This window comes from Campylobacter sp. US25a (genome assembly GCF_004379075.1).
GTDB lineage: Bacteria > Campylobacterota > Campylobacteria > Campylobacterales > Campylobacteraceae > Campylobacter_D > Campylobacter_D jejuni.
The window spans coordinates 1-57,671 of record NZ_RYYM01000002.1 but is presented as its reverse complement, the minus strand read 5'-3'; the positions used below and the strand labels follow the sequence as shown (position 1 = coordinate 57,671).

The window sequence follows — 57,671 nt, the reverse complement described above, 5'->3', positions numbered from 1 at the left end:
AGTCTTTTACCCTACCGCCACGCACTAAAACAATGCTGTGTTCTTGCAAGTTATGACCTTCACCGCCGATATAGCTGATCACTTCAAAGCCACTAGTAAGTCTTACTTTGGCAACTTTTCTTAACGCTGAGTTTGGTTTTTTAGGTGTTGTAGTATAAACCCTAGTGCAAACTCCCCTTCTTTGTGGACAATTTTTAAGCGCTGGAGATTTAGATTTTTCTAAAACTTTTTTGCGCTCTTTTCTAACCAATTGATTTATGGTAGGCACAATAATTCCTTTCTTTAAAAATGTAATAAACTTTGGATGATATCTAAAATTTACTTACAAAAATATAAACTAGAAATAATTTAAATGCTTTTAAAAATTTTTATAAAATAAACCTACATAATTTACATTAATATTTATAAAACATAAACTAATTTTTAATTATTGTTTTACTTATAAAAATAATCTTACTCATTTTAGACAAAATGAAAAATTCCAAAATTGATTTCAAGAAATTACTAAAAGAGTGTTTAATCCATAGTTATCAAGTATTATACTTGATTCCAAGATTATAATAACTCCTATCTAAAAATTTAGATAGGATAAAAATCATTGTTTATCAGTATTATACTGCAAATACACCACATGGGTGGCTAAATATTCTTCAAGGCCATGTTTTCCATCAGCTCCGCCTATGCCACTTTTTCTAAAGCCTGCATGAAAACCTTGCATAGCCTCAAAATTTTCACGATTAATATAAGTTTCACCAAATTTGATTTCTCTGCTAGCTCTCATTGCTATATCTAAATTTTGTGTATAAATAGAACTTGTAAGACCATATTCACAATCATTTGCCATATCAATAGCTTCATCAAGTGTATCAAATTTAGCAATAGGCAAAATGGGAGCAAAAATTTCTTTTTGCATAATTTCATCCTCATGCTTAACATTAGTAAGAACACTTGCAGGAAAATAATACCCACTTGTATCAGTGATTTTTCCACCGCATTCCACAACTGCTCCTTTAGCACTAGCTCTTTGAAGCATTGCTAAAGCATTATCAACCCCTGCTTGATTGACCAATGGTCCCATATCAAAATCACCTTTTAAGGTATTTCCAACACTTACCTTACTCATGGCTTTTACAAATTTATCTACAAATTCATCATAAATGCTTGTATGCACATAAGCTCTTTCGGCACAATTACAAACCTGTCCATTATTGCAAATTCGACTTGCCTTAATCGCTTCTACTGCCAAGTCAATATCCGCATCTTTACACACTATAGCAGGAGCTTTTCCGCCAAGTTCTAAAGAAACCTTTATGATATTTTTAGCTGCAGCTTCCATTACTCTAGCCCCTGCTTCAACACTTCCTGTAAGACTTACCATGCCTATATTTTCATTGCTTGATAATTCATGTCCTACTACACTACCTTTACCTGCAACCAAATTAAACACACCTTTTGGCAAAGAACTTTGCGAAACAAGTTTTGCAAATTCAAAAGCATTGTTTGGAGTTTCACTACTTGGCTTTATCACTATAGTATTTCCTGTTAGCAAAGCAGGCGCCATCTTTCTTGCGATTAAGAAAAATGGAAAATTCCAAGGTAAAATTCCACCAATTACCCCAATAGCACTTTTATATAAATATATATGTTCATTAGCTCTATCGCTTTGTATGATTTCACCCTCATATCTTCTAGCCCATTCGGCCGTATAATCCATATAATCTGCTGTAAAATTAACCTCCACACTAGCTAAAACTCTAGTTTTTCCTTGCTCTTGCATTAAAATTTCTGTTAAGAAATTAGCATTTTTGCGTATTAAACTAGCTATTTCTCTTAAATGATTTGCCCTCTCAATTGCTGGCTTAGCCTCCCAAGATTTTTGTGCTTTTTTGGCTGCTTCAATCGCTCTTTTAGCATCTTCTAAAGAAGCACTTGCTACTTTTGAAATGACTTCTTTAGTAGCTGGATTTAAAACTTCGATAAAATCCCCATTATGTGGGATAAATTCCCCATCAATATAATTTAAATAAATTGTCATTTTTTCTCCTTTTTTAGTCTAAGTGAAACACTTCTTCCATATTTAGCCACTTTTGTCCTGCATAACCTAAAGATATTTGACAAGGATCTGTTACTTTCCACCATTTTTGCGTGTTTTCATCTCTTATCATCTTAGCCATATCTGCTTCAAAATCAGCACCTACATATTCAAAATATGCAAATAAATATTCTCCAAACAAATAAATGGAATAATTTTGTATATTACATTCTTTAATCATCTCACAGACCCCTTCATAAGGCTTTGCATGAAGATTTTTATATTCTTCTATTTTTTCCTTTTTTATCTTTATGATTTGACCATATCTTTGCACCTGTCCTCCTTATAAATTAATAAAGCATTTTTATAAAATATTTTATCTAGATCATCAAAAATTTTACTTTCTATAATAAGCTTAGCCCACTTAGCTGGAGCTATTTTTGCCACAGGATAATTACTACCAAATATGAATTTATCTTCACTAAAATTTTCTTTTAAAAAAGTGAAAAGATCATAAATAAATTCTTTTGGGGTTTGTTCCGAAAAATCATCTGCAACCGAAAGCTTAATATATAAATTTGGAAATTTTTTCAAAAGAATTAAATCTTTTTTATACTCATTTAAACGATCCATTTTTGGACTTCCTAGATGATTTAAAACCACTTTTAAATTTGGATTTTTATTTAAAAATTTTTCTAAAAAACTGAGTTCTTCATTTTTCATACAAGCTTCAAAAGATATATTAAAAGTTTTTAAAATTTCTATTTTTTCTTCAAAATCTACTTCGAATAACCTTTTAGCTCCTTTTTTACTTACATGCATTACCTCTCTAAAAGAATTAAGTTCTTCTTTATGTTTTAAATCCGCTAGACAAAGCAAAAGATTATGAAGCTTTTTTTGCTCTAAAGCAAATAAAGCTTCTTTTTCTAAATCATCGCTATTAGTTTCAACATACATAGCACCTATAAATTCAAATTCTTTATATTCTTGTTTCATCCTAAAAAAATCATAATTTTGCTCTAACTTTTCATCGTCTTTTATCCATGAAATAGGTATTTTTTCCAAATCCCAAAGGTGCAGATGAGCATCAAAAATCTTTTGCATTTTTTCTCACTTTTGAGCCTATAAAGCCATACCAAGACACATATAAAAACAAAGGTGCCATTGCTAAATACCCAGTGCCTGTACCATAATGATCATTAATAAAGCCTATAATTATAGGCATAATTGCTCCACCTACTATACTCATCACAAGCAAAGATCCGCCTAGTTTTACTTGATTTAAAGGTAAATTTTTTGTTGCTACCGCAAAAATAGTAGGAAAAGAAATAGACATAAAGAAAAATAAAGCTATTAAAAGTACTATGCTAAAAAACCCGCTAGCAAAATACAAACTAAAACATATAAGCACATTGATTAGAGAATAAAATCCTAAAATTTTTTCACCTTTGATTATCTTCATCAAAGGAGTAGAAACAATGCGTCCCAGCATAAATGCAACCAAAGCTATAGAAAAATAATAAGCACCTTGCGCATCTTTTAAACCTTCATTATGTTCCACAACATAATTGATAAAAAATGCTCCTGCTACAACTTGATTGGCTATATACAAAAACTGCGCTAAAAGCCCTAAGTTAAAATGTCTGTGTTTAAAAACATATATAGGCTTAGAATCATCTTTTTGCTTATAATCATCACTTACCGCACTTCCTTCTGGAAGCTTATTTGCAACAAAAGCAATTAAAATCAAAATAACAATGACAGCAATTCCTATATAAACAAGCTGGACATTTCCCATATTAGCTACTAGTGCAGCTTCAATTTGCTCCGCACTTGCACCTTCTTCTTGTTTTGTAATAGATAAAAATAAAGCTCCACCTATAATAGGTCCTACAAATTGCCCCAAACCATTAAAACTTTGCGCAGCATTGATTCTAAAGCTCGCATTTTTTTCATCACCAAGCTTTGTCATGTAAGGATTTGCGCTAGTTTCTAAAGAACCAATACCACAAGCTAAAATAAAAAACGCAAACAAAAACAAATGAAAAGAAGCCAAATTTGTAGCGGGTATAATAAGCAAAGCTCCTATGGCATAAAGAGCTAAGCCAAAAATGATTCCCATTTTATAAGAAAATCTATTGGCTATATAACCTGCGGGTAAGGCTATGATAAAATAAGCACCAAAATAAGCAAACTGTAAAAAGCCACTTTCATGCTGGCTAATATGAAGATGATTTTGAAAATTTTTATTCATCACATCAATAAGTCCATAGCTTACTCCCCATAAAAAGAAAAGAGAAGTTACCAAAACAATGGCTACTTTTATATTTTTAGAATCAGTCATTTTTACTCCTTAATTTTCATCCCAATTTAATGCTCTATCTAAATGTACATAACCTCCATCTGGCATTAAAATTTGCCCTGTAGTATGTGAAGCAAGAGGGCTAAGTGTAAAAACCGCTGTATTTGCAATTTCCTCTATGGTAGTAAAACGATGACCTAAAGGTATAGCTTTTGCGATTTTTTCATATTGTTCTTTAGGATTAGGAAAATTTTGCAGCCATTTTTCATAAAGAGGAGTCATAACTTCAGCAGGAGCTATGGCATTTACTCTAACGCTATCTTTAGCAAAAGCACAAGCCCATTCCCTAGTAAAACCCATTTGAGCCGCTTTGGCCGAAGCATAAGCTGAAGTTCTTCCTTGTCCTGTGATGCCTGTTTTACTCACTATATTTAAAATGCTGCCTTGCTCTTTTTTAATATAAGGCAAACACTCTTTTGCCATAGCATAATAATGAAAAAGATTGTTTTCGTAAGATTTAATCAAATCTTTAGTACTTGTGTTTTCAATATGCAAATTATCATTTGCACCTGCATTATTTACAAGTGCATAAATTCCACCATGTTTTGTAGCGACCTTTTTTACAAGCTCTTCAATTTGCTCATAATTTTTTAGATCGATCTCGTAAAATTCATAGCTTTTACATAAATTTTTTAATTCCTCATCGTGCTCTTTAGGCATAGATCTTGAAAAAACTACAGGAATTCCACCCTCCATAGCCCATAATTTAGCAATGCCGTAACCAATACCCTTAGCGCCACCTGTAATAATACAAATCTTATTTTTAATTTTCAAATCCATTTATTCTCCTTTATCTAAATTTAAAGTCATTTTTAAATGCACTAATACCAATACGCCTAAAATTGCTATTAATGCTAGTACTATAAGTCCAAACTCGACCCCAAAATGATTTTCTATATATGTTTTTAAAGTCGGTGCGACAAAACCACCTAAATTTCCTAAAGACCCTATAAGTGCAATAGCAGCTGCACCACCTTTTCCCTTTAAAACTTGAGTTGGCAAATTCCAAAATATAGGCTGAATTACGATAAAACCTATAGCAGCTAAGCTAATAAAAAATAAAAATGGTGCTAAATTTGCAACAAAAGTCGAAGCTATCATGCTTAAACTTGCTAATAATAAAAATAAAATCGCATATAAATTCCAAGAGCGTTTTTTATCAGCTAATGAGGTAAATATTGGCAAAGCAATAAAAACAAAAATCCAAGGAATTGCATTTAAAAGTCCGACTTCAAAACCCACATTTATTTGCAATATTTGAGCTATTTTACTTGGTAAATAAAAAAGCACTCCATAAACACTTAATTGTATGCAAAAATAAATAAATACAAATTTCCATACTAAAATACTTTTAAAAATATCCTTAATAGAATAATCTTTTGCCTTTGAATTACAAATTTCTATATTTTTTAACAAAACAGCTTTTTCTTTTACATCCAACCATTTAGCATATTTTGGGTGAGAGTCAAGATAAAACAAACAAAAAACACCCACCAAAACAGTAATTCCGCCCTCGATTAAAAACATCCACTGCCAATTTTTAAAATACATATTTGGTGCATAATCAAGTATAAAACCGCTAATTAAAGAACCAAAAACAAAAGCAATTGGAACTCCCATTTGATAAATTCCATAAGCTTTTGATCGATATATAGCTGGGAAAAAATAACTAAGGTATAAAATAATGCCTGGACTAAAACCTGCTTCAGTTAAACCCAATAAAAATCTTAATACATAAAAACTTGTTTCTCCTTGTATAAAAATCATAGCCATAGTTACAAGACCCCAAGTGATCATTATACGACTTAACCAAATCTTAGCTCCTAATTTATGCAAAAGTAAATTTGAAGGCACTTCAAAAATGGCATAACCTATAAAAAATATTCCAGCACCCAAAGCATAAGCAGCCTCGCCGATGCCTGCATCAATTTCTATATGAGATTTAACAAAACTAATATTTGTTCTATCAAGCATGGAAAGACAAAACATTAAAACAATCAAAGGCAAAATACGCCAAGATATTTTTTTACATATTAACTTTAACTCTATTGAATTTATATGCTCCATCCTTTACTCCTTAACAAGTTGTAGCAAGTCTCCAAACTGAAAAATCATTTTGTTCGTTTATCTCTGCTTTTACTAATTCTCCATTTGAAATTCGCACGATTAATTCTACAAGCTCATCACGCACTTCTTCTTTTGTTTTTACCCCATCTATAATGCTTCCTGCGTTAATATCAATAGCATCATTCATATTTTCATAGCAAAAAGTATTAGAACTCATCTTTATAGTAGGCACGATAGCAGAACCCGTTGGAGTACCACGACCTGTAGTAAAAACACAAATATTTGCCCCGCCTGCAACCATGGCACTAAGTTGTTCTATATCATTGCCTGGTGTATTCATAAAAGTAAGTCCTTTAGAAACTACCGGTTTAGCATAATCAATTACATCCATTAAAGTTCTAGTTCCTGCTTTATAAACACAACCTAAAGATTTTTCTTCTATAGTACTAAGTCCGCCTACAATATTTCCTGGACTAGGATTTGCCCCTCGAATATCAGCATGAAAAGATTTAACCAAATTCTCATAACCCAAAATCTTATCATATACCTTTTTAGCTATTTCATCATTTTTTGCTCTCTTAGCTAGTATAGCTTCACAACCTATAAGCTCTGTAGTTTCTGCTAAAATTACCGCACCACCCTCATCGATTACAAAATCACTCAAACTTCCTAACGCAGGATTAGCACTAAGTCCGCTATAGCTATCACTTCCACCGCATTCTGTGCCTAAAATCAAATCACTGAAATCTCCTTCACTTTTTTGTAATTTTGCAGCACTTTCAAGCATTTCATTGACTATTTTGATACCATTTTCAATGGTATTTTTACTACCACCACATTCTTGTATCACTAAATATTCAACCTTTTTATAAGGCGTTGCTTCTTTGATTTTTTCTGCTACCACTTTGGCTTGTATCACCTCACAACCAAGCCCTACAATTAAAACACCAAAAACATTAGCATTAGTTCCATGGCCTATCAAAACATCTCTGGTTTGCAAAGCGTCAAATTCAAGCTGAGAACAACCATGCTGATGGTTGATATAAACCGCTCCATTGCATTTTCTAGCTATATTTTCACACACTTTATTAGCACAATGCACACTTGGTATAATAATGACTTTATTTCTTAAGCCAAATTTACCATCTTCTCTTCTATAACCCATTATCTTTTTCATATTTATTCCTTATCCCCACGACCTCTAATACCTGCAGTGTTGTGGATATGTACCCATTCCCCTGCACTAATATCACAACTTGCACTAGCTATAGCTTCTGCGTATTTGATGATAATTTCATCTTTTTTTATATCTTTTAGTGCAAATTTATGTCCGCTTGCAATATCATTTAAAAGCTCTATATTTGCCACATTTTCACCTTTTTTAAAGTCGCGCAAAGCTGTGGCAACATTGTCTTTTTCATTGACTATAATATATCCTTTCATAGTTTTATACCTGTTTCTTTTTCTATAGTTTTAATAAGTTCCTTAGCTTCATCAAAACGGGTAGATAATTCTTCTTTTGCAGCAGGTGATAAAGGATGAATACTAGCATTTGTAAATTTAAATCCTCTAGCCTTTAAAAGCAAAGCAAAACCCATAGGAAAAGCCATACTCATACCAAATCTTATAGCCTTTAGTAAACTTTTTTGTATTAGTAAAGCTCTGTCTATGTTTTTTTCATTGATTGATTTGTAAATTTCACTCATAAGTTCTGGAAAAACTCCACCTATGCTAGTCATAGAACCTTTTGCACCCGCTAATAATGCACCTGCATAAAATTCTTCTCTTCCTACAAAAACATCAAAATCACTAGGTACTACATCTAAAATATGATTTAAAAGCAAAGCATCCCCACTACTATCTTTTATACCCACAACATTATCAAGCTTTGAAACCTTTTCTATAAATTTCAAACTAAGTGCTGGTGCAAAAAGAGGTATATTATAAACATACAAAGGAAGCTTTACTTTAGAAGATAGATCTTTTACATACTCAAAAAGTGCATCTTCGCTTAATTTATAATAATAAGGCATAGCAAGCAACAAAGCATCAAGATCTAATTCATGAGCTTTTTGCGCCAAAATAAAAGTGTTTTCATAAATTGTCGAGGTAATACCCGTGATAATAGGTATATTATTTTTTGCAGCCTTTTTGGTAAGTTTCATTAATTTAACTTGCTCTTCCACACTTAAAGCTTGAGAATCTCCTGCACTTCCGTTACAAAATAATCCGTTCAAGCCTTTAGAAATACCAAATTCACAATAATGAATAAATTCTTTTTCATTGATACTTCCATCATCTTTATATGGAGTAAGTAAAGCCGGTAAAGTTCCTTTTAAAATTCCCATTTTTATTTTCCTTTCGTATATACAAAAATATATTTATATACAAAAAATATAACAAAATATTTGTAAAAAAATCAAGCTGTTAGCTTGGTAAAAATTCGTATTTTATTCTTATTAACTGCCAATTTTTACAAAAAAATATTAAAATTAATAAATAATAAAAATTATGATTTTATGTTACTAAAAGTAAAAAATATGCTAAAATTTATAAAAATAAAACAAGGATAAAGACAATATGCATCAGCCCACTCTTAGAGTGTTAAATATTCTAGAATTACTTGCAAAAGAAAAGCTTACCTTAAGTGCTATAGCTAAAAAACTAAACATTCCTGCTGGAACTCTTTGGCCTATTTTACAAACTCTTCAAGAAAAAAAATATATCAAATGTGATTTAAAAAATAAAAGTTATTATTTGGATTTTAAGATTATAGAATTAGGATGTAATATAAAAAACGAAAATAATATTTTTGAAATAATCAAAAAGCATATGAAAAATATAAGAAATTTAACCAATCAAACTTGTCAAATGGGAATTTTAAAAGATGGAAATGTGCTTTATTTAGAAAAAATTGATGCCAATAATACAGTGCAATTAAAATCTTTTATAGGCACTTCGTATCCTGCTTATGCAACATCTTTAGGCAAAGCCTTACTATCAAATAAAAATAAAAAGGAATTAGAAAAACTTTATCCTAAAAATTTTGATAAAATTACAAAAAACACCTTAAATAATATAAATGAACTCTATCAACAAATCAAACAAATTAAAAAAGAAAAAATTGCCATAGAAATTGGAGAAATGAATCCTCAAATTGAATGTATGGCTATAGGCATAGAACATAAAAATAAAATAATTGCTGCCATTAGTATATCTTATCTAATTTATTGCTCTAATAAAGCTTTTAGAGAAAAAAATAAAAAAATACTTCTAGAAGAAAAAAATAAAATAGAAAAAGTTTTAAAAATTTATTTTAATGATTTAGATACACTGTATTAATATAGCCCCGAAGGGCTATAAAATAGAGTTTTATTCTTGTTCTTTAAGTTTTAAATTTTCTTCACCATAAAGCCCTGTTCCAACAGGTATCATTCTACCTAGAATAACATTTTCTTTTAAATCTTCTAAGTAGTCAAATTTACTCGCTATACTTGCTTCGGTTAGAACTTTAGTAGTTTCTTGGAATGAAGCTGCAGAAATCACACTATCACTTCCAATCGCTGCTCTTGTTACACCTAAAAGCACAGGCTCAGCAATAGCAGGTTCTCCACCCATTCTAATGATTCTTTCGTTTTCTTCACGGAATTTACGTCTTGAAACCAAATCACCCTCGATAAATTTCGTATGTCCACTATCTACAACTTTTACTTGTCTTAGCATTTGAGAAACGATAACTTCTATATGTTTATCAGAAATCACAACACCTTGTCCGCGATAAACTTGTTGAATTTCAGAAATCAAATAATAATGCAAGGCTTTTTCACCTAAAATTTTAAGCACATCATGACTTGAAACAACTCCATCTGTAAGTTTTTCACCTGCATGGATAAACTCGCCATCTCTTACTTGAATGTGTTTTGATTTATCTATTAAATACTCAGCACTTGTACCATCTTCTGCTTGGATAATAATTCTTTCTTTAGAACGCAAAGGTTTATCAAAACGAACAACACCATCAATTTCTGCAATCACAGCCGCATTTTTTGGTTTTCTTGCTTCAAAAAGTTCAGAAACTCTTGGAAGACCTCCTGTAATATCTTTTGATTTAGCTGCAGCTTTTGGAGTTTTTGCTAAAATATCTGCTTGAGCGATTTTATCACCATCATGAACAAAAATAACGGTTTTTGGTTCAAGCTGATAACGCACAGCCTTATCACCTTTTCCTGCAATTACCAAAGTTGGTCTAACTCCGCTTGGCAAATACTCATTAATCACTAAAGAACGCTTACCTGTAGCTTCATCAATTTGCTCATCAGCACTATAACCTGCTTCAATATCCTCAAAGCTTATAACACCATCAATTTCTGCAATGATAGTATTATTATAAGCATCCCATTCTGCAATCACTTTTCTTTCTTTTTTAGGAGCACTTGCAATGATAGTATTTGCATCATCGATTTTTTCACTATCATTAAATTCTATCTTAGATTCTCTTGGGATATAGTGTCTTTTTGCTTCTCTATCATTTTCATCAGCAATCACCACAAAGAATCCTTTTTCTTTAACAATATCGCCTTTTTTAACATTTTTTACTCTATCTAAACCATCGCCTTTAAGGATATAAAATTTAAGCGTTCCCTTTTCTCCTGCTTTGATATTTTGTACCACGGGCTCGCCATCTTCTACTAAAATTTCACTCGCAAAAGGAATACGATTAGGAACGTTCCAACCCTCTTTAATCACTTCCACGATACTTTCATTTTCTTCTACTTGCATACCACTTTGATATGGCAAATAAAGTTTTCCATCTATACTACCACTTACGCCTGCTAATTCATTTGGTTTAGCAAGATCGTATTTTCTTAGTATGTATTTTACTTCTTGTTTTTTATCTTTAATAGAAACAATCACATCTTCATGAATATTTTCTATATTAATCACACCTTTAAATGGAGTTTTGATTTTTGGCTCCACAAGTAAAATCGCCGCATTTCTACGATTTGCTACGATATTTTTACCTTCTTTATTTTTATAAGTTTTAAGATTATAAAATCTTATAAAACCTTCTTTTTGTGCGCTTACTTGTCTATCTTGTAAATCCGTACTTGCAGTCCCCCCGCTGTGGAAAGTTCTTAGAGTTAGCTGCGTCCCTGGCTCGCCGATAGATTGAGCGGAAATAATTCCTACTGCTTCGCCTGGTTTTACTAATTTACCTTCGCCAAGATTGATACCATAACATTTTGCACAAATTCCTTTTTTAGCTTTGCAAGTAATAGGAGTGCGGATATTGACACTTTTTATACCGCTTTCTCCAAGAATTTTTGCTTTTTCCTCATCCATTAAAGTACCTTCTGCAAAAAGCACAGAATTTGTAATAGGATCGATCACATCTTCAGCTAAAACCCTGCCTAAAATTCTTTCTTCTAAAGTTTCTATAATAGAACTATCTGCGGTAATTTCATTGATTTCAACACCTTCATGCGTTCCACAATCTTCAATAGTAATTTTTACATTTTGTGCAACATCGATAAGTTTTCTTGTCAAATAACCCGCATTTGCTGTTTTAAGAGCGGTATCTGCAAGACCTTTTCTAGCACCGTGAGTTGAAATAAAGTATTCAAGAACATTTAGCCCTTCACGGAAATTCGAAATAATAGGAGTTTCGATAATAGAACCATCAGGTTTAGTCATAAGTCCTCTCATCGCAGCAAGCTGAGAAATTTGAGCCGCACTACCCCTAGCACCAGAATCTGCCATCATATAAATAGAGTTAAAACCTTCTTTATCTTTTTCTACAAGCTTCATCATCTCTTTTGAAAGGACATTATTTGTACTTTTCCAAATATCAATGATTTTATTGTATCTTTCCCCTGAAGTAATCAAACCAAGATTATAAGAATTTTGAATTTCTCTTACTTGTTTTTTTGCTTCATCGATAGCTTTTTGCTTGTCATTAGGAACAATAATATCTGCAATCGAAATTGAAATACCTGCTTTAGTTGCATACTCAAAACCTAAATTTTTAAGTCTATCCAAGAAACTTGCTGTAATCTCTAAACCGCCTTGTTTATAAACATAATCCACAAGCGCGGCAATGTCTTTTTTCTTTAAGACTTTATTCCAACTATTTTCAGGCACAAAATCAGGTAAAATAGATTTAATAATCAATCTTCCTGCTGTAGTAGTAATCTTTCTACCATCTACCATAGTTTGTATACTCGCATGAATATCCAAACACTTGCTTTCAAGTGCCATCATCACTTCATCAATGCCTGTACAAATTTTATGCGAACCTTTAGCACCAGCTTTTTCTAGTGAAAGATAATAAATTCCTAAAACCATATCTTGCGATGGAACGGTTACAGACTTACCGCTTGCTGGCAAAAGAATATTCATTGATGAAAGCATAAGCACTTTACATTCTGCAATAGCCTCTTGAGAAAGCGGTACATGCACTGCCATTTGATCCCCATCAAAGTCCGCGTTAAATGCTGCACAAACCAAAGGATGAAGTTGTATAGCCTTACCTTCCACTAAAACAGGATGAAAAGCTTGGATAGAAAGTTTATGCAAAGTAGGCGCACGGTTTAACATAACAGGATGTCCTTTTACTACCTCTTCTAAACATTCCCAAACTTCATTGGTTTTGTTTTCTATCATTTTTTTAGCTTGTTTTACTGTAGTTGCATAACCTTTTTCTTCAAGCTTAGCTAAAAGATGTGGTTTAAAAAGCTCTAAAGCCATTTTTTTAGGTAAACCACATTGATCCATTCTAAGTTTTGGACCCACAACAATAACGCTACGACCTGAAAAATCAACCCTCTTACCTAGTAGGTTTTGTCTAAAACGTCCTTGTTTGCCTTTAATAATTTCACTTAAAGATTTTAATGGGCGTTTATTTGCTCCTTTTACAGCATTAGCACGACGACCGTTGTCAAAAAGTGCATCAACAGCCTCTTGGAGCATTCTTTTTTCATTTCTTATAATGATTTCAGGTGCATCAAGTTCCATAAGTTTTTTAAGACGTGTATTTCTATTAATAACACGACGATATAAGTCATTCACATCAGAAACTGCAAATTTCCCACCATCTAAAGCCACTAAAGGACGCAAATCTGGCGGTAAAACTGGAAGATTTGTAATCATCATCCATTCAGGACGATTTGGTACGGCTTCATCGCTATCGGTATTGGCGTTTAAATTTGAATTTAAGAAATTTTCTACAACTTTTAAGCGTTTAATGATGGTTTTTTTCTTAGCCTCTGAATTTGTAGCCGCCATTTCTTCTTTAAGCTGATTTAAAAGCGCTACAAGATCTAAATTTGCAAGTAAATCACGAACAATTTCTCCACCCATTCTTGCTTTAAAGCCACTATTTTCATAGCGTTGCATTAAATTTTGATATTGCTCCTCGTTTAAAACATCGCAATATTCCACTTTTTTAGTACTTTCATTATCATAGAAAGCATCTCCTGGGTTTTCAACGATATAAGCTTCATAATAAAGCACGCGCTCAAGATCTTTCATCTTAACACCCAAAAGCGTTCCTATACGGCTTGGAAGAGAATTAACATACCAAATATGAGCCACAGGAGTTACAAGCTCGATATGCCCCATTCTAGAACGACGCACTTTTGAATTTGCTACTTCAACACCACATTTTTCGCACTTAACACCTTTAAAACGCATTTTTTTATACTTACCACAAAGACATTCATAATCTCTTATAGGTCCAAAAATCTTTGCACAAAAAAGCCCATCTCTTTCAGGCTTTAAGGTTCTATAATTGATAGTTTCTGGTTTTTTTACTTCTCCATAAGACCATGATTTGATTTTTTCAGGACTTGCAAGTCTTAGTTGAAACGCTTCAAAATCCCTAGGTCTTGCATCTTCTTTGATTTCTATTACTTTAAATTTACTCATTATCTTCATCCTTATCAAAAATCTCAACATCTAAAGCAAGAGATTTAAGCTCATTGGTTAATACAAAAAATGTTTCAGGAATTCCTGTTGCTGGAACATTTTCACCTTTTGTCAATGCTTTATAAGCACTAAATCTACCTTCTACATCATCTGATTTTATGGTTAACATTTCTCTTAAAGTATGAGCCGCTCCATAAGCTTCAAGTGCCCAAACTTCCATTTCTCCAAATCTTTGTCCCCCAAAGAGTGCTTTACCACCCACAGGTTGTTGGGTAACTAAGCTGTAAGGTCCTGTACTTCTTGCGTGAACTTTCTCATCAACCAAGTGGTGGAGTTTTAGCATATACATACATCCTACATGAACACGCTCTGCGATTTTCTCACCCGTGCGTCCATCATAAAGTTCTGTTTTGCCGTCCATATCTATCTTGGCCATTTCAAAAAGCTTGCTAAATTCTTCTATATTTACACCTTCAAAAACAGGAGTAGCAAATTTAACTCCTTTACTCCAGTCTCTAGCATAGTTTAAAAGCTCTTCATTGCTTAAGCTTTTAATAAATTCTTTTTCGCTTGCAAGTCTTGGAATAGAACAAATTTCAAGCATTTTTGCTCTTAATTCTTTAAGAAAATCTTTTTGCTTTCTGTCAAAAATTTCTTGAATCTGATCTCCGAGTCTAAGTCCAATTAAACCCAAATGGCTTTCTAAAATTTGGCCTATATTCATACGACTTGGAACGCCAAGTGGATTAAGCGCAATATCCACGCTTTTGCCATTTGGTAAATAAGGCATATCCACTTCAGGAACTATAGTTGAAACTATACCTTTGTTTCCGTGGCGTCCTGCCATTTTATCACCAACTTTAAGCTTTCTCTTTGTAGCAATATAAACTTTAACAAGCTTAATTACCCCACTTGGTAAAATATCATCTTTTTCTAAAATTTCAAGCTTTTCATCGTGTTCTGCTTTTAATTTTTTCTTCTCATTTTGGAAATGATTTTTTAAATCATCGTATTCTTTTTGAATCTCTTTAGAATAAGCTTTAATCAAAGTTGTTAAAGTAAAACGATTGATTTTTTCAAGTTCGCTAATATCTGCAGTTTGTCCTTTTTTATAATTTTTATCTCCAATTTTTTGATCACTATTTAAAGGGGCTTTGGAAAGAAGAGCACAAACACGAAGCATTTCTTCTCTATCCATCATCAAAAGTCTATCATGATGTTCTTTTTCTAAAGCCATTTTTTCTTTATCATAAGATTTTATTGCGCGATCATCTTTTTCATAGCCTTTTTTAGTGAAAATTTTAACATCCACAACAACACCCTCTAAAGAAGCGGTTGCATAAAGTGATTTATTCACAACATGTCCTGCTTTTTCCCCAAAAATAGCTCTTAAAAGTCTTTCTTCAGGAGTTGGTTTAACCTCACCTTTTGGAGAAACCTTACCCACCAAAATCATACCTGGTTTGATATGGGTACCAATTTTTGCAATACCGCTCTCATCAAGATGTGCAACATCTTCTTCTTTTACATTTGGGATATCTTTGGTAATTTCTTCTATGCCGTCTTTTAGTTCTCTTGCTTCAATTTCTTTTTCATAAATGTGCACGCTTGTAAAGGTATCTTCACGAATAATTCTCTCACTTACAACTATAGCATCCTCATAGTTATAACCATTCCAAGGCATAAAAGCGATTAAAGCATTTTTACCTATAGCAAGTTCGCCTTGATCCATAGAAGGACCATCTGCGATAATTTGTCCTGCTTTTACTATATCACCTTTTTTAACAATAGGATGTTGAATATAATTTGTATTTTGATTGGTTCTTAAATTTTTCTCCATAGTATAATGGTCAATAAATGGACCTTTATCATCTTCACCTAAAATGAAAATACTTTTATTATCCACTTTCTCAACCACACCGCCACGCTTTGCTTTAACAGCTTCCCAAGCATCACGCGCAATAATTTGTTCCATACCTGTTCCTACTATCGGAGCTGAAGCAGTAAGAAGTGGCACAGCTTGACGTTGCATGTTTGAACCCATTAGTGCTCTGTTTGCATCATCGTGCTCTAAAAACGGAATCAAAGAAGCCGCAACCCCAACAACCATACCTGAGCAAAGATCGATTAATTGCACTTCTTCGCGTCTTGCAAGTATAGTTTCACCATCTTGTCTAGCCTCAACAAATTCTTCTACTATATTGCCTTTAGCATCAACCTTAGTTGAAGCTGGTGCGATAAACAAACCTTCTTCTTGTGTTGCTGTAAGATAAACAACTTCATTAGTCACTTTACCATTTACAACTTTTCTATATGGTGCTTCAACAAAGCCAAGTTCATTTACTTTTGCATAAGTAGAAAGAGTGTTAATCAAACCAATATTTTGACCTTCAGGTGTTTCAACTGGACAAATTCTACCATAATGTGTCGCGTGAACATCACGCACTTCAAAACCTGCTCTTTCTTTTACAAGCCCACCTTCACCAAGCGCTGACAAACGACGCTTATGAGTAACCTCACTTAAAGGGTTGGTTTGATCCATAAATTGCGAAAGCTGACCTCCTGTAAAAAATTCAATGATAGTTGTAGTAATCATTTTAGGATTGATTAAATCATAAGGCATTACTTTATCAAGATCCGCATTTAAAGAAGTAAATTTATCTCTGATCGCCTTTTGCATTTTTGCAAGACCTAAATGAAGCTCATTGGCTAAAAGTTCACCTATAGAACGGATACGACGATTTCCTAAATGATCTCTATCATCAATATGTCCTTTACCATTTTTTACTTTAATTAAATATTTTGCAGTTTTAATAATATCTTCATTAGTCAAAACAGTAACATACTCAGGCACTTCAAGACCTAACTTATGGTTCATTTTCATACGACCCACCTTGGTAAGATCGTATCTTTCAGGATTGAAGAATAAATCATTTACAAAAGCCTTCGCTGCATCTTTTACCACAGGTTCACCTGGGCGCATAACTTTGTAAATTCTAATCGCAGCTAAATCATTTTCATCATCGATATTTTCACTTTGTTTAAGAAGTTTTAGAGTTTCTCCATCTTGAGCAAAGGAGTTAATAATCGCTGCATCAACGCCATTAGCCAAGTCATTTGCTATATCAAAACTTTTTTGCTCTTTAATCTTGGCAAGCTTACTCTCATCTAGCAAAGTTAAAGAATCAAATAAAACCTCTCCACTTTCCTTATCAATAATAGGATTTGCCAAATAACGATTAAGTAAAATTTCTACAGGGTATTCTATCCATTTTAAACCGTCTTTAATAAGCTGTTCTGCTTTTTTCTTTGTAAGTCGTTTTCCAGCTTGATGAACAATTTTTCCTTTTTCATCTTTAATATCATACTCTATTCTGTCCATAAAATCATTTGGATTAAATTCTGTTAAAAATTTATCTTTTTTCACATGTATAGTCTGGATAGGATAAAACAACTTAATAATATCCTGTTTTTTATACCCTAAAGCCCTAAAAAGCATAGTTACAGGAACTTTTCTACGCTTGTTGATTCTTACATACAAAACATCTTTGGCATCGTATTCAAAATAAAGCCACGAACCACGATCAGGAATAATTTGTGCTGTATAAACAAGCTTATTTGCAACCGTTGAACTTTCTTCTTCTTTAAAAATAACACCAGGGCTTCTATGTAATTGATTTACAACCACTCTCTCAACCCCGTTAATGATAAAAGATACACGATCTGTCATTAAAGGAATTTCGCGGATATAAATTTCTTGTTCTTTAATATCTTTTACGCCAACTTTTTCCCCTGTTTTTTCATCTTTTTCATGCAGAGTAAGACGGATTTTCATTTTTAAATTTACAGAATAAGTCAAACCTCTTTCCATGCATTCGCGAATGGTATATTTTGGCTTGCCTATTTCACTACTAACATATTCAAGACTCAATCTATTTTGCGGATCATGAATAGGAAAAATTGATTTAAAAACTTTTTCTATACCACTTTCACCATTATCAAGATTTAAAAAATAATCAAAACTCTTTTTTTGTAATTGTAGAAGATTTGGGATTTCTATTTGTTTTGAAATGTTTGAGAAGTCTACTCTTAAACGATTTCCTAATTTATTATCTAACATATCGCACATACCTCATGGTAAATTTTGTAAATTTAAAAAAGAAGACCTAAAAATTAGGTAAAAATAAAAAAAGAAGACTTGCCTTGGCAAATCTTCTTCTAACTTTAAAGCTTAAAATTACTTAAGTTCTACTTTAGCACCAGCTTCTTCAAGTTGTTTTTTAGCTTCTTCAGCTTCAGCTTTAGCCACACCCTCTTTTAGAGTTGAAGGAGTTTGCTCAACTGCATCTTTTGCTTCTTTAAGACCAAGGCCTGTAAGAGCACGAACGATTTTAATAACTTCAATCTTTTTAGCACCGCCATCAGTTAAAACGATATCAAATTCAGTTTTTTCTTCAGCAGCAGCTGCAGCACCACCAGCTGCAGCACCACCAGCCACCATTACAGGAGCAGCAGACACACCAAATTTTTCTTCAAATTCTTTTACAAGTTCTGATAACTCAAGAACACTTAAATTTGAAATATATTCTAATACATCTTCTTTAGAAATTGCCATTTTTTATCCTTTTATTTAATTTATTCAGATTCTTTTTTATTTTTAAGCGCATTTAAACCTATTGTGAAATTGGTAATTGGCGCATTCCAAACTTGCAAAAGCATAGCAAGCAACTCATTGCGTGAAGGCATTTTAGCAAGAGCTTTAACCTTAGCAACATCTGCAACTTCGCCTTCAATATGAGCTGTTTTGATTTCAAATTTATCGTTATTTTCTTCAAATTTAGCAGCTACTTTTGAAACACTTAGCTGATCTTCGCCCCAAAGATAAATATTTGTATCTTTAAGAACTAGACCTGTTTTACCGGAATTGTTAAGAGCAATGTTAGCCAAAGTATTTTTAACAATTTGAACTTTTACATTGTTTTCTCTTGCATTATTTCTAAGCTCTTCTAGTTTTTTTGTGCTAAGACCTCTGTAATTACAAACTACAATAGCTTCACTAGCTTTAAAACCTTCTTCAAGTTTAGCAATAATCTCAACTTTTTCGCTTCTAGTCACATTTTCTCCTTTCCGATTGAGATTTCAAGTAGAGTGGAAATCCAATTAAGCTTACGCCTCGACCATCTTCAATCTAAAATAAACATCTCAAAAAATCAAAAATTTTTTCAAATGTTTATTTTAAAACAAAAGAGTTGCAAAAAAGCAACTCTTATTTCATATCAAGCAATTCTTGTGTTTCAAGCTTTACAGAAGGGCTCATTGTCAAAGATAAAGCCGCATTTTTAATATATCTACCTTTAGCTGCGGCAGGTTTGTGTTTGTTAATTGCCTTTACAAAAGTGCTAACATTGTCCCATAATTGTTCTTTAGAAAAACTTACTTTACCAAGACCTGCATGGATATTTCCTTGCTTATCAACACGGAAATTTACTTGACCACTTTTTGCATTATTAACCGCTTGAGCAACATCCATAGTCACTGTTCCGGTTTTAGGATTTGGCATTAAACCTTTTGGGCCTAAAATTCTACCAACTTTACCAACAAGTCCCATTAAATTTGGAGTAGCAATCAAAACATCAAAATTCATATTACCTTTTTGAATTTCTTCTACTAAATCATCGCTACCCACAATATCTGCACCAGCATTTTTCGCTTCATCAGCTTTTGCATCTTTTGCAATTACAGCAACACGAACTTTTTTACCCGTTCCAGCAGGTAAAACAACAGATCCTCTTACCATTTGATCTGCATGTCTTGGATCAACATTGAGTTTTAAAGCAATTTCTACAGTCTCATCAAATTTAGCGGACTTTAAAGTCTTTATTGTATCAATTGCATCGCTTAAAGCATACTCTTTATTTGAATCAATTTTTTGTGATAATTCTTTTAATCTTTTTGCTATCTTAGCCATTTATTTTCTCCGCATTTTAAAGTGCTACCGCCTTTTACCTTGGCGGTGAAAGGATTAATCTACGATTTCAACACCCATAGAACGAGCTGAACCTGCAATAATTTTAACAGCTTGATCTCTATCTTTAGTATTTAAATCTGCAATTTTCTTATCTACTATTTCTAAAACTTGAGCACGAGTTAACTTACCCACCTTATTTTTAAGTGGATTATCCGTACCTTTAGAAATTCCAGCTGCTTTTTTGATCAAATCCGTAGCTGGCGGTTGTTTTGTAATAAAAGTAAAACTTTTATCTGCATAAACAGTGATAACAACAGGGATATTAAAACCTGCCATATCTTTTGTTCTTTCATTAAAAGCCTTACAAAACTCCATAATATTAACACCTTGCTGACCCAAAGCAGGACCAACAGGTGGTGATGGGTTTGCTTTTGTGGCAGCAATTTGCAATTTAATTTCGCCTACGACTTTTTTAGCCATAACAAATCTCCTTACTTGATATAAATTAAATTATTTTCTCAACTTGAGAATATAAGATCTCCACTGGAGTTGAACGTCCAAAAATAGAAACATTTAATTTTAATAAACCACGAACCATATCATACTCTTCTACAATTGCAGTAAAGTTTGCAAATGGCCCTTCTGTGATTCTCACATTTTCCCCTTCTTCAAAAGAAATCTTTGGTTTAGGCGCTGCACGATTGTGAACTTTTTCCAAAATCAAATTAATATCTTTTTCTGTTAAAGGGGTTGGCTTTTTAGATTCTCCAATAAAACGACCAACCTTTGGAAGAGATTGAATGCGATGCCAAAGCTCTGTATTTAAATCAAGAAGTGCAAAAACGTATCCTGAATACAAACTTCTTTCGCTAATCTTTTCTTTTCCATTCTTAAATTCAATAACATCTTCAGTTGGAACAACAATTTCTTTAAGTTGTTCTTCAATTCCGTTATCTTTTACTAAATTTTCAATGGCTCTTTTAACTGCCATTTCACTGCCAGCATAAGTTTGAATTGCATACCATTTATGAGTACTCATTTACTCTCCTTATACGATCGCAGAAACAATAGAGGACATAAGCCAATCCACTAACGCCAAAAACAAAGAAATCACCGCAACAACCACAAAAACTGTAATATAGGCATTTCTTACCTGTTCTTTTAAAGGAAAAATTACTTTCCTTAATTCGGCTTTTGATAATTTAAAATAAGTTATTAATTTTTCCATTTATTTAAACCTTAATTATGGCAGGGCAAGAGGGATTCGAACCCCCAACCATCGGATTTGGAATCCGGCGCTCTACCGTTGGAGCTATTGCCCTAAGGCGCAAGCTTAACTTTTTAGCTTAACTTCTTTGTGAAGTGTATGTTTTTTTAATCTTGGGCAATATTTTTTTAATTCTAATTTTTCAGTAGTATTTTTACTATTTTTATAGGTGCTATAATTAATATCACCACATTCTTCACACTTTAAACCAACTTTAATTCTCATTTCAATTTTCCTTAAAAAATTAAAGCCAAGCTTTTAACTTGGCTTTATTAAATTATTTAATAATTTTAGAAACAACACCTGAACCAACAGTTTTACCACCTTCACGAATAGCAAAACGAGTTCCTTCTTCAAGTGCTACTGGAGCGATCAAGCTTACAGTAATTCTCACATTTTCACCTGGCATAACCATTTCAACACCATCAGCTAATTTAATCGAACCTGTAACATCAGTTGTTCTTACATAAAACTGTGGTCTATAGTTGTTAAAGAATGGAGTATGTCTACCACCTTCATCTTTATTTAAGATATAAACTTCAGCTTCGAAGTCAGTGTGTGGAGTAATTGATTTTGGTTTAGCAAGAACCATACCACGGATAACTTCTTCCTTTTTAGTACCACGAAGAAGAACACCTACGTTATCTCCTGCTTCGCCTTGATCCATTTCTTTTCTGAACATTTCAACACCTGTTACAGTTGTTGTTTGAGTATCTTTAATACCAACGATTTCGATAGTATCACCTACTTTTACAACACCTTTTTCAATTCTACCTGTAACAACAGTACCACGACCTGAAATTGAGAAAACGTCTTCTATTGGCATTAAGAAGTCTTTTTCAGTATCACGAGTTGGAGTTGGAATATAGCTATCAACTGCAGCCATAAGATCCATAATTTTTGCTGACCATTCACCATCTTGTCCAGCTTTAGCTTCTTCAAGAGCTTTTAAAGCAGAACCAGAAATAATAGGTGTATCATCGCCTGGGAAATCATAAGAGCTTAATAATTCTCTAATTTCCATTTCAACTAACTCTAAAAGTTCAGCATCATCAACCATATCTGCTTTATTCATAAAAACAACAATATATGGAACGCCTACTTGACGAGAAAGAAGAATATGTTCTCTAGTTTGTGGCATAGGGCCATCTGCAGCAGAAACAACCAAGATCGCTCCATCCATTTGTGCAGCACCTGTAATCATGTTTTTAACATAATCTGCGTGACCTGGGCAGTCAACGTGTGCATAGTGACGATTGTCTGTTTCATATTCAATATGAGAAGTAGCAATAGTAATACCACGCTCTTTTTCTTCTGGAGCATTATCGATATTATCATAATCTTTAAGCTCTGCTAAACCTCTTCTAGAAAGAACAGCAGAAATAGCAGCTGTTAAAGTAGTTTTACCATGGTCAACGTGACCAATAGTACCAATATTTACGTGTGGCTTATTACGTGAAAATTTTTCTTTAGCCATTTTTTTCCTCCGTATAAAAAATAAATTGAGCAAAGCAAGTCTTATATCTATATAATTTTTTCAATTCATGGAGCTCATAGCGGGAATTGAACCCGCGACCTCTCCCTTACCAAGGGAGTGCTCTACCTCTGAGCCATACGAGCGCTCAGAAAAATTATACACAATAACAGACAACAAAAACTCTTAAATGGGATATATACTGTAAGTTAAAGGTTTTAAAATACAGCTCCCAGTTCTTTTAAATTGTTGGAGCGGGAAACGGGACTCGAACCCGCGACCCTCAGCTTGGAAGGCTGATGCTCTAGCCAACTGAGCTACTCCCGCAAAGCATGGTGGTGAGTCGTGGATTCGAACCACGGAAGGCGAAAGCCAGCAGATTTACAGTCTGCCCTCGTTGGCCACTTGAGTAACTCACCATAAAAATATTGCTTTTTCAATATTCTGGTCAAACACTGCTAAAATAAATGGAGCTGGTTAAGGGACTTGAACCCCCGACCTGCTGCTTACAAGGCAGCTGCTCTACCAACTGAGCTAAACCAGCAAAAATAAAAGTGAGATTATAACTCAAAAAAAAATTTTTGTCAAGACTTTTTAGTTTTTCTATAAAATTTTAGTCTTGTAAAGTTTATTATCATAAACCAATATTATTTTTATCTATTTATGATAATCAAACAAATTTAAAAATTTCTTTGCTCTTTCGCTTTTTGGATTTTCAAAAAAACTTTTAGGATCATTTTCTTCGATGATTTTTCCTTCATCCATAAAAATAATTTTATCTGCTACAGCTTTAGCAAAACCCATTTCATGAGTAACAATAAGCATAGTCATACCCTCTTTTGCAAGATTTAACATCACTTCTAAAACTTCTCTAACAATCTCAGGATCCAACGCTGCTGTAACCTCATCAAAAAGCATTAACTCAGGATTCATACATAAACTTCTTACTATGGCAATTCTTTGCTTTTGTCCTCCGCTAAGTTCTCTTGGATAAGCATGAATTTTATGCAAAAGCCCCACCTTTTCAAGCCAAATTTTAGCCTCTTTTAAAACCTCATCTTTCTTTCTTTTTTGCACTTTCATAGGCCCTAAAAGTATATTTTCTTCAACACTTAAATGCTCAAAAAGCTCATAAGATTGAAAAACCATACCAACTTTTTGACGCATTCTTGGCCATTCTTTAAAATCTTTATCTATTTTCTCATTATCAATATAAATATTACCACTTGCAATCTCTTCAAGCCCATTAATACAACGCAAAAGCGTAGATTTTCCACATCCGCTAGGACCTAAAATCACCACAACTTCTTTGGCTTTAACTTCTAAATTAATATCTTTTAAGGCGTGATGCGAACCATAATACTTTTGTAAATTTTCTATTTTTAGTATGCTCATTTTAGCTCCATTTTTTCTCTAATTTTCTTGAATATAAAGTGATAGGATAACAAAGTATAAAAAAGATAAAAAAAATCAAACCATAAATAATAAAAGGTGCAAAATCATTTTTATTATGAAATTCTATAATTTGTTGCCCTATCTTGACAAGCTCTACCGCTCCGATTAAATAAGCAAAGGTTGTACTTTTAATCATGCGAGTAAGTAAATTCATGCTCATAGGAGTTAAACGACGCATAGCTTGTGGAATAATAATATAAACAAAACTTTGCACCGTATTTAAACCTAAAGATGATGCACTTTCATACTGATGCTTTGGAATACTCTGCAAGGAAACACGTACTAAATCCATCATCTCAAAACAACCCCAAATGCTAAAAACAATAATAGCTGCACTTATAGAACTCAAATCCCACCCAAACCATCTAGGAAAACCAAAATACACCACAAAAAGCCATACCAAAAGTGGCATAACACGCACAAATTCTAAACCTAAACGACAAAAAGCATAGATATAGGTATTTTTAAAACTCATTAAAATTCCCAAAAACAACCCACCTATCGAAGTAATAATAATGCTGATAAATGAAATTTCAAGAGTGACAAAAAGCCCTTGCCAGAGTCTTAAAAGCGTATCGGTATTTAAAAGTTCAAGCATGAATCAACCTTTTTTCAAACTTTAGCAAAATAAAAGACAAAGGCAAAATAATGCACAAATATCCCATAAACAACAAAAACAATAGCTCATCTGTCTTATAGGTTAAGGAATTTAAACTCTTCATTAAATTCACCAAATCTGGCAAGGCAATAATACTAACCACTGAAGTTTCTTTGATTAAAAATATAATATTAGCACTAATACTTGGCATAGAAATAGCTAAAGCTTGCGGCAAAATCACATAACGCAAATTTCCAAATTTTGAAAAACCCAAAGAAAGTCCGGCTTCAAACTGCTGTTTTCTTATGGCTTCAAATCCCGCCCTTAAACTCTCAGCCATATAAGAACCCCCTAAAAAACTAAGTCCTACTATAGCACAAGCAAAAGAAGGTCTTAAAGTTTCTTCTACGCTTAAACAAATCACACTAAGCGGTGGAATTTGTTCTAAATGTATATTAAATTTAGGTAAAGCATAATATAAGAAAAAAAGTTGAATTAATAAAGGCGTATTTCTTGAAAACTCTATATAAAGCTTGCAAATATTTTCTAAAATTTTTATTTTAAAATAACTCATTAAAATGCAAAACAAGCCTATTATCAAAGAAAAAATAATTCCAAAAAAGCTTAGTTTTATCGTAAGCCAAGCAGCTGTTAAAAAAGCAGGAGCTTGAGCTAATATAAAATCAAAATCCATTCTCTACCTTAAATTTTACCAAAGTTCTTTCATGATCATATCTTTATTTAAAATTTCAATTCTACCTTTTTTTGTATCAATAAGTTCTGAAATTTTAAGCTCTTTTAACACTCGAGATAAAGATTGTGCTCTAACATTTAAATCAATTGCAATTTGTTTTTGTGAAATTGTATCTAAATTTTTTTCATTTTCCAAAAGATACTTTAATAATCTCGTCCTTAAATCTAATGCATTTTGAGATAATTTCTTTTCTAAAATTTTAATTTTATCAAAAAGTGAACTGATGAGTAAAAAATTGAATTCTTTATTTTCACTGCATAAATTTTGAAAATTAATAAAATCAATTTCCAAAATTTCTCCATCTTCTTCAAAAATAGCATTAGCAGGATAATTTAATTTTTTAAAAGCAGGCATTTCTGCTATAAAATTTAGAGGATTAAAATAATGCAAAGTAATTTCTTTATCACTTGCTGTACTTTTATAAATGCGTATTTTTCCCTTGAGTAAAATAAAAAATTTTTTAGCCTCTTCGCCTTCATAAAATAAAATACTATTTTTTTGAAATTTTTTTAATTTTCCTACACTAGATAAAAGTTCTAAATAATCTTTCATTATATACATTTTCCATTCTTAACTTATGTTAAATTTAATTTATCTTATTTTTGCTATATTAACGCCATAAAATTAACATTTAAGAAAGGCTTATATGAAATTTGAAACAATTAATCAAGAAAGTATAGCAAAACTCATGGAAATATTTTATGAAAAAGTTAGAAAAGATAAGGATTTAGGTCCTATTTTTAACAATGCTATTGGAACAAGCGATGAAGAATGGAAAGATCATAAAGCAAAAATAGGAAATTTTTGGGCAGGCATGCTTTTAGGCGAAGGTGATTATAATGGGCAACCCTTAAAAAAGCATCTAGATCTACCTCCTTTTCCTCAAGAATTTTTTGAAGTTTGGCTAAAACTTTTTGAAGAAAGTTTAAATATAGTTTATAATGAGGAAATGAAAAATGTCATTTTACAGCGTGCACAAATGATAGCTTCACATTTTCAAAATATGCTTTACAAGTACGGCAGACATTAATTTGGCAATTTTTTTGCCAAATCTTTTTTCACCTCTTCTAAAATCTCCTCATCCTTAGAAAAATCAAAAAATTTAAACTCATTTCCATGTTGCATAAAACCATCGAGCAAATCTCCACTCAAACGATTTTTAAGATCAAGCTCTGCTATTTTAAACCCATCTAAAGTGCTAGCAAATTCTTTTAAACGACTCGGAATTTCTTTAAGCTTAGTATAAAGATAGCAAGTACTTTTAAGCCCTACACGACCTACACGGCCACGAAGTTGATGTAAAGTAGCAAGTCCTAAACGTTCCGCCCCCACAATCACTATCATACTCAATCTTGGCAAAGAAATACCTACTTCCACCACTGTAGTGCTTAGTAAAATATTTCCCTCATCTCTAAAACGCTCTAAAATTTCATCTTTTTGTTTATCTTTTCCATGAGTTACAAAAACTTTTTCATAATGACTCTGCCAATATTCTTTAGCCTGTTCTAAAGAAAGATAAGGAATCTTATCACTAGCACTCACTAAGGGATAAATAATGATAATTTGATGATTTTTAGAAATTTCTTCCTTGATCTTCTCACTAAGCTTAGAAAAGCCTTCATTTTGTATGCAATAAGTTGTAATATCTTTTTTAAAAGGCATTTGTTTAATAAAGCTAAAATTTAAAAGTTCAGATTGTATCATGCTTAAAGTTCTTGGAATAGGTGTAGCCGAAAACTGTATAAAATGAGGGGCAAATTCTTGCTTATTTAAAGAATGAATTTTCTCACGCTGAGCTGATCCAAAACGATGTTGTTCATCTATCATTACAAGTACGGCATTATGACTTTCTAAATGAATTAAAGCGTGAGTGCCTATAATAAGATTTGCTTTTTGGATATTTTGTTCTAAATCTTTTTCTTTTTTACCCCCTTTAATAAACAAAATATTCATAAAATCAGGTAAAAATTTCTTAGCCTCCTCATAAAGCTGATACGCTAAAATACTAGTAGGTGCCATTAAAATAGCTTGCTTAGGATAAACCATCAAAGCAGCACCGAGTAAAACCAAGGTTTTACCACACCCTACATCACCCATAATCACACGCCTTTTGGCTTCTTTTGAATGCAAATCTTTTTCTATATCTTTTAAGGCGTTAAGCTGATCTTTAGTAAGAGAAAAAGGCAAATCCTTAATCCAATTGGCTATATTAAAAACATTGATTTGATGAGCTTTAAAATGCGTTTTTTTAGCTTTTAAACGCTTTAAAAAATTATATATTTCTATGTATTTTAAATCTTTGCTAAAATTTTGCAAATTTTCAAACATAAAAAAACTTTTTTCATCATAAGCATGCAAATTTAAAAGAAAATGTATATATTTATCCTCTATGCCACTTTCTTTTAAATTTTCATAGTTAAGATATTTATGTATAAAAGCAGCAATTTTTGTATCTTTTAAGCCTAAAATTTGATACTTTGGACTAAAACCCTCAAAAGAAGTTAAAATTTTAGGATTGTTAAATTGCCAAGTGTGATTAAAGCGTGAGAGTTTAGCATTAAAAATAAGCTCTTTTCCTACCTTACAAATCCTAAAATGCCAAGCTCTAGGATGAAAAAACACAAAAGAGATATTTTCTTGCCATTCTTCACAAAAACCCAAACCAAAAAGTTGATTTTTTCTTGAACTAACGCTTTTTATAGTGATTTTTTGAGTGCAAATTTCATTTTCTTTAGGATTTTTACTTGGATTTAAATTTTCGATTTTTTTAGGTAAAAGAAGCGCTAAATCAATAGCACTTCTAATTTTTAATTTTTTAAAAAATTCAAAATCACTTTCTTTAATTTTCATTTTGTATGCTTGCAAAACTTATATTTAAAAGCTCTTGATGTTTTTTAATATAAGCATTGATGGTTTCAAGTTTAACCTTTTCCATAAGTTTTAACTCTTCTTTATAATATCCCAAATTTAAACCTTGATAAAATTCATTAAAGGCCATAGATAAACGCTTGCTTAAGCTTTCATAACGCAAAGGAGTTGATCCTATGAGAAAATTTTTAGCTTGATCAAGTTCGTTTTGAGTCATGCCATTTTTTATAAAATCTTCAAAAAGCTCTTTTACGATTTTTTTAGCTTCTTTAGCGCTTTCATTTTTAGTTTGTAAATATCCAAAAACTCTAGAAAAAGACATATTCATATCAAGCATAGCATAAGCTGAGTATGCAAGACCTCTTTTAACACGAATTTCTTCCATAATCCTTGAACCAAATCCCCCTTGTCCTAGCACAAATAAAGCAATTTTTGCAAGATATAAATCCTTATCTTTAAAATCGGCAAAAAAAGGCGTAGCAAAATAAATATAAGCTTGTTCACTTTCTGGGCGTAGCAAAATTTCATCTTTGATGTTTTTGCTTAACTCATATTTTTTTGGAGTATTTTTCTTACCTATTTGAAGTTTTGATAAGAGTTTTAAAAGATCTTCCTTGGCTTGTTTTTCTTCTAAATCTCCTCCTAAAATCACAACCAAATCACTAAGATGGATAAAATTTTTATAAAAATTTTGCAAATCTTTTAAAGACAAAGTTTCTATACTTTTTTCATCTCCATCATTTGAACTTTGAAATTCTTTACATTTAAAAATTTGAGCATTGAGTAAATTTTTTGCTAAATAATCAAAATCACTATTTTTACTCGCGAGCTCACCTAAGGCATTGATTTTTAATTTTTGCAAAGTTTTTTCTTCTATTCTTGGTTTTAAAAGCAATTTTTCTAAACTCTTTAAAGCAAAATCAAAATTTTCTTTCAAGCAAGAAAGATTGATTTCCAAGCTTTCAAAACCACTACTTGCCTCTAAATTTATCGCTCTAAATTCTAAATCCTTAAAAAATTTATCATCCACGCCTTCATTTAAAATACGTGAAAACATCTTAGCTAAGCCTGCTATTTCATCATAACTTCTAGCACAATTTCTAAAGACAAGCTTTAAAACAACAATAGGAAAATCAGAATTTTTTTCAAAAATAAAAGGGATTTTAACACCCCTACTCTCTAAATACTGCATTAAAACCTTTCTAAAATTTCATAAGCGGTATTGCGTTTAGCTGGATTTTCGCCTAAACTTCTAATCAGCCTTATCATCTCATCTTGATTCATTCTATAACTTGCTCCTGCGGCACTTACTACATTTTCTTCCATCATGGTTGAGCCTAAATCGTTAGCCCCAAATTTTAAAGCAAGTTGACCTATAATCGAGCCTTGAGTTACCCAAGAACTTTGCAAATTTTTAAAATTATCTAAATAAAGTCTTGCTAAAGCTAAAAGTCTTAAATACTTGTTAGAACTTTGCTTCATAATCTCTGGATGTTTTTGGATTAAAGCAGTATTATCACTTTGAAAGCTCCATAAAATAAAAGCTCTAAAACCACCTGTTTCATCTTGTAATTTTCTCAAATGCTCAAAATGATCGATGATTTCTTCATCATTTTCAACCGTTCCAAACATCATAGTAGCTGTACTTTTCATACCGATTTTATGAGCTTGGCGATGTACTTCTAACCAAGTAGCTGTATCGCATTTATTTGGTGCAATGATATCACGCACCCTATCGCTTAGCACCTCAGCACCTGCTCCTGGTATAGAAAATAAACCTTTAGTTTGCAATCTTTGCAGCACTTCAGTAATTGAAATTTTAGATGCTTTTGCAATATAAGCGATTTCAACTGCTGAAAAACCATGTACAGTGATATTTGGATAATGTTCTTTTATCCAAGAAACTAATTCTTCATACCATTCTATTTTTAATTTTGGGTGCACCCCACCTTGAAAAAGAATTTGTGTACCCCCAATAGCTTCAAGCTCCTCTATCTTCTTGCCTATCTCCTCAAAGCTTAAAATATAAGCATCATCTTCTTTATGATGGCGATAAAAAGCACAAAAAGAACAATCAATACAACAAACATTGGTATAATTAATATTTCTATCCACAACAAAAGTGGTAATTTTTTCAGGATGAAGTTCTAATTTTCTTTTATAAGCCATTTCTCCAAGTTCCGTTAAACTCGCATGATATAATAAATCTAAAGCTTCTTTTTTATCCAGTCTTTTCAAAATTTTTCCTTGTTTTTTTACATAATTAAAATAATTATAGCATTTAAAATATAAATTATGCTATAGTTTCGCTTATGAATTACATTGAACTATTAAAAAATAATAAAAATATCAGAATATTAGCTTCGGTTCAGTTTATAGTATATTTTGGAGCATGGTTTTCTCAAACTGGAGTTTTTACCCTTTTAGTCGAGCTTAATGCTCCTACTTGGGCAACAGCTACAAGTGCTATGCTTGCTTTTTTACCTGGAGTTTTGCTTGCTCCTATTAATGGCGTCATAGTAGAGAAAAATAAACCTAAAAAACTTTTACTCAGTATGATTAGCATAGAATTAATTTCTATTTTTTGTCTTATTTTTGTCACAAGTCTTAGCATGCTTTGGCTTTTGTTTATTTTAATCTTCATAAGACTTTGCGTTGCTTCGATTTATTTTCAAGCTGAAATGAGTTTATTGGCGAAAATTTTAACCCCTCAAGAACTTAAACTCGCTAATGAAATGCACAGTGTCATTTGGGCGATTTCTTATACAGCAGGTATGGCAAGTGCGGGAATTTTTATTTATTTTCTAGGAGTTAAAACCGCTTTTTTATTTGACTGTGTACTTATACTCATAGGCATTTCTTTTTTAGTAAGATTAAGCATTCCTGATTTTCATCAAAAAACACAAAGTCGCTTTTTTACTATGATAAAAGAAGGATTTTTCTATGTTTTAAACAATAAGATAATTTTTCATCTTATCTTGCTTCACGCTTTTATAGGTTTAACTGCTTATGAAACCTTGGTTACGCTTTTAGCACAACATCAATATAAAGAAGTTTTATCTGCTGCTTTAGTAATAGGGTTTTTAAATGCAGTACGTGCTTGTTCTTTAGCTATAGGACCTATGGTTTTAAGCAAATTTATTAATGATAAAAATTTATTTTACATGTATCTTGGTCAAGGTTTTGGTATTATACTTTGGGCTTTAACTCAATTTAATTTTTATATTTCTTTTTTAGGTTTAATTGGTGCAGGTTTTTTTACCTCAGCACTTTGGGCTTATACCTACACTATGATACAAAAAAATGCCGACAAAGAATATCATGGCAGAGTAATTGCTTATACAGATATGATTTATCTTAGTTTTAGCGCTATTATTTCAATGCTTATGGGTTTTTTATTTGAAATAGGCTTGAGTTTAGAACTGATTACAGGTTTATTGGGTATGATTTTTATCTTTGCGGCATTTTATTGGAAGTGGTTTTATAAAAAATATTTGTGAAAATTCACAAATATTTTAAATTTTAAACAAATCTTGAAGATTTTTCATTGCTTCTTCATTGCTGATGGCATTATTTAGCTGCGACGAGCTTAATTCATTGAGCTCTATTTCATAACCACTTAACATAGAAGCAAGACGAATATTAATACCATTTTTTCCTATAGCTTTACTTTTTTGTTCGCTATTTAAACTTACAATAGCTTTTTTATCTTCAATTTTTACAGAATTTACAATAGCAGGAGCCAAGGCACGAGAAATTAAAATTTCACTCTCATTTGTAAATTCTATACAATCAATATTTTCATTATGAAGCTCTTTGCTTACTGCATTAATTCTTACACCTTTAACACCTACTGTAGCACCTACAGGATCGATATTTGCTCCATTGGCTTGAAGAATGATTTTTGCTCTTTCACCTGGAATTCTAGCACATCCTATAATATTGACATAACCATCTTTGATTTCTGGAACCTCAGCTTCAAGTAAACATTCTAAAAATTTAGGACTTGTACGACTAAGCTCGATTTTAATACCCTTATCTGTATAAACACGGCGTATCACCGATTTTACCACATCACCTATTTTAAACTTTTCCCCTTTAATGCGATTTTTTCTTGGCAAAAAAGCTCTTAATTCATCTATTTCAATAAAAGTATTTTCTTCATTATCCACTCTAACAACTGTACCAAAAACCATTTGCCCTACTTTGTTTTTATATTTTTCAAAAATAGTTTGTTCTAATAATTTTTGTATATGATATTCAAGTTCTTTATGCAAGGTATTTACCGCAGTTCTTCCTAAATTTTCCAAAGAACATTCATAAGTTAATTCATCTCCTATTTCAACATCTGGAGCTTCTGATTTTGCCTTACTTAACGCGATAAAACTCTCACTTTTATTTTGTAATCTCTCGTCATTATCTGCTACTATGGTAATTTTTTGATAAAGATTTAAATTTTTAGGATCTACAAAAAACTCATATTCTTGTCCATAAATTCTTTTTGCAGTATTGATTAAAGCGGTAGCTACTTTTTCTTTTACATTCTCTAAGTTTAAATTTTTTTCATTAGCAATAGATTCGATAATATCTGCTATCTTTTCCATATTTTATAAAACCTTTTTTTTGTGGGAAATTTAAAAATGTAGATAAAAATTATATCCTTAATAAGTTTAATTAAAAGTAAAATTTGCTAAAATTATAGATTAAAATGAAAATTCTTAAGGATTTAGCTATGGAATTAAAATTGGCAAGAACTTTGATTAATGAAAAACCTAAAAATATTAGCCTAGAAAAAATCGAAGAGGCTATAGAAAAAGAAGGACAAAAGTTTTTTTATTTTGATAAAGATAATACACACAAACAACTCATTGCCCTTGTAAATCATTTTGAAAAAAAAGGAGTAAGCATTTATCATAGAACCGTAAAATACGGACTTGATGATAATGATTTTATGTATGAGGTACATATTCTTTGAGTGCTAAAAAACTTTTTATCCAAACTTTAGGTTGTGCGATGAATGTCAGAGATTCTGAGCATATGATCGCAGAATTAACACAAAAAGAAAATTACGCACTAACAGAAGATATCAAAGAAGCAGATCTTATTCTCATCAACACTTGTTCAGTGCGTGAAAAACCTGTGCATAAACTTTTCTCAGAAGTAGGTGGTTTTGAAAAAGTTAAAAAAGAAGGTGCTAAAATAGGAGTTTGTGGATGTACTGCATCGCATTTGGGAAATGAAATTTTCAAACGTGCTCCTTATGTGGATTTTGTTCTAGGGGCAAGAAATATTTCTAAAATCACTCAAGCTATAAAAACTCCAAAATTTATGGGCGTGGACATAGACTATGATGAAAGTGAATTTGCTTTTGCAGATTTTAGAAATAGTATTTATAAATCCTATATTAATATCTCCATAGGTTGTGATAAACACTGCACTTATTGTATAGTGCCACATACTAGAGGAGATGAAATTTCCATACCTTTTAATATTATCTATAAAGAAGCTCAAAAAGCCGTTGAAAAAGGCGCTAAAGAGATTTTCTTGCTAGGACAAAATGTCAATAACTACGGCAAAAGATTTAGAAACGAACATAAAAAAATGGACTTTTCAGATCTTTTAGAAGAACTTAGCACTATAGAAGGTTTGGAACGCATTCGCTTTACAAGTCCACATCCTTTGCATATGGATGATAAATTTTTAGAAGTTTTTGCCAATAATCCAAAAGTTTGCAAATCCATGCACATGCCTTTACAAAGCGGCTCAAGTGAAATTTTAAAAGCTATGAAGCGTGGCTATACTAAAGAATGGTATTTAAATAGAGCTTTAAAACTTAGAGAACTTTGTCCAAATGTTAGCATTTCTACAGACATTATTGTAGCTTTTCCAGGGGAAAGTGAAAAAGATTTTGAAGAAACTATGGATGTTTTGGAAAAAGTGCGTTTTGAACAAATTTTTTCTTTTAAATACTCCAAACGCCCTTTAACAAAAGCCGCAACCATGCCTAATCAAATCGATGAAGAAACAGCTTCAAGAAGACTTAGCACCTTACAAAATCGTCATAGTGAAATTTTAGATGAAATTGTAAAAAAACAAGAAAATAAAACTTTTAAAGTTTTATTTGAAGAATTAAGAGCAGGCAATAGCATTGCTGGAAGAACAGATAATAATTTTTTAGTTCAAGTTGAAGGTAGCGAAGAACTTTTAGGGCAATTTAAAGAAGTAAAAATCACTAATGCAAAGCGTATGGTTTTATATGGGGAAATCGTTTAAAATCCATTGCTTAACATATATAATTTTCATCTTGCAATGGCTTATTTTTTTAAGCTGTAAAAAGCACTATAAAGGTGAAAAAGTTGACCATAAAGCTGGTGTGATACTTTTTTGGCATGGAAAATTAGCACTCATGCCTTTTGCGTTTAGACATTATAGACAAAAAAATAAAAAAGCCTATGTCATGATCTCTCACCATAAAGATGGAGAACAAATTGCAAAAATCATCAAGCTTTTCGGTCTTGATACTGTAAGAGGAAGCACTTCAAGGGGCGCTAGCAGTGCACTTAGAGCTGCATTTAAAGTTTTAGAACAAAATGACGATATAGTTATCACGCCTGATGGTCCACGAGGGCCTTATCATAGTATTTCAGATGGTTCTATCATTTTAGCTCAAAAAAAAGGACTAAAGATAAGAATTTTAAACTATGAAGCAAATCGTTTTTGGGAATTTAAAAGTTGGGATAAGATGATCTTGCCAAAACCTTTTAGTAAGATTACTTATAGTCTAAGTGAACCTTTGGATATTTTATCTTTAGATAAAAAAAAAGCTAAAGAATTTCTAATGGAACAATTTGATAAAATTAGCTTAGCTGATCAATTTAAGGAATGAAATGTTATTTTTACTTAAAAAAATATTTCCACAACTTTTTATTAGTATTATTTTAGAAGATAAAAAAAATATTGTAAAAGCTTCTATTTACAGAGGAAATAAACTAATCAGTAGCAATGAAAAAACTTTTGATAAAAGTGAAAATTTATTAGAATACATAAAAAATTTAAGCAAGCATTTCTTATTTTACCACACTGCTTTATTTTTAGATGCCAAAGAACAAGGATTAATACCTAGTACAAATATTCAAGATTGTGAGCACTTTAATATAGGAAAAATCAGCTTACAGCATATTTTGTTTAATAATGCCCTTGTTTATACGGCTACCGAACATGTGGAATATTATAGCGAGCTTTTTGAAGAATATAGAGGTTTAGATTTTTTATATTCCCCTTTTGCCCTTCTTTACTACAATATACAAAAAGAAAAACAGCCTGATGATCAAATTTTACTTTATGGATTTAAACAAGGACATCTTTTGGCAATTATTGTTGCTAAAGGCAATACTATTTTATACGGTGATTTTAAAATATTTGAGCAAGAATTAGGTTTAGAGCTTGAACTTCCATCAGAAGATAATCAAGAAATTCAAAACAACAACGATGATACTGAAGTTACCTTAGATAACTTCAATGAAGCCTTAAATAATAAATTTGACCTACTTGATCAAGAAAATAATCTTGAAACTTTAGATAATAATGATAATTTTAATCTTGATGAATTAAATCAATTTAGCAATGATATGGAACTTTGCCGTTATATTATTACGAGCATTGAAAAATTTTATAATGATGATAAATATGCTGGGGTATTTATCAATGGTATTTTATTATATAGCGAATCAGATATTAACATAAGCGCTATTGATTTTTTAGAAAGTGAAACTTTTTTAGAGATAAAAACAAAACAAATCAACACCTTAGATCTTATGATAGAGTTGATGCGAAAGGAGCTTAAATGACTTATAGCTTCATACAGCCAAGAAAAAAACCTATTTTCACACTCTTTGATAAAATTTGGCTAGGACTTTTTGGTTTTAGTATATTATTTATCTTGCTAGTATATTTTACATATACAATAAAAATTGCATTAATCAATAGCTCTATCGATGATGAAAAACAACAAGTTATAGTGCTTCAAAATCAAACTAAGCAAAATGAAATGCTTTATGAAATTTTATTTGATCAAAGCCAAATAGCGAAAAATTTTAACACTCAAAATCAAATTGTTAAAGAAAGCTTAAGAAATCTATTTGATATTATTGTAAAAACTGATAACATTACTCTTGAAAGTGTTGAACAAGACGAATATTCCTTAAAACTTATCGGAGTCACTCCTACAAGAGAAATGTTTACTCTACTTTTAGAAACCCCTTTAAAAAGCATCTTTGATCAAAGCTATACAACCTATTACCGCTTAGATAATGGGTGGTATCGTTTTGTTAGTATTAGTAAACAAATTCCAGGAGTTGCAGATGAAAGATAAAAGTCTAGAAGAAATTGATTTATTAAAGCTTATCATTTGCGTATTAAGTTTTATAAGCGTTTGCACAGCCTTGATCTTATTTTTACTTTTACCGACATTAAAAAATTACAAACAAGCAAATCTTAGAGAAAACTCACAACTTGCTATCTTAAAAGCCGCTAAATCAAAATTTGACTTTAGTAAAGATAAAATATCAACTCTAAGAAGCGAAAACAGCAAAAGTTTAGAGCAATTTGAGCAAAATTTTAATATAGGAAATTTTGATACTTTTTTACAAAAATATTTTCAAAATGTAAAAATTCAAGAAACTAAGTCCGAAAAACAAGAAAAATATCTAAAAAACCGCTTAGCCATTAAAGCGACAATGAACAATCCTAGAAGGCTTTATGATTTTATTGATGCTCTAAAAAACTATAATAACTTAATCAAGCTTGATTATCCACTTAATCTTAAAGCAGGAGAGCAAGGCATCTCTATAGATCTTACTCTCAAAGTTTATTCAAGCTAAACTCACATCTTCACCTTTTAAAATTTGATTCATAGTATTCATTGCGCACATTTTTCCACACATGGAACATGAGTTTAAATCATCAGGGCGACGCTCATTAAACATTTTTTTGGCCCTTTCTCCATCAATAGCGAGTTTAAACATTTTTTCCCAATCTATCTCTTGCCTAGCCTTACTCATCTCATCATCTCTTGCTCTTTCTTTTGGAAGTTTAGCTATATCTCCCGCATGAGCTGCAATTTTAGTCGCAACTATACCCTCTCTAACATCTTCTAAATTTGGAAGTCTTAAGTGTTCAGCAGGTGTTACATAACACAGCATATCAGCACCATTAGCTGCAGCCACAGCTCCTCCAATAGCACCACTAATATGATCATACCCTGCGCCAATATCTGTTACCAAAGGTCCTAAGACATAAAAAGGCGCTCCTTTGCATAAACGCTTTTCTAATTGCATATTTGCCTCTATTTCATTAATAGCCATATGCCCTGGACCTTCTATCATTACTTGAACCCCAACATCCCAAGCCCTTTGAGTAAGGAGTGATAATTCTATAAGCTCTGAAATTTGCGCCCCATCACTTGCATCGTGAGTAGAGCCAGGACGCAAAGCATCGCCCAAAGATAAAGTTACATCGTATTTTAAACAAATGTCAAGCAAATCATCATAATACTCAAAAAAAGGATTTTCAGCATCTTTCATCATCATCCAAGCATAAAGCACAGAGCCTCCTCTTGAAACTATATTTGTAAGTCTTTTACTTTGTTTAAAAATATGCGCTGCGCGAGAATTAATACCTGCATGAATTGTCATAAAATCAACCCCACTTTTAGCATGATGATATACAACATCTAAAAAGTCTTTAGCATTAATTTGTTTTAAATCTTTTTCTAAAAATCCTACCGCATCATATACAGGAACTGTTCCTATCATAGCTTTTGAAACATTAACAAGCTCGTCTCTAAAACGACTTGTTTTGCCATAATTGCTTAAGTCCATAATCGCTTCTATGTCAAATTTATGAGCGAGCTCTACTTTTTTCATTTCCTCGCTATAATCAACGCAATCATTTGAAACTCCTAAATTTACATTAACCTTAGTACGCAGTCCAAAACCTATACCATTTGGATCAAGACTTTTATGATTAATATTTGCAGGGATAATAATTTTACCGCAAGCAATATTTTCAAGCAAAAAATCTTTACTTAAATTTTCTTTTTGTGCAACAATCTGCATTTCTTTAGTAAAAACACCTTCTTTGGCATAATTCATTTGAGTTTTCATAAATTTATCCTTTAAAAAATTTGGATAAATGAAGGGTGAGTATAAATTTTTAAAGTATTGAAATTTATAAATCTTCCCGACGCTGGCATTATCCAGATCCGGTTCGGTCTAAGCTTTTAGCTTACTCTCAGCCTGTTACACAAGCTCCCGTCATTTATGTTTTAATTATACACTTTAAATATTTATTTTTGCTTTATGCGTGCAGTCTTTGTAAAATTTATAAGTTCTTCTGTAGTTTTTATATGATAAGGAAGTTTTCCAAGGCAATATTTAAAAATTTCAGCAGCTGCCAAAGCATCATCTAAGGCCCTATGATGCGTATTTTCCACGCCCAGAAATTCTTTCAAAACCTCTAGTTTATATTTTGGACTTTCTATACAACATTGTGCAAATTCTATAGTGCAAATACGACGATTAAGCAAAATGCCAAAACCACACTCATTTAAAGCCTTAGAAATAAAACTATAATCAAAACGCACATTATGCGCTACAAAAATACTGTCTTTTAAAAAAAGCCTAAAATCACTTAAAACCTTTGCTAAACTTGGAGCATTTTCCACCATCTCATAAATAATACCCGTAAGTTCGGTTATATTTTCTGGAATTTCTTTTACTTTAATAAAACTTTGAAAGCGTCCAATTTCTTTAGAATTTTGAATTTTTACTGCTCCAATTTCTAAAATTTCCCCCTTACTTACGCCGCCAGTACTTTCTATATCTACTATGCAAAAAATTTCATCTTTAATTTTTGTTGTGCGTGTTTTAAGGGTAAAAATATTATCTTTATTCAAAGTTAAACCCAAACCCAAAAGCTCAAAAGTTTCCAAATCTAAATCAAAATTTTTTAATTCTTCAACTTTGGCAAACTCTTGCATCACCCAATCATAAGGCTTGCTTTGCTTATTTAATATAGAAATAATCTGATCAATTTGCTGTAAACTCAAAATTCAAGCTTTAAAGATGAAATTGCAGTTTTATAATCATTAGAAGAAAAAATATAACTTCCAGCCACCAAAATATCAGCTCCGGATTCTTCTAAATCGCTAGCATTTAAACCATTAACACCACCATCAATCTCTATAAAAACTTTAGCATTTTTTTTATCAATCATTTGGCGCAATTCTTTGATTTTTTCATGTACCAAAGGTAAAAATTTTTGTCCACCAAATCCAGGATTAACACTCATTAAAAGTACCATATCTACAAATTCTAGCATGTGTTTAATAGAATCAATAGAAGTGTGTGGATTTAAAACAATAGCAGGATGGATTCCTTGACTTCTTATATATTCACAAAGTCTTATAGGATGAACTTCGCTTTCCATATGAAAAGAAATGAATTTTGGTTTCAAAGGGATAAAAAGATCTATAAATTTACTTACATCTTTAACCATCAAATGCACATCTAATGGCAACTTACTAATAGTTGAAATTTTTTCGATCACGCAAGGTCCGAAAGTCAAATTTGGAACAAAGTGTCCATCCATTACATCAATATGTAAAAGATCCGCACCTGCAGCTTCAATAGCTTTAACTTCTTCTTCTAATTTCAAAAAATTTGCAGACAATAAACTTGGAGCTACATACATGATCAAAACCTTAAACTATATATAAATGTGATAAATAATATTTTATCGACTTATATATTAAAAAAACTATAAATTATGGAATATTTTAAGCTTAATTTTGATAAAATCTCCATTTAAAAATTTTCATAAGGACAAGAAAATGGCAAGAGTATGTCAAATCACAGGCAAGGGTCCAATGGTGGGTAATAATGTCAGCCATGCTAACAATAAAACAAAAAGACGCTTTTTACCTAATCTCAGAACAGTTCGTGTAACTTTAGAAGATGGCACCACGAGAAAAATGAGAATCGCAGCTTCTACTCTAAGAACTCTAAAAAAACAAAATTCTAAATAATTTTGAGGATTTATTCCTCAATTTTAATATTTCAAATTTAAAAATAAACTTTAATAAATCACTTATATAACACACATTTAAAAATTATTATTAATTTTATTATTTTTTAAGCCAAAAATATCTTTTAATAGTGTAAAATACCTTATTAAATGAATTTTAAATTTCACTAATACAAGGAGAGTTTATGCTACATGAATATAGAGAATTAATGTCAGAGCTAAAAGGAAAAGACGCTCATTTTGATAAACTATTTGATCGTCACAATGAACTTGATGACATGATTAAAGATGCAGAAGAAGGTAGAACTTCTCTTAGCAGCATGGAAATTTCAACCTTAAAAAAAGAAAAGCTTCATGTAAAAGATGAACTTAGCCAATATCTAGCAAATTATAAAAAATAAGGCAAAACAATGTTTGGAAGTAAAATAAACCATTCTGATCTTCAAAAACTTGAAGAAGAAAATAAAAATCTTGCACATAAAATTGAAAAATTTCAATCGGAAAATTTAGAATTAAAAAATAAAATTACATCATTAGAACAAGCGGCTTTAGAGTCTAAACTTAAAACAGATCTTTTAAATGTTTTATTAACTGGGGTTTTAAAAAATATTACTATTGTTCAAGGCGATATGTTAGAAAATGTAAATAAGGCAGAAGTTATCTCCAGCTATTCTAAAACTTCTCTTGCTGAAATGGATGAACTTAACCATATTGCTAATTCTATCAATGCTTCCTTAGGGGATATTACAGAATCAGCCAATAAAACAAGAGATGTTGCAGGAACATTGCATAGAAGTGTAGATGAAATTACTAATGTAATTAATCTAATTAAAGATGTTTCTGATCAGACTAATCTTTTAGCCCTTAACGCTGCTATAGAAGCTGCACGCGCAGGTGAACATGGGCGTGGTTTTGCTGTTGTTGCCGATGAAGTAAGAAAACTAGCTGAAAAAACACAAAAAGCAACCACAGAAGTTGAAATGAATATCAACCTTCTAAAGCAAAATGCAAATGAAATGTATACTCAAAGTGAGCAAGTTGAAAAAATTTCTATAGATTCTAATGCTCATATTATGAGTTTTTCCGAAAAATTTACTCACTTAGTAAATGAAGCGCATTCTACTAATTCAAATGCAGTTGGTATCGCTTCAGAAGCTTTCGTATCTTTAGCAAAACTAGATCATATAGCTTTTAAATTAAATGGTTATAAAGAAATTTTTTCCAAATCAGGAAAGCAATTAGCCGATCATACATCTTGTCGCTTAGGAAAATGGCTTGCTAGCACAGGAAAAGAAAGATTTGGGCAAAATAAAAGCTTCTTAAAAATTAACGAGCCACATGAAAAAGTTCATGAAAATATGAATAATGCTATAACAATAGCAAATACAGAAGATATTAGCAAAGATATTACTCAACACAGCATAATTAATAAATGTGAAGTTGCTGAAAATGCATCGCTTGATCTTTTCAATGTATTTAAAGAAATGCTTAATGAGTCAGATCATTAAAATCCTAGGTTGAACCTTTTTAAGGTTTAACCTAAATAATCTTTAATTTTCCCCACTTTTCCTTTAAAAACCACATATAAGCAAAATCAAGCAAAGGCGTTCTTATCATATTTTTACTTTTTTTTTCAAAATCCTGCACCTTAACATAAACAGCTTCAATCTCTTCATCATCAACTCCACCTCCAGAAGAAATTTTATCTTTTTCATCAACTTCTGCGAAATAAAAGCTTTGCTTGCTTACACCTGAACCAAACCCTGTATAAAAATCTCCTATTTTTTCTAAATTTTTAGGAGCATATCCTAGTTCTTCTATACATTCTTCTTTTGCTATTTCCTCTAAAGATAATTTTTTATCTACAAGTCCTGAACAAAGCTCTATAGTATAGCCCATATTATCATCTTTTACATAATCTTTATCATGCATTTGATGATACCAAAGTGGTATACGAAATTGGCGTACAAAAATAAAACTTTCTAATTCTTTATGATACAAAAGCACTGAAACACTATCTTTAGATTCTATAAAATCCCAAGTACAAAGCCTACCATTGCTTTCATAAGCAAATCTCTTAGGCTTAATATAATTTGATTTTTCAAAAGAAAGTTCTTTTAAATTTTTAAACGCCATAATAAAACCTTTTATTTATTTTTCACATTGTACTTTATTTTTGCTTTTTTGAAAATATAAAAGTAATTAAAGCCTTAAAAATTAAAAATCATATTTATAACTCAACCAAAAACTCCTTCCTTCTGTATAGTCTTGATAACGATTTGCATATCCAGCAGGATTAACCCCATTCCATCTTGTAACTTGCGGATCAAAGAAATTTTTATCAAAAAGATTTTGTACTGCAAAACTTAAACTAGATTGCTTATTGATTTTATAATTTATCCCTAGATCTACTATATAAAAAGGCTTATATTTTTGCCATGGCAACTTACCATTACCGCCACCTTTTGCTTTAGCTATAGTATCAAGTCTTGCCCGTGTTTTTATATAGGAACTAAATTTACCTCGCTCATAGTTTAATTTTAACATTGCTATATGTTTTGGTAAATTTTCTATTCTATCACCACCAAACCAATTTTTTTGACCATCTTTGTAGCGATTATCCATAAAAGTATAACTTGAATTTAGGCTAAAGCCATTGTAAGTTTTGGTATTAAATGCAAATTCTATACCTTTAGTCTGTGTTTTTCCAAGATTAATAGGACGCGTACAAACAGTGCTATTGCTACAATCAATACCATTTTGCGTACCTGTTAAATCTTCATTACTAATTTGATTTGTAAAATCAGTAATAAATCCTGTAATAGAATAATGTGCAAAATCAAATATCCTAAAATCAACACCCAATTCATAATTTATACTTTCTTCTGGTTTTAAGTCAGGGTTTCCAAAATAAGCATTACCATTGGCATAATTATAATATCCATTTGTCAACTCCTTAGCAGCAGGAGTTTTATAGCCTTTTGAAACACCTCCTTTAAAGGCTATATTATCATTTAAGTGATAAACCAAATAAACCCTAGGCGTAAATTCAGAATCAAACAAATCGCTATAAATATAACGTAAACCTGTAGTAAAAATCAAATCATCTGTTATAAAATACTCATTTTCCCCATAAAGCGCAACCGTGGTTTGATCAAGATTTTTACCTCTTATTTGACTACCTGCGCTTGCTTGATCATTTTTTAACATCTCATAATCAATCCTTGCACCAAAGGTATTTACTAAATTACCGTATTGACTCAAATTCCAAGGTAAAACAACCTTACCTTCTCCTACCCAAATTTGACTATGTAATTCTTTATCCTTAGTACTACCATATTGTAAATATGAGTTAGTTGAACCAAAATCATAATTACCATCATGATTTAAAACAATATTATCCTTAAAAAGTTGCCTTTCGCTTTTAATAGCCCTACTACTTGTAGAATTCACCGAAATTTCATTAATATATCGCTCTATATCAAAATATATATTATTTTTATCATCTACTGTCCAATTAAGCCTAGAACCAAAACCCAAGCTAGTAAAAGCACCTGGACTATGACTAGCAATTTGGTAATTATCAGGTCTTTGTTGACCACCATTCCAAACCGGTGTAGGCCATTTTAAATCAGAAGCTACCTTATCATAATACTTCAACCTTGCAGAAATTGATAATGTATCTTCAATCAAAGGAGTTGCTACATAAGCATTAAATCCCCCAGCATTGCCATAGTGATTAGAGTGCTGTTGCAAAAGAGTGTTAAATTCTATATTTGCCTCAGTTTTATCAGGATTTTTCTTAGTGATAATATTTATCACACCGCCTACAGCATCACTGCCATAAAGCGTAGAAGCTGGACCACGTATAACCTCAATACGCTCTATCATAGACAAAGGTGGCAGATATCCTGACTCACTGCCACCAAAACCATTATCATAAAACCCATTTGCAACACTTTGACGTTTTCCATCAATTAAAACTAAAGTATAAGAACTACCAAAACCTCGTATGCTAAAATCATAAGTGCCTGTTTTATTCATAGTCACATCTACACCTGGAATATCTCCTATAGCCTCCCCTATATCCTTAATTGGCTTTTTTTCAAGCTCTTCTTTTGTAATGATAGAAATACTAGCAGGCGCATCAACCAAATCTTGCTCAAAACCACTAGCACTAACCACAACATCATTAAGTTGATATTTTTCTTCTGCTTTTAACAAAGCTCCAGATAAAATTAAAAAACACAGTAAACTTTTTTTAAATTTCATATTTTTGATTTGAGTCAAATTAATTCCTTTAAAAAAATTTATTTTGATATTTAAAATCATTTTTGAAGTATAAAAAAAGAATACTTTTAATTAGCTTAATTTTGATAACAATTATAAATAATAAAATTATTTAAAAAAGCGAAGAAAAAGCCTAAGCCTCTTGATAGGCTCCAAGCTTTAAAATTTTCTGCATACGATTTGCAGAAAGTTCTCGTACATCAATATTTTCAAGTTCATTTAGAGATTTTTTTACATAATCAGCAATAGCTACTGCTGCAGCTTCTTTATTACGATGTGCACCATTTGTAGGCTCATCTATAACATCATCAATTAAACCTTGAGATTTTAAATCATCAGCCGTTACCTTCATAGCCTTGGTTGCAGCTTCACTTTTTGCAGGATCATTCCAAAGTATTGCAGCACAACCTTCAGGAGAAATTACTGAAAAAACAGAATTTTTCATCATTGCAAGTCTATCTGCAACCCCTATAGCTAACGCCCCGCCACTACCGCCTTCTCCAATAACTATAGCAATGGTCGGTATTTTCAAATCACTTAATTCATATAAATTTCTAGCGATAGCTTCACTTTGCCCTCTTTCTTCAGCACCTATTCCAGGATAAGCACCTGGAGTATCTATCAAAAATAAAATAGGAATTTGAAATTTCTCTGCAAGTCTTGCTACTCTTAAGGCTTTACGATATCCTTCAGGATGTGGCATCCCAAAATTTCTAGCGATTTTATCTTTTGTTCCACGTCCTTTTTGCTCACCAATTACAATTATTTTTTTCTCTCCTAAATAACCCATAAAACAAACAATAGCAGGATCATCTCTAAAGGCACGATCACCATGTATTTCGTGAGCGTCATTTAAAATAAGTTCAATATAGTCAAGAGCATAAGGACGATCTGGATGACGTGCTAATTGCAAACGTTGAAAATCACTTAAATTCTTATAAGTTTTAGAAATTTCTTTTTCAAGATTTTTCTTTAAAATCGATACAGCTTCAGTATCTCCTTTAATCTGAGCATTGATAATGTCCTCGTCAATTTGCTGAATATTTTTTTCAAAATCTAAATAAGAAGCCATATTAATCTACTTTTTTAAATACAACACAGCCATTTGTGCCACCAAAACCAAAAGAATTGCTCATCACCACTTTTAAATCTACTTTTCTTGATATATTTGGAACATAATCAAGATTACATTCATCATCTTTTACAAGCTGATTGATTGTAGGCGGAACTACCCCGTCTCTTAAAGCCATAACACTAACAACTGCTTCAATTGCACCTGCAGCACCCAAGCAATGGCCTGTTTGTCCTTTGGTGGAACTTATAAGCGGGATATTATTGCCAAAAAGCTCTTTAATTGCTGCGGTTTCATTTTTGTCATTTACAGGAGTTGAAGTTCCATGTGCATTGATATAATCTACCTTTGGATTCCCTGCCATATTTAAAGCTTTTTTCATAGCTCTTAAAGGTCCATCTAAAGTTGGTGAAGTAATATGATGCGCATCTGCACTTTCTCCAAATCCAATTAATTCAGCATAAATTGTAGCACCGCGTTTTTTAGCCTCTTCATATTCCTCAAAAACCAAAGCTCCAGCACCTTCTCCCATGACAAAACCATCTCTTTCTTTGTCAAATGGTCTTGAAGCATGCTGTGGATCTTCATTTCTAGTTGATAAAGCTTTCATTGAAGCAAAACCACCTATACCCACAGGACAAATCGCAGCTTCTGCGCCTATGACTAACATCTTTTTAGCATTTCCCAAAGCTATACTTTTATAAGCTTCTCCTATAGCATGAGTTCCTGCTGCACAAGCTGTAACACAAGAAATATTTGGCCCTTTAAGTCCATGCTCTATAGAAATCAAACCTCCTAACATATTTACAAGTGCTGAAGGTATGAAAAAAGGGGAAATTTTACGCGGACCTCGCTCGGAACAAATAACGGAATTTTTTTCTATGTTAGGCAAACCTCCAATACCAGCAGCCGAAACAATGCCAAATTCTTCTTTGTCTAATTCTTCGCTAAATCCAGCATCCTGCATTGCTTCTCTTGCTGCTTTAATTCCAAGTTGTATGAAACGGTCAATTTTTTTTACTTCTTTGCCATCAACAACCTCTAATGGATCAAAATTTTTAACTTCAGCTGCAATTTGAACAGGAAAGTCTGTGGCATCAAAAAGAGTAATTTTATTTACTCCGCTTTCTCCATTGCAAATTGCTTTAAATGAACTTTCTTTATCTAAACCAAGGGCATTGATCATACCAATACCTGTAACTACAACTCTTTTCAAGAATAAGCTCCTTGCAAGAAAAAAATTATTTTTTTAGATTGTCAATATAATTTACAACATCTTCAATTTTAATTAATTTTTCAGCATCACTATCTGGAATTTCTACTTCAAATTTTTCTTCTAAAGCCATAATAAGCTCTACAACATCTAAAGAATCAGCACCTAAATCTTCAATAATTTTTGATTCCATTTTAACTGCATCTGCATCAATACTTAATTGCTCTATTACTACTGCTTTTACATCATCAAATGTTGCCATTTGTTCTCCTTCAAAAAATTAAAATAAAGCGTATTTTACTATAAAAAGCTTAAAATATTTATAGTTTTTCATTATACTTGAAAATAAAATATTAAAACATAAAGGAAAAATGATGCTTTTCTCTAATTTAATCAAAGAAAATCAAAAAATTTGGGATGCTTATCTACATCATGATTTTGTTAAAAAATTAGAAGATAAAAGCTTAAAGCAAGAAAATTTTCTTTTTTATCTCAAGCAAGATTATATTTATTTGCTTAATTACGCAAAATGTTATGCAAGATTAGCACTTAACTCAAATACTGCAAAAGAACTTCGTTTTGCTATGAAATTCCAAAATTATATAGTTGAAGGAGAAATGGAACTTCATCGTGCAATTTTATCTCTTGGCATTAATGCAGATGAACTCGATACAAAAAATGAAAGTTTAGTCAATATAGCCTATTCGCGTTATATGTTAAGCGTAGGTGAAAATGGAGATTTTTTAGATATGTTAGTTGCTCTTAGTGCTTGCGCTATAGGCTATGCAAAAATAGGTGCTGAAATTATAAATCGTTTAAAAAATGAAAATTTAAAAGATCATCCTTACAAAGAATGGATTTTGACCTATGGAAGTGAAAATTTTCAAAATGAAGCTAAAGAATTTGAAGATTTTGTTAATTCTTATACTTCAAGTGTTAGTGCACAAAAATTCCAAAAACTCAGCGAAATTTTTCATACTGTAACACGCTTGGAAGTGGCTTTTTGGGAGCATTCTTTAAGAATGGAATTAAATCTTTAAACATGGGCTTTTTGCCCATGTTTTTATGCAATTTTACTTGCATTAATAATATTATAATCTAAACCAACCATTTCTTTAGAAAGTCCTAATGCAAGTCCTACTAATTGTGATAAATGAATAATAGGCAATCTTGCTTTAGAATTAGTATAATCTTGAAATCTTTCTTGATAGATATCAAGCTGCATTTGACAAAGTGGACAAGGTGTTACAACACAATCGGCTTGATTTTCACTTGCATTATTGACAATTTGACTAGACATTTTTTTCACAGATTTTTCTGCAGGATAAGAAGCATGAAAACCACAACAATCAAGGCGTTTTTCAAAAGGAACTATTTTAGCCCCTAAAACTTCTACTACACTTTCAAAACTTTTTGGATTGGTTGAACTTTCTTTTTTACCGAAAGCATCTTCAGGTCTTAAACTATGGCAACCATAAAATAAAGCTACTTTTAAATTTGAAAGCGGCTTTTTCACCTTGCTTTTTAAATTATCCAAATCCTCATAAAGCTCCCACAAAAGACTTGTAATAGGCGTTGAACCTTGATATTTCATTCCACCTTGTGCTAAAAAAGTATTGATGTGTTCTTTTGCACCCTTATCAAGAGTATTTTTTGCTTTAGTTAAAGTTAGCATACAAGTACTACAAGTTGTAAGCATTGGCATTTTCATCTCTTCTGCTAAAGCAATATTTCTTGCATTAGCTACCAAAGTCGCAATAGGATCAACGCACTGCGCTTGAGAAGCCCCACAACAACTCCACCCCTTAATTTCATTCAACTTCCAACCCAAAATAGGTGCAATAGCTTCAAGTGAAATTTTAGATTCTTTTGCAGCTTGAGATAAAACACAACCTGGAAAAAAAGCGTATTCTTTTTGCATATTTTACTCCTTAACAGCAGCTTCTTGTGCCGCCTTTATCATTTTAACCAAATCTTTATGCCCTTCTATTTCATCCTCGCCAAAAACATGCATAGGATTCATTTTTCCTGCACGCATAAGTTTAAAAGCTATATCTGTTTTACCCATAGAACCTATAACACCCTCGGAACGTAAAGCAAGATAAATTTCATTCAAGCGTCCTGAACCTTCAACTAAATCTTTATAAAAAGCTTCAGCATGATCAGGCCCTAAGCCTTCATTTAAACCTTTTTTAATCGCCATCACTCTTAAATTTGCTATATCACTTACTGAACTTATACCCTTTGGACAACGATCAGCGCACTCTTGACAATGAACACAAAGCCAAAGTCCATTCATTACACTAGGTTTTACATGCAACATAGGATCCTTACCTCGAGAGTCTGCCGCTGCACGCCAAGCATGAGTAAAAACAAAAGGTTGCATATAATCGCTACTATCTGCTTCTAATTTATTACACTCTGAGGCACAGCTACCACATAAAATACAATCCCATTGCTTGCTAATACGATCAAATTCTTCTTGACTTTGTTTACAACCCTTTTCCGCTGAAAATTCATTTTTTGCCACCATGGCAGGACGAATTTTTCTTAAATTTTCTATAGAAGGTTCCCAATCCACAATTAAATCAGAAATTACTCTAAAATTTCCAAGCGGAGAAATGCGTATACTTGAAGGATTATCATATTCTTTTAACAAATCTTGCATTTTAGTATCACAAGCAAGATAAGAATGTCCATTCACACGCACTGCACAAGCCCCACAAATCGCAGATTGACAAGAGGCGGTAAAATTTAAAGTAATATCTTTTGTTTTTTTGATAAAAAGCAAAAGAGAGAGCAGAGTTTTTCCCTGTATATCCTTATCATCAATATCATAACTTTGTTCATATTTTTCCTTGCCATTAAAACGATCTATGATGATTTTCATTGTGCTCTCCTTCCATCAAGTGAAAACTCAGTTACCACGACATCTTTATAACTAAGTTTTAATTCATCATTTTCTAAATTTACAATGCTATGTTTTAAGAAATTTTTATCATCTCGCTTTGGATAATCTTCTCTAGTATGAGCCCCACGACTTTCAAGTCTATTTCTAGCTGCTAAACAAGCACAGCGAGAAAGTAAAATCAAATTACCAAGCTCTACATAATCTGTAAAAGCAGTATTCATCACTTCATTAGGATTTGGAATACGAATTTTTTCATATCTTGCTTGTATATCTTCTAAATTTTTTGCTAGAAGATCGAGTTTTTCTTGAGTTCTAAAAATCCCCATATTATCCCAATTTTGACTTCCTAGCTCTTCTCGCAATTCATACATTTCTTGACCATTTCCGCCATTATTTGTAATTTCTTTAAATCTAGCCTGCCATTTTTGAGCAAGTTCATGAGTTTTTACCCCTTTTCCAAAACTTGCATCTTTGGCATAATTTGTCGCACCAATGCCTGCTAAATGCCCCGTTACAACGGCATCGGCTAAAGAATTTCCCCCTAGTCTATTAGCTCCATGTATAGAAATACAAGAAGCTTCTCCACCTACATAAATTCCAGCAATTTTAGTACTCATATCTTCAAATTTAGCCACTTCAATTCCACCCATAGAATAATGCGCCGTTGGACGGATAGGTACAGGAGTATCTACTAAATCAATATTTTCAAAAAGCATTGCAGTGTGACGAATTTTTGGTAAATCTTTTAAAATTTTTTCTTTTCCTAAGTGGCGTACATCGCACAAAACATAAGCTCCAAGTCCCTCGCCATAACCTCTACCTTCACGAATTTCTGTTTCTATAGCACGCGCAACCACATCTCGCGGTGCAAGCTCCATTTTTTCATGGTAATTTTTCATAAAACGCTCACCACGATTATTTAAAAGATATCCCCCTTCACCGCGCGCCGCTTCTGTAATAAGAGTTCCACCATTTGCAACTCCTGTTGGGTGAAATTGTATCATCTCAGGATCTTCAAAACCAAGTCCTGCTCTAAGAGCAGCTGCCACACCATCTCCTGTGGCAATAAAAGGAGTTGAAGTTCTATTATAAAATATCCTTGTGTATCCCCCTGTAGCAATCACCAAAGCTTTGCATAACACAGGATAAATTCCACCGCTTTGTATATCTCTTAAAACAACACCCTCGCATTTTCCATCCACAACACCTATATCCAAAAGCTCATGATCCATTAAAAATTTCACACCACTACTAATAGCATCATCCAAACAAGAATGCATTAAAATATGACCTGTTTTATCTGCAGAATAGTTACAGCGTTTCTTAGAAGCTCCTCCCATTAAACGCTGAGCTACTCCACCTTGCTCATTTCTTGAAAACAAGGTTCCTATAAAATCCATATTAAAAATAGCCTTTCCAGCTAATTCACAAAATTTTAAAGCCGCGTCTTGATCTACCAAGTAAGCTCCGCCTTTGATAGTATCATAAGCATGTAATTTATAGGAATCTCCATTAGAAAAATCAGTAACTCCATTAATTCCACCCTCTGCCATACAAGTTGCGTTACGAGATGGCATCATCTTTGTAGCTACTACAACGCTTAATTTTGGATTTTCTTTTCTCACTGCGGCTGCAGCACGCAAACCTGCTCCACCTGATCCAATTACCAAAACATCGCAAGAAGGTAAATTTGTATCTTTATCCATCTTAGATGAATCATCTAAGGCATAAACTCCACTTGAACTTGCAGCTAAAGCTCCTACACTAATACAGGCTGTTTTTATAAAATCTCTTCTAGAAAATTCACCCATATCATTCTCCTTATTTAAAAAAATTAATAATAATTTTTTAATGTAAGTCAATCTTACATAACCGCATGCCAAAAATCCAAAAACAAACTCTCCTTTCAATATAAAATGGATTAAAAACAAATTTATAATTTAGTAAATATAAAAAAGCATAAGATAAGTAATCAAAGAAGATAAATGAATATAATAAAATAAATATTAAAAAATTTTTGCAATATATCATAATCTATTCCTTGCAAATTAAACGGAATGATTATACCTTAAAAAAATAACAAAAAGTTAATATTAATTAAGATAATATTTATCTTAATTAATATATAGTTAATAAAATTATCAAATCATTAAGCCTTAAAAAGCTTAAATTCTCCATTTGCAAATTGCATTCTAGCGCTTAGATGATCAAGATAAAAAACTTCAAATTTTGGATTTTGTGGAGTTTCATAAAGATTTACAAGATAAGGGTATTTTTCGAACATCATTTTTTTAACTTCTAAATTTGGTTCAAAAACCGCATTAGCTCTAAGTCTTAAAAAAGTCCCATCTTTTGCACAAGAACAAAATTCAATACCACTATAATTTTTTATATGTTTAAAAAGTCCTTTTGTGTTTGCTGTGCAAAAATAAATTTTATCTCCCACAAGCAATGGACTTTGTATAGGACGCACTCTAGGATTTCCACAAGTTCCTAAAGTGGCTAAAAATGCCGGTGCATTATCATCTAAAAATTGTGCTATTTCTTTTAAATCCATCATTTTTCCTTACATATATAAACCACCATTGATCTTAAGCACATCGCCTGTCACATAAGAGGCATAATCACTAAGTAAAAACGCTACACAATTAGCCACTTCTTCAGGTTCTGCAAAGCGTTTTAAAGGGATATTATCTTGATAGGTTTGTTTGATTTCATCGCTTAAAACTTCAGTCATATCGCTTTTTATGAAACCTGGAGTTACACAGTTAAAGCGTAAATTTCTACTTGCTCCTTCTTTAGCAAAAGATTTAGTCATAGCTATCATTCCACCTTTACTAGCAGAATAATTTACTTGTCCAGCATTACCCATTTCTCCGACAATAGAAGCGATATTTACAACAGCACCAAAGCGTTTTTTACTCATGATTTTTAAAGCTTCTCTACAACCTAAAAAAGCTGAGCTTAAATTTGTATCCACAACGCCACTAAAGTCCTCTAATTTCATTCTTAAAGCAAGTTTATCATTTGTAATGCCTGCGTTATTTACAAGATAACTTAATTCTCCATCGCTCTCCACTATGGTTTTTACACCATTTTCGAACTCATCTTCTTTGCTTGCATCAAATTTAATCACAGCAGCAACGCCACCACTTGCAATAATTTCATCTTTTAAAGCATCTGCAAGTTCAGGTTTTGAACGATAATTGATCCAAACTTTAAGCCCAAAACCTGCCAAAGTTTTTGCAATAGAGGCACCTATTCCCTTGCTTGCTCCAGTAATTAAAACATTTTTTCCACTAAATTTCATTATCTATCCTTAATAAGTTTAATTTTAAAAATTGCAATCTTAACAAATTTCTTACAAAAAAGGCAAACAAACTAAAATAAAGCCTCATTCATTTCTTTTGGAATTTCTAAGTCTAAAATTTTAAGCACGCTTGCAGCTATATTACTCAGCCCCATATTATCTTTAATCTTTGAAACTCCCTTTGCTTGCACAAAAACAAAAACATCAAAAGTGGTATGATTGGTAAGCAAATTTCCTTTTTCATCTTGCATAGCCTCGCAATTTCCATGATCACTTGTAATGATAAAAGCATAATCATGCTTTTTTGCACATTCTACAATCTCGCCCAAACAAGTATCCACCGCTTCAACAGCCTTTATAGCAGCATTAAAATCGCCTGTATGTCCAACCATATCTCCATTTGCAAAATTTACCACTATAAAGTCTTCGCTCTTTTCTATACCTTTTTTCACTGCATCACACACTTCAAAAGCGCTCATTTGGGGTTTTTCATCATAAGTTTTTACCTTAGGACTTGGGATTAAAACCCTTGTTTCATTTTCCAAAAGCTCTTCTTTCCCTCCATTAAAAAAGAAAGTTACATGAGCATATTTTTCGGTTTCTGCAGTATGAAGCTGACTAAGCCCTGCTTTAGAAATCACTTGCGCTAAAGTATTTTCAATTTTTTCTTTTTCAAAAAGCACAGGGAGTTTAAATTTATCATCATAAACACTCATAGTAAGTAAATTTTCAAAGATTTTTTCGCGTTCAAACTCTTTAAAACCCTTAGAATTTAACACTTCAACGAGTTGTTTCATTCTATCATTTCTAAAATTGATAAAGATAATGCCATCTTCTTCTCTCATACCCTTGTAATTCTCATTTTGCACCGCTTTAATAAACTCATCAGTAATATTTTCATCATAAGATTTTTGTAGGTATTCTAATAAATTTGGCACCTTATAAGCCTTACCTAACAAACACTCATAATATTCTTTTACTCTATCCCAACGTTTATCTCTATCCATAGCATAAAAACGCCCACAAAGTGTAGCAAAATGCACGCCTAAGTTTTCACAAAATTCTTTTAAGTCTTTTATGAAATTTAAGCCACTTTTTGGGCTTACATCACGTCCATCAGTGATTGCGTGAACAAAAACTTCATTGCCATTTTTCGCACAAATTTCAAGCATGGCTTTAAAATGCGTATCCATAGAATGCACCCCGCCATCACTATAAAGCCCTATAATATGTACTCTTTTACATTTTGCTAAAAGTTTTTGTAAATTCTCATTTTTTTCAAGCTCTTTGTTTTCAATGGCTTTATTAATACGCACTAAATTTTGATAAATAACACGCCCACTTCCTATACACATATGCCCTACTTCGCTATTTCCCATTTGCCCTTCTGGCAAACCTACAGCCAAACCACTCGTTTTTAGTAAAGAATTTGGGACCTCCTTAAAAAGCTTTTCATAACTTGGTTTTTTAGCTGCTTCAAAAGCATTAAACTTACTATTTTTATTATACCCTATTCCATCTGTAATAATTAAAACGCATTTTTGCTTCATTTTTCTCTCTTTTATAAGAATTTTTTTGGTTAGATTTTACTAAAATTAAACTTTTAAAAACCAAAAAGAAGGCTAGGTTTTGTATTATCTTTCAGATTTAAGTCATTATGCTTTTTTTACTTATATTAGTGTGCGTGCAGGATTTGCTTTTTTTATCGCTTTATGTTTGTCTTTATTTTTAATGCCTAAATTTATTACTTGGGCAAAAGCTAAAAATGCTAGTCAACCTATTTACGAATACGCCCCAGAAACTCATAAAACCAAATGCCATACTCCAACCATGGGTGGGCTTATTTTCATCAGTTCTGCAGTAATCGCAAGTTTATTTTGTATCAAATTTGATAATATTTTTGCTATAAGTGCTTTGCTTTGTTTGATACTTTTTTGTTTGATAGGGCTCGTAGATGATTTAGGCAAAGTTCTAAAAAAAGATAATCATTCAGGACTTAGTCCAAGAATGAAGCTTTTAGCGCAAATCACCACAGGACTTATTTGTATCTTGCCTTTATATTTTAGTTCAGAACTTAGCACAGAACTTTTTATACCTTTTTACAAACATCCTCTTTTTGATATGGAAATTTTTGCCATTGCTTTTTGGATTTTGGTTTTAATTTCTAGCTCTAATGCTGTAAATTTAACCGATGGACTTGATGGCTTAGCTACAGTTCCAAGTATTTTTTCTTTATCTACTTTAGGGATATTCTTATATTTGAGCGGAAATTTAAATTATAGTGAATATTTACTTTTGCCAAAAATTCAAGGACTTGGTGAAGTGGTGATTATTTGTGCTGCATTAATCGGTGCTTTAATGGGATTTTTATGGTACAACTGCTATCCTGCGCAGGTTTTTATGGGGGATAGTGGAAGTTTAGCTTTAGGTGGATTCATAGGATTTTTAGCTATCATTAGCAAAAATGAAATTTTACTTTTACTCATAGGTTTTGTTTTTGTTCTTGAAACTGTTTCTGTAATTTTACAAGTTGGAAGTTTTAAAATTTTTAATAAAAGAGTATTTAAAATGGCACCTATTCATCATCATTTTGAAAAAGTTGGCTGGGTAGAAAATAAAATTATAGTGCGTTTTTGGATGATAGCCTTACTTTCAAATTTACTTGCACTTGCATCAATAAAGCTAAGATAATGAAAATTTCACTTTTTGGATACGGAAAAACCACGCGCGCTATTGCTGAAAATTTGGTAGATAAATTTGGGCCTTTTGATATCTATGATGATCATTTTACAGAAACAAAAAAAGATACACTAGGAAATTTACTTTTAAATCCTAATGATTTTGATGATAATTTAAGCGATATTGAAATTCCTAGTCCAGGTTTTCCACCAAAGCACAAACTCATTCAAAAAGCAAAAAATTTACAAAGCGAATATGACTTTTTTTACGATGTCATGCCAAAATCCGTTTGGATAAGCGGAACCAATGGCAAAACCACTACCACTCAAATGGCTACACATTTATTATCACACATTGGTGCTGTTATGGGTGGAAATGTTGGAACTCCTTTAGCAGAGCTTGATCCTTATGCAAAACTTTGGATACTTGAAACTTCATCTTTCACCCTATACTACACTCATAAAGCTAAACCTGAAATTTATGCACTTTTACCTATAAGTCCTGATCATCTTTCTTGGCATGGAAGTTTTGATAATTATGTTCAAGATAAGCTAAGCGTTTTAAAAAGAATGAATGAATGTGATATAGCAATACTGCCTAAAATTTATGCAAATACTCCAACAAAAGCTCATATAATAAGCTATAAAGATGAAAAAGATCTAGCTGTTAAATTTGGCATTGATACGGAAAAAATTTCCTTTAAAAGTCCTTTTTTACTCGATGCTATCATGGCTTTAGCTATAGAAAAAATTCTACTTGATACTTTAAGCTATGAGTTTTTAAATAGCTTTGTAATGGAAAAAAATAAACTCGAAGAGCTTAAAGACAGTCAAAATAGGCTTTGGGTAAATGACACTAAAGCTACAAATGAAAGTGCTGTAATGGCTGCACTTAGTCGCTATAAAGATAAAAAAATCCATCTTATCATAGGGGGAGATGATAAGGGTGTAGATCTTAGCAATTTATTTGATTTTATGAAAGGATTTGATATAGAACTCTATGCTATAGGTATTAGTACTGAAAAAATGCTTGATTATGCAAAAAAAGCGAATTTGAAAGCCTATAAATGTGAAGTTTTATCTAAGGCTGTAAATGAAATTTCAAATCACTTAAGAGTCAATGAAGTGGCTCTTTTAAGTCCTGCTTGTGCAAGTTTAGATCAGTTCAACTCTTACGCAGAGCGTGGAAAAGTCTTTAAAGAATGTGTGAATAAAATTTAATTTATTATACAATATTTATACAATCCATACAAATATATTAAACTTTCCAAACCCTAAAAACACCCTATTCTCTTAAAAAACCCTAACCAGCAACAAACTCTTTTTTAAACACGATTCTAAG

The 57,671-nt window shown here is 31.9% G+C and carries 57 protein-coding genes, 5 tRNA genes, 1 pseudogene and 1 riboswitch (1 of these 64 running past the window's edge); of the genes and pseudogenes, 15 read left to right on the top strand and 48 right to left on the bottom strand.

Translation table 11 applies throughout. From position 1 onward, the window contains the following. The 10 genes from rpsL to ELQ12_RS02395 all read right to left on the bottom strand — a co-directional run. Positions 1–268, bottom strand: partial view of a 30S ribosomal protein S12 gene (rpsL, locus tag ELQ12_RS02440; RefSeq protein ID WP_002782934.1) — the 5' portion only. Its footprint begins 119 nt before the window's first position; 268 of the gene's 387 nt are visible here — the first part of the coding sequence; it begins with the start codon at positions 266–268; its stop codon lies beyond the left edge, outside the window. Between the two features lie 327 nt (positions 269–595). Next, complete coding sequence (aldA, locus tag ELQ12_RS02435; protein ID WP_134264549.1) at positions 596–2,035, bottom strand: aldehyde dehydrogenase; 1,440 nt, start codon at positions 2,033–2,035, stop codon at positions 596–598. A gap of 13 nt (positions 2,036–2,048) precedes the next feature. Continuing rightward, entirely contained in the window at positions 2,049–2,366 is a 318-nt protein-coding gene (locus tag ELQ12_RS02430; protein ID WP_002861223.1) for an L-rhamnose mutarotase, read from the bottom strand. Then, positions 2,342–3,136, bottom strand: coding sequence for an amidohydrolase (locus tag ELQ12_RS02425; RefSeq protein WP_002861222.1), 795 nt, complete (start codon positions 3,134–3,136; stop codon positions 2,342–2,344). The genes ELQ12_RS02430 and ELQ12_RS02425 overlap by 25 nt, the downstream gene beginning before the upstream one ends. Beyond that, on the bottom strand, positions 3,120–4,376 hold the full coding sequence (gene fucP, locus ELQ12_RS02420) for an L-fucose:H+ symporter permease (RefSeq protein WP_002861221.1): 1,257 nt from the start codon (positions 4,374–4,376) through the stop codon (positions 3,120–3,122). Before fucP ends, ELQ12_RS02425 begins: the two co-directional genes overlap by 17 nt. A 9-nt stretch (positions 4,377–4,385) precedes the next feature. Next, positions 4,386–5,174, bottom strand: a complete 789-nt coding sequence (locus ELQ12_RS02415; protein WP_070243538.1) for an SDR family oxidoreductase — start codon at positions 5,172–5,174, stop codon at positions 4,386–4,388. Then, positions 5,175–6,461, bottom strand: a complete 1,287-nt coding sequence (locus ELQ12_RS02410) for an MFS transporter (RefSeq protein WP_052949743.1) — start codon at positions 6,459–6,461, stop codon at positions 5,175–5,177. Between the two features lie 10 nt (positions 6,462–6,471). Beyond that, positions 6,472–7,638, bottom strand: coding sequence for a UxaA family hydrolase (locus ELQ12_RS02405; protein WP_002861218.1), 1,167 nt, complete (start codon positions 7,636–7,638; stop codon positions 6,472–6,474). A gap of 2 nt (positions 7,639–7,640) precedes the next feature. Continuing rightward, entirely contained in the window at positions 7,641–7,904 is a 264-nt protein-coding gene (locus ELQ12_RS02400; protein ID WP_002861217.1) for a UxaA family hydrolase, read from the bottom strand. Then, a complete protein-coding gene (locus ELQ12_RS02395; RefSeq protein WP_126252025.1) occupies positions 7,901–8,809 on the bottom strand; it encodes a dihydrodipicolinate synthase family protein in 909 nt (302 codons plus the stop codon). Before ELQ12_RS02395 ends, ELQ12_RS02400 begins: the two co-directional genes overlap by 4 nt. A 232-nt stretch (positions 8,810–9,041) precedes the next feature. Between ELQ12_RS02395 and ELQ12_RS02390 the strand changes: the two genes are divergently transcribed. Beyond that, a complete protein-coding gene (locus ELQ12_RS02390; RefSeq protein ID WP_070283326.1) occupies positions 9,042–9,803 on the top strand; it encodes an IclR family transcriptional regulator in 762 nt (253 codons plus the stop codon). 30 nt (positions 9,804–9,833) lie between these two features. Here ELQ12_RS02390 and rpoC read toward each other — a convergent pair whose 3' ends face one another. From rpoC to nssR, 19 genes and pseudogenes are all read right to left on the bottom strand, one after another. Further along, positions 9,834–14,387, bottom strand: coding sequence for a DNA-directed RNA polymerase subunit beta' (rpoC, locus tag ELQ12_RS02385; RefSeq protein WP_134264548.1), 4,554 nt, complete (start codon positions 14,385–14,387; stop codon positions 9,834–9,836). Next, entirely contained in the window at positions 14,380–18,516 is a 4,137-nt protein-coding gene (rpoB, locus tag ELQ12_RS02380) for a DNA-directed RNA polymerase subunit beta (protein WP_072223748.1), read from the bottom strand. The genes rpoC and rpoB overlap by 8 nt, the downstream gene beginning before the upstream one ends. A gap of 108 nt (positions 18,517–18,624) precedes the next feature. After that, complete coding sequence (gene rplL, locus ELQ12_RS02375; protein ID WP_002854820.1) at positions 18,625–19,002, bottom strand: 50S ribosomal protein L7/L12; 378 nt, start codon at positions 19,000–19,002, stop codon at positions 18,625–18,627. A gap of 20 nt (positions 19,003–19,022) precedes the next feature. Continuing rightward, the gene (gene rplJ / locus ELQ12_RS02370) at positions 19,023–19,502 is read right to left on the bottom strand and encodes a 50S ribosomal protein L10 (protein ID WP_002858610.1); all 480 of its coding nucleotides are present in this window, start codon (positions 19,500–19,502) and stop codon (positions 19,023–19,025) included. Between the two features lie 151 nt (positions 19,503–19,653). Further along, on the bottom strand, positions 19,654–20,355 hold the full coding sequence (gene rplA / locus ELQ12_RS02365; protein WP_002854928.1) for a 50S ribosomal protein L1: 702 nt from the start codon (positions 20,353–20,355) through the stop codon (positions 19,654–19,656). Positions 20,356–20,409: 54 nt separating this feature from the next. After that, positions 20,410–20,835, bottom strand: a complete 426-nt coding sequence (rplK, locus tag ELQ12_RS02360; protein WP_070210025.1) for a 50S ribosomal protein L11 — start codon at positions 20,833–20,835, stop codon at positions 20,410–20,412. Between the two features lie 25 nt (positions 20,836–20,860). After that, positions 20,861–21,394, bottom strand: a complete 534-nt coding sequence (gene nusG / locus ELQ12_RS02355) for a transcription termination/antitermination protein NusG (protein ID WP_002851098.1) — start codon at positions 21,392–21,394, stop codon at positions 20,861–20,863. A 9-nt stretch (positions 21,395–21,403) separates the two neighbouring features. Then, a complete protein-coding gene (gene secE, locus ELQ12_RS02350; protein ID WP_002854985.1) occupies positions 21,404–21,583 on the bottom strand; it encodes a preprotein translocase subunit SecE in 180 nt (59 codons plus the stop codon). Between the two features lie 18 nt (positions 21,584–21,601). Beyond that, a tRNA-Trp gene (locus tag ELQ12_RS02345) sits at positions 21,602–21,677 on the bottom strand. An 11-nt stretch (positions 21,678–21,688) separates the two neighbouring features. Further along, positions 21,689–21,847, bottom strand: a complete 159-nt coding sequence (rpmG, locus tag ELQ12_RS02340) for a 50S ribosomal protein L33 (RefSeq protein WP_002793551.1) — start codon at positions 21,845–21,847, stop codon at positions 21,689–21,691. 52 nt (positions 21,848–21,899) lie between these two features. After that, positions 21,900–23,099 (bottom strand): elongation factor Tu, encoded by a 1,200-nt coding sequence (gene tuf / locus ELQ12_RS02335; protein ID WP_002855271.1) that lies wholly within the window; start codon positions 23,097–23,099, stop codon positions 21,900–21,902. Between the two features lie 68 nt (positions 23,100–23,167). Beyond that, a tRNA-Thr gene (locus ELQ12_RS02330) sits at positions 23,168–23,242 on the bottom strand. A gap of 104 nt (positions 23,243–23,346) precedes the next feature. Further along, positions 23,347–23,423: transfer RNA gene (locus ELQ12_RS02325), tRNA-Gly, on the bottom strand. A 6-nt stretch (positions 23,424–23,429) separates the two neighbouring features. Further along, a tRNA-Tyr gene (locus tag ELQ12_RS02320) sits at positions 23,430–23,515 on the bottom strand. Positions 23,516–23,564: 49 nt separating this feature from the next. Continuing rightward, a tRNA-Thr gene (locus tag ELQ12_RS02315) sits at positions 23,565–23,640 on the bottom strand. Positions 23,641–23,730: 90 nt separating this feature from the next. Next, positions 23,731–24,491, bottom strand: a pseudogene (locus tag ELQ12_RS02310) (amino acid ABC transporter ATP-binding protein). Position 24,492: 1 nt separating this feature from the next. Further along, positions 24,493–25,149, bottom strand: coding sequence for an amino acid ABC transporter permease (locus ELQ12_RS02305; RefSeq protein ID WP_070252271.1), 657 nt, complete (start codon positions 25,147–25,149; stop codon positions 24,493–24,495). Then, complete coding sequence (locus tag ELQ12_RS02300) at positions 25,142–25,843, bottom strand: amino acid ABC transporter permease (RefSeq protein WP_002871192.1); 702 nt, start codon at positions 25,841–25,843, stop codon at positions 25,142–25,144. Before ELQ12_RS02300 ends, ELQ12_RS02305 begins: the two co-directional genes overlap by 8 nt. Positions 25,844–25,858: 15 nt before the next feature. Beyond that, positions 25,859–26,455 carry a nitrosative stress-sensitive transcriptional regulator NssR gene (gene nssR / locus ELQ12_RS02295; protein WP_002871191.1) on the bottom strand — a complete coding sequence of 199 codons (597 nt, stop codon included), beginning with the start codon at positions 26,453–26,455 and terminating at the stop codon, positions 25,859–25,861. A 94-nt stretch (positions 26,456–26,549) separates the two neighbouring features. Between nssR and ctb the strand changes: the two genes are divergently transcribed. Continuing rightward, positions 26,550–26,933 (top strand): truncated hemoglobin Ctb, encoded by a 384-nt coding sequence (gene ctb, locus ELQ12_RS02290; RefSeq protein WP_070261391.1) that lies wholly within the window; start codon positions 26,550–26,552, stop codon positions 26,931–26,933. On the opposite strand, the gene recG is transcribed toward ctb, so the two are convergent. Genes recG through ELQ12_RS02275 form a run of 3 tightly spaced genes read right to left on the bottom strand, consistent with a single transcriptional unit; the run spans position 26,930 to position 31,009 of the window. Continuing rightward, on the bottom strand, positions 26,930–28,753 hold the full coding sequence (recG, locus tag ELQ12_RS02285) for an ATP-dependent DNA helicase RecG (protein ID WP_070261392.1): 1,824 nt from the start codon (positions 28,751–28,753) through the stop codon (positions 26,930–26,932). The two genes, ctb and recG, sit on opposite strands and share 4 nt — an antisense overlap. Continuing rightward, positions 28,743–29,963, bottom strand: coding sequence for a pitrilysin family protein (locus tag ELQ12_RS02280; RefSeq protein WP_070278939.1), 1,221 nt, complete (start codon positions 29,961–29,963; stop codon positions 28,743–28,745). Before ELQ12_RS02280 ends, recG begins: the two co-directional genes overlap by 11 nt. Then, on the bottom strand, positions 29,963–31,009 hold the full coding sequence (locus ELQ12_RS02275; protein WP_134264547.1) for a dehypoxanthine futalosine cyclase: 1,047 nt from the start codon (positions 31,007–31,009) through the stop codon (positions 29,963–29,965). Before ELQ12_RS02275 ends, ELQ12_RS02280 begins: the two co-directional genes overlap by 1 nt. 74 nt (positions 31,010–31,083) lie before the next feature. Between ELQ12_RS02275 and ELQ12_RS02270 the strand changes: the two genes are divergently transcribed. Then, on the top strand, positions 31,084–32,271 hold the full coding sequence (locus tag ELQ12_RS02270; RefSeq protein WP_070286234.1) for an MFS transporter: 1,188 nt from the start codon (positions 31,084–31,086) through the stop codon (positions 32,269–32,271). A gap of 15 nt (positions 32,272–32,286) precedes the next feature. On the opposite strand, the gene nusA is transcribed toward ELQ12_RS02270, so the two are convergent. Continuing rightward, complete coding sequence (nusA, locus tag ELQ12_RS02265; protein WP_002871185.1) at positions 32,287–33,375, bottom strand: transcription termination factor NusA; 1,089 nt, start codon at positions 33,373–33,375, stop codon at positions 32,287–32,289. 128 nt (positions 33,376–33,503) lie between these two features. Between nusA and ELQ12_RS02260 the strand changes: the two genes are divergently transcribed. From ELQ12_RS02260 to ELQ12_RS02235, 6 genes are read left to right on the top strand one after another with little or no spacing between them, the layout of a single operon-like run. After that, positions 33,504–33,746, top strand: coding sequence for an HP0268 family nuclease (locus tag ELQ12_RS02260; protein ID WP_002851103.1), 243 nt, complete (start codon positions 33,504–33,506; stop codon positions 33,744–33,746). Then, complete coding sequence (gene miaB, locus ELQ12_RS02255; RefSeq protein WP_002857621.1) at positions 33,743–35,044, top strand: tRNA (N6-isopentenyl adenosine(37)-C2)-methylthiotransferase MiaB; 1,302 nt, start codon at positions 33,743–33,745, stop codon at positions 35,042–35,044. The genes ELQ12_RS02260 and miaB overlap by 4 nt, the downstream gene beginning before the upstream one ends. Next, positions 35,028–35,657: a lysophospholipid acyltransferase family protein gene (locus ELQ12_RS02250; RefSeq protein ID WP_070243545.1), complete on the top strand. Its 630-nt coding sequence runs from the start codon at positions 35,028–35,030 to the stop codon at positions 35,655–35,657. Before miaB ends, ELQ12_RS02250 begins: the two co-directional genes overlap by 17 nt. A 1-nt stretch (position 35,658) precedes the next feature. Further along, positions 35,659–36,618, top strand: coding sequence for a hypothetical protein (locus ELQ12_RS02245; RefSeq protein WP_002871182.1), 960 nt, complete (start codon positions 35,659–35,661; stop codon positions 36,616–36,618). Next, entirely contained in the window at positions 36,615–37,142 is a 528-nt protein-coding gene (locus ELQ12_RS02240; RefSeq protein WP_002858498.1) for a hypothetical protein, read from the top strand. Before ELQ12_RS02245 ends, ELQ12_RS02240 begins: the two co-directional genes overlap by 4 nt. After that, complete coding sequence (locus ELQ12_RS02235; protein ID WP_044794411.1) at positions 37,132–37,650, top strand: hypothetical protein; 519 nt, start codon at positions 37,132–37,134, stop codon at positions 37,648–37,650. The genes ELQ12_RS02240 and ELQ12_RS02235 overlap by 11 nt, the downstream gene beginning before the upstream one ends. Here the strand turns inward: ELQ12_RS02235 and thiC are convergent. The 3 genes from thiC to rpe all read right to left on the bottom strand — a co-directional run bounded on the left by thiC (position 37,642) and on the right by rpe (position 40,522). Continuing rightward, positions 37,642–38,934: a phosphomethylpyrimidine synthase ThiC gene (thiC, locus tag ELQ12_RS02230; protein WP_070243546.1), complete on the bottom strand. Its 1,293-nt coding sequence runs from the start codon at positions 38,932–38,934 to the stop codon at positions 37,642–37,644. The two genes, ELQ12_RS02235 and thiC, sit on opposite strands and share 9 nt — an antisense overlap. Positions 38,935–38,990: 56 nt before the next feature. Continuing rightward, a riboswitch (TPP riboswitch) is annotated at positions 38,991–39,095 on the bottom strand. Positions 39,096–39,116: 21 nt separating this feature from the next. Further along, positions 39,117–39,878, bottom strand: coding sequence for a 3'-5' exonuclease (locus ELQ12_RS02225; RefSeq protein WP_044794415.1), 762 nt, complete (start codon positions 39,876–39,878; stop codon positions 39,117–39,119). Then, positions 39,875–40,522, bottom strand: a complete 648-nt coding sequence (rpe, locus tag ELQ12_RS02220; protein WP_070243547.1) for a ribulose-phosphate 3-epimerase — start codon at positions 40,520–40,522, stop codon at positions 39,875–39,877. Before rpe ends, ELQ12_RS02225 begins: the two co-directional genes overlap by 4 nt. A gap of 139 nt (positions 40,523–40,661) precedes the next feature. Between rpe and rpmB the strand changes: the two genes are divergently transcribed. The 3 genes from rpmB (at position 40,662) to ELQ12_RS02205 (ending at position 42,363) form a co-directional block, all read left to right on the top strand. Then, positions 40,662–40,856: a 50S ribosomal protein L28 gene (gene rpmB, locus ELQ12_RS02215; RefSeq protein WP_002854974.1), complete on the top strand. Its 195-nt coding sequence runs from the start codon at positions 40,662–40,664 to the stop codon at positions 40,854–40,856. Between the two features lie 184 nt (positions 40,857–41,040). Beyond that, positions 41,041–41,256 carry a YdcH family protein gene (locus ELQ12_RS02210; protein ID WP_002855201.1) on the top strand — a complete coding sequence of 72 codons (216 nt, stop codon included), beginning with the start codon at positions 41,041–41,043 and terminating at the stop codon, positions 41,254–41,256. Positions 41,257–41,265: 9 nt separating this feature from the next. Next, the gene (locus ELQ12_RS02205; RefSeq protein WP_002871177.1) at positions 41,266–42,363 is read left to right on the top strand and encodes a methyl-accepting chemotaxis protein; all 1,098 of its coding nucleotides are present in this window, start codon (positions 41,266–41,268) and stop codon (positions 42,361–42,363) included. A 31-nt stretch (positions 42,364–42,394) separates the two neighbouring features. Here ELQ12_RS02205 and ELQ12_RS02200 read toward each other — a convergent pair whose 3' ends face one another. From ELQ12_RS02200 to acpP, 5 genes are all read right to left on the bottom strand, one after another. After that, on the bottom strand, positions 42,395–42,991 hold the full coding sequence (locus tag ELQ12_RS02200; RefSeq protein ID WP_070261397.1) for an NUDIX domain-containing protein: 597 nt from the start codon (positions 42,989–42,991) through the stop codon (positions 42,395–42,397). Between the two features lie 81 nt (positions 42,992–43,072). Further along, the gene (locus ELQ12_RS02195; protein WP_070261398.1) at positions 43,073–45,127 is read right to left on the bottom strand and encodes a TonB-dependent receptor; all 2,055 of its coding nucleotides are present in this window, start codon (positions 45,125–45,127) and stop codon (positions 43,073–43,075) included. A 151-nt stretch (positions 45,128–45,278) separates the two neighbouring features. Continuing rightward, positions 45,279–46,217 (bottom strand): acetyl-CoA carboxylase carboxyltransferase subunit alpha, encoded by a 939-nt coding sequence (locus ELQ12_RS02190; protein WP_002854780.1) that lies wholly within the window; start codon positions 46,215–46,217, stop codon positions 45,279–45,281. Between the two features lies 1 nt (position 46,218). Beyond that, positions 46,219–47,433, bottom strand: coding sequence for a beta-ketoacyl-ACP synthase II (locus ELQ12_RS02185; protein ID WP_070252285.1), 1,215 nt, complete (start codon positions 47,431–47,433; stop codon positions 46,219–46,221). A 25-nt stretch (positions 47,434–47,458) separates the two neighbouring features. Continuing rightward, positions 47,459–47,692: an acyl carrier protein gene (acpP, locus tag ELQ12_RS02180; protein WP_002871173.1), complete on the bottom strand. Its 234-nt coding sequence runs from the start codon at positions 47,690–47,692 to the stop codon at positions 47,459–47,461. A 109-nt stretch (positions 47,693–47,801) separates the two neighbouring features. Between acpP and tenA the strand changes: the two genes are divergently transcribed. Then, positions 47,802–48,470, top strand: coding sequence for a thiaminase II (tenA, locus tag ELQ12_RS02175; protein WP_134264546.1), 669 nt, complete (start codon positions 47,802–47,804; stop codon positions 48,468–48,470). A gap of 23 nt (positions 48,471–48,493) precedes the next feature. Here tenA and sdhE read toward each other — a convergent pair whose 3' ends face one another. The 7 genes from sdhE to gpmI form a co-directional block, all read right to left on the bottom strand. Continuing rightward, on the bottom strand, positions 48,494–49,351 hold the full coding sequence (gene sdhE / locus ELQ12_RS02170) for an 8-methylmenaquinol:fumarate reductase membrane anchor subunit (RefSeq protein ID WP_070252286.1): 858 nt from the start codon (positions 49,349–49,351) through the stop codon (positions 48,494–48,496). A gap of 3 nt (positions 49,352–49,354) precedes the next feature. Continuing rightward, complete coding sequence (gene sdhB, locus ELQ12_RS02165; protein ID WP_002854950.1) at positions 49,355–50,320, bottom strand: 8-methylmenaquinol:fumarate reductase iron-sulfur subunit; 966 nt, start codon at positions 50,318–50,320, stop codon at positions 49,355–49,357. After that, a complete protein-coding gene (gene sdhA, locus ELQ12_RS02160; protein ID WP_134264545.1) occupies positions 50,317–52,152 on the bottom strand; it encodes an 8-methylmenaquinol:fumarate reductase flavoprotein subunit in 1,836 nt (611 codons plus the stop codon). The genes sdhB and sdhA overlap by 4 nt, the downstream gene beginning before the upstream one ends. A 338-nt stretch (positions 52,153–52,490) precedes the next feature. Next, on the bottom strand, positions 52,491–52,901 hold the full coding sequence (locus ELQ12_RS02155) for a pyridoxamine 5'-phosphate oxidase family protein (RefSeq protein ID WP_074486861.1): 411 nt from the start codon (positions 52,899–52,901) through the stop codon (positions 52,491–52,493). Between the two features lie 6 nt (positions 52,902–52,907). Beyond that, a complete protein-coding gene (gene fabG / locus ELQ12_RS02150; RefSeq protein WP_070243550.1) occupies positions 52,908–53,651 on the bottom strand; it encodes a 3-oxoacyl-ACP reductase FabG in 744 nt (247 codons plus the stop codon). Beyond that, the gene (locus tag ELQ12_RS10855) at positions 53,641–53,739 is read right to left on the bottom strand and encodes a hypothetical protein (RefSeq protein WP_044261660.1); all 99 of its coding nucleotides are present in this window, start codon (positions 53,737–53,739) and stop codon (positions 53,641–53,643) included. Before ELQ12_RS10855 ends, fabG begins: the two co-directional genes overlap by 11 nt. Continuing rightward, positions 53,723–55,201: a 2,3-bisphosphoglycerate-independent phosphoglycerate mutase gene (gene gpmI / locus ELQ12_RS02140; RefSeq protein WP_044778830.1), complete on the bottom strand. Its 1,479-nt coding sequence runs from the start codon at positions 55,199–55,201 to the stop codon at positions 53,723–53,725. The genes ELQ12_RS10855 and gpmI overlap by 17 nt, the downstream gene beginning before the upstream one ends. 79 nt (positions 55,202–55,280) lie before the next feature. Between gpmI and mraY the strand changes: the two genes are divergently transcribed. Continuing rightward, entirely contained in the window at positions 55,281–56,342 is a 1,062-nt protein-coding gene (mraY, locus tag ELQ12_RS02135; protein WP_044778831.1) for a phospho-N-acetylmuramoyl-pentapeptide-transferase, read from the top strand. Then, positions 56,342–57,550 (top strand): UDP-N-acetylmuramoyl-L-alanine--D-glutamate ligase, encoded by a 1,209-nt coding sequence (gene murD / locus ELQ12_RS02130; protein ID WP_070243551.1) that lies wholly within the window; start codon positions 56,342–56,344, stop codon positions 57,548–57,550. The genes mraY and murD overlap by 1 nt, the downstream gene beginning before the upstream one ends. The last annotated feature ends 121 nt before the right edge of the window (positions 57,551–57,671 follow it).

What these genes read in the sequence shown, in the direction of transcription:
- sdhB (WP_002854950.1), bottom strand. Translation starts at nt 50,320, where the DNA reads ATGAAAATCATCATAGATCGTTTTAATGGCAAGGAAAAATATGAACAA.
- rpmG (WP_002793551.1), bottom strand. Translation starts at nt 21,847, where the DNA reads ATGAGAATTAAAGTTGGTTTAAAGTGTGAAGAATGTGGTGATATTAAT.
- nusG (WP_002851098.1), bottom strand. Translation starts at nt 21,394, where the DNA reads ATGAGTACTCATAAATGGTATGCAATTCAAACTTATGCTGGCAGTGAA.
- rplK (WP_070210025.1), bottom strand. Translation starts at nt 20,835, where the DNA reads ATGGCTAAAAAAGTCGTAGGCGAAATTAAATTGCAAATTGCTGCCACA.
- recG (WP_070261392.1), bottom strand. Translation starts at nt 28,753, where the DNA reads ATGAAAATTAAAGAAAGTGATTTTGAATTTTTTAAAAAATTAAAAATT.
- ELQ12_RS02235 (WP_044794411.1), top strand. Translation starts at nt 37,132, where the DNA reads ATGAAAGATAAAAGTCTAGAAGAAATTGATTTATTAAAGCTTATCATT.
- ELQ12_RS02395 (WP_126252025.1), bottom strand. Translation starts at nt 8,809, where the DNA reads ATGGGAATTTTAAAAGGAACTTTACCGGCTTTACTTACTCCATATAAA.
- ELQ12_RS02410 (WP_052949743.1), bottom strand. Translation starts at nt 6,461, where the DNA reads ATGGAGCATATAAATTCAATAGAGTTAAAGTTAATATGTAAAAAAATA.
- rplA (WP_002854928.1), bottom strand. Translation starts at nt 20,355, where the DNA reads ATGGCTAAGATAGCAAAAAGATTAAAAGAATTATCACAAAAAATTGAT.
- ELQ12_RS02245 (WP_002871182.1), top strand. Translation starts at nt 35,659, where the DNA reads ATGTTATTTTTACTTAAAAAAATATTTCCACAACTTTTTATTAGTATT.
- ELQ12_RS02390 (WP_070283326.1), top strand. Translation starts at nt 9,042, where the DNA reads ATGCATCAGCCCACTCTTAGAGTGTTAAATATTCTAGAATTACTTGCA.
- ELQ12_RS02190 (WP_002854780.1), bottom strand. Translation starts at nt 46,217, where the DNA reads ATGGCTTCTTATTTAGATTTTGAAAAAAATATTCAGCAAATTGACGAG.
- nusA (WP_002871185.1), bottom strand. Translation starts at nt 33,375, where the DNA reads ATGGAAAAGATAGCAGATATTATCGAATCTATTGCTAATGAAAAAAAT.
- ELQ12_RS02250 (WP_070243545.1), top strand. Translation starts at nt 35,028, where the DNA reads ATGGGGAAATCGTTTAAAATCCATTGCTTAACATATATAATTTTCATC.
- tenA (WP_134264546.1), top strand. Translation starts at nt 47,802, where the DNA reads ATGATGCTTTTCTCTAATTTAATCAAAGAAAATCAAAAAATTTGGGAT.
- ELQ12_RS02415 (WP_070243538.1), bottom strand. Translation starts at nt 5,174, where the DNA reads ATGGATTTGAAAATTAAAAATAAGATTTGTATTATTACAGGTGGCGCT.
- ctb (WP_070261391.1), top strand. Translation starts at nt 26,550, where the DNA reads ATGAAATTTGAAACAATTAATCAAGAAAGTATAGCAAAACTCATGGAA.
- ELQ12_RS02405 (WP_002861218.1), bottom strand. Translation starts at nt 7,638, where the DNA reads ATGAAAAAGATAATGGGTTATAGAAGAGAAGATGGTAAATTTGGCTTA.
- secE (WP_002854985.1), bottom strand. Translation starts at nt 21,583, where the DNA reads ATGGAAAAATTAATAACTTATTTTAAATTATCAAAAGCCGAATTAAGG.
- sdhA (WP_134264545.1), bottom strand. Translation starts at nt 52,152, where the DNA reads ATGGGTGAATTTTCTAGAAGAGATTTTATAAAAACAGCCTGTATTAGT.
- ELQ12_RS02240 (WP_002858498.1), top strand. Translation starts at nt 36,615, where the DNA reads ATGACTTATAGCTTCATACAGCCAAGAAAAAAACCTATTTTCACACTC.
- ELQ12_RS02425 (WP_002861222.1), bottom strand. Translation starts at nt 3,136, where the DNA reads ATGCAAAAGATTTTTGATGCTCATCTGCACCTTTGGGATTTGGAAAAA.
- fabG (WP_070243550.1), bottom strand. Translation starts at nt 53,651, where the DNA reads ATGAAATTTAGTGGAAAAAATGTTTTAATTACTGGAGCAAGCAAGGGA.
- ELQ12_RS02280 (WP_070278939.1), bottom strand. Translation starts at nt 29,963, where the DNA reads ATGCAGTATTTAGAGAGTAGGGGTGTTAAAATCCCTTTTATTTTTGAA.
- acpP (WP_002871173.1), bottom strand. Translation starts at nt 47,692, where the DNA reads ATGGCAACATTTGATGATGTAAAAGCAGTAGTAATAGAGCAATTAAGT.
- ELQ12_RS02270 (WP_070286234.1), top strand. Translation starts at nt 31,084, where the DNA reads ATGAATTACATTGAACTATTAAAAAATAATAAAAATATCAGAATATTA.
- ELQ12_RS02200 (WP_070261397.1), bottom strand. Translation starts at nt 42,991, where the DNA reads ATGGCGTTTAAAAATTTAAAAGAACTTTCTTTTGAAAAATCAAATTAT.
- ELQ12_RS02305 (WP_070252271.1), bottom strand. Translation starts at nt 25,149, where the DNA reads ATGCTTGAACTTTTAAATACCGATACGCTTTTAAGACTCTGGCAAGGG.
- sdhE (WP_070252286.1), bottom strand. Translation starts at nt 49,351, where the DNA reads ATGCAAAAAGAATACGCTTTTTTTCCAGGTTGTGTTTTATCTCAAGCT.
- nssR (WP_002871191.1), bottom strand. Translation starts at nt 26,455, where the DNA reads ATGAAAGATTATTTAGAACTTTTATCTAGTGTAGGAAAATTAAAAAAA.
- tuf (WP_002855271.1), bottom strand. Translation starts at nt 23,099, where the DNA reads ATGGCTAAAGAAAAATTTTCACGTAATAAGCCACACGTAAATATTGGT.
- ELQ12_RS02260 (WP_002851103.1), top strand. Translation starts at nt 33,504, where the DNA reads ATGGAATTAAAATTGGCAAGAACTTTGATTAATGAAAAACCTAAAAAT.
- ELQ12_RS02210 (WP_002855201.1), top strand. Translation starts at nt 41,041, where the DNA reads ATGCTACATGAATATAGAGAATTAATGTCAGAGCTAAAAGGAAAAGAC.
- rpe (WP_070243547.1), bottom strand. Translation starts at nt 40,522, where the DNA reads ATGTATGTAGCTCCAAGTTTATTGTCTGCAAATTTTTTGAAATTAGAA.
- thiC (WP_070243546.1), bottom strand. Translation starts at nt 38,934, where the DNA reads ATGAAAACTCAAATGAATTATGCCAAAGAAGGTGTTTTTACTAAAGAA.
- rpoC (WP_134264548.1), bottom strand. Translation starts at nt 14,387, where the DNA reads ATGAGTAAATTTAAAGTAATAGAAATCAAAGAAGATGCAAGACCTAGG.
- ELQ12_RS10855 (WP_044261660.1), bottom strand. Translation starts at nt 53,739, where the DNA reads ATGAGGCTTTATTTTAGTTTGTTTGCCTTTTTTGTAAGAAATTTGTTA.
- ELQ12_RS02300 (WP_002871192.1), bottom strand. Translation starts at nt 25,843, where the DNA reads ATGGATTTTGATTTTATATTAGCTCAAGCTCCTGCTTTTTTAACAGCT.
- ELQ12_RS02155 (WP_074486861.1), bottom strand. Translation starts at nt 52,901, where the DNA reads ATGATGGATTTAAAAGAAATAGCACAATTTTTAGATGATAATGCACCG.
- rpoB (WP_072223748.1), bottom strand. Translation starts at nt 18,516, where the DNA reads ATGTGCGATATGTTAGATAATAAATTAGGAAATCGTTTAAGAGTAGAC.
- gpmI (WP_044778830.1), bottom strand. Translation starts at nt 55,201, where the DNA reads ATGAAGCAAAAATGCGTTTTAATTATTACAGATGGAATAGGGTATAAT.
- ELQ12_RS02400 (WP_002861217.1), bottom strand. Translation starts at nt 7,904, where the DNA reads ATGAAAGGATATATTATAGTCAATGAAAAAGACAATGTTGCCACAGCT.
- aldA (WP_134264549.1), bottom strand. Translation starts at nt 2,035, where the DNA reads ATGACAATTTATTTAAATTATATTGATGGGGAATTTATCCCACATAAT.
- ELQ12_RS02205 (WP_002871177.1), top strand. Translation starts at nt 41,266, where the DNA reads ATGTTTGGAAGTAAAATAAACCATTCTGATCTTCAAAAACTTGAAGAA.
- rplL (WP_002854820.1), bottom strand. Translation starts at nt 19,002, where the DNA reads ATGGCAATTTCTAAAGAAGATGTATTAGAATATATTTCAAATTTAAGT.
- rpmB (WP_002854974.1), top strand. Translation starts at nt 40,662, where the DNA reads ATGGCAAGAGTATGTCAAATCACAGGCAAGGGTCCAATGGTGGGTAAT.
- ELQ12_RS02195 (WP_070261398.1), bottom strand. Translation starts at nt 45,127, where the DNA reads ATGAAATTTAAAAAAAGTTTACTGTGTTTTTTAATTTTATCTGGAGCT.
- murD (WP_070243551.1), top strand. Translation starts at nt 56,342, where the DNA reads ATGAAAATTTCACTTTTTGGATACGGAAAAACCACGCGCGCTATTGCT.
- fucP (WP_002861221.1), bottom strand. Translation starts at nt 4,376, where the DNA reads ATGACTGATTCTAAAAATATAAAAGTAGCCATTGTTTTGGTAACTTCT.